General features: G+C 41.2%; 47 protein-coding genes. 19 read left to right on the plus strand and 28 right to left on the minus strand.

Annotated elements, in window-relative coordinates; all coding sequences use genetic code 11:
- The first annotated feature begins 170 nt into the window (after nt 1-170).
- The 4 genes from BVH04_RS18580 (at nt 171) to BVH04_RS18595 (ending at nt 6,882) form a co-directional block, all read left to right on the plus strand.
- Nucleotides 171-2,912 carry a DUF1553 domain-containing protein gene (locus BVH04_RS18580; RefSeq protein WP_086542976.1) on the plus strand — a complete coding sequence of 914 codons (2,742 nt, stop codon included), beginning with the start codon at nt 171-173 and terminating at the stop codon, nt 2,910-2,912.
- Between the two features lie 209 nt (nt 2,913-3,121).
- On the plus strand, nt 3,122-4,627 hold the full coding sequence (locus BVH04_RS18585; protein ID WP_086542977.1) for a DUF1501 domain-containing protein: 1,506 nt from the start codon (nt 3,122-3,124) through the stop codon (nt 4,625-4,627).
- 7 nt (nt 4,628-4,634) lie between these two features.
- Nucleotides 4,635-5,507: a sugar phosphate isomerase/epimerase family protein gene (locus tag BVH04_RS18590; RefSeq protein ID WP_086542978.1), complete on the plus strand. Its 873-nt coding sequence runs from the start codon at nt 4,635-4,637 to the stop codon at nt 5,505-5,507.
- On the plus strand, nt 5,500-6,882 hold the full coding sequence (locus tag BVH04_RS18595) for a c-type cytochrome domain-containing protein (protein ID WP_086542979.1): 1,383 nt from the start codon (nt 5,500-5,502) through the stop codon (nt 6,880-6,882). Before BVH04_RS18590 ends, BVH04_RS18595 begins: the two co-directional genes overlap by 8 nt.
- A 201-nt stretch (nt 6,883-7,083) precedes the next feature.
- On the opposite strand, the gene BVH04_RS18600 is transcribed toward BVH04_RS18595, so the two are convergent.
- The gene (locus tag BVH04_RS18600; protein ID WP_086542980.1) at nt 7,084-7,437 is read right to left on the minus strand and encodes a Spx/MgsR family RNA polymerase-binding regulatory protein; all 354 of its coding nucleotides are present in this window, start codon (nt 7,435-7,437) and stop codon (nt 7,084-7,086) included.
- Between the two features lie 239 nt (nt 7,438-7,676).
- On the opposite strand from BVH04_RS18600, the gene BVH04_RS18605 reads away from it, so the two are divergent.
- Nucleotides 7,677-7,886, plus strand: a complete 210-nt coding sequence (locus BVH04_RS18605) for a type II toxin-antitoxin system HicB family antitoxin (protein ID WP_086542981.1) — start codon at nt 7,677-7,679, stop codon at nt 7,884-7,886.
- Between the two features lie 183 nt (nt 7,887-8,069).
- Here BVH04_RS18605 and hemL read toward each other — a convergent pair whose 3' ends face one another.
- The 3 genes from hemL to guaA all read right to left on the minus strand — a co-directional run bounded on the left by hemL (nt 8,070) and on the right by guaA (nt 12,870).
- Entirely contained in the window at nt 8,070-9,365 is a 1,296-nt protein-coding gene (hemL, locus tag BVH04_RS18610; protein ID WP_086542982.1) for a glutamate-1-semialdehyde 2,1-aminomutase, read from the minus strand.
- A gap of 3 nt (nt 9,366-9,368) precedes the next feature.
- A complete protein-coding gene (locus BVH04_RS18615) occupies nt 9,369-11,018 on the minus strand; it encodes a hypothetical protein (protein WP_086542983.1) in 1,650 nt (549 codons plus the stop codon).
- Between the two features lie 322 nt (nt 11,019-11,340).
- The gene (gene guaA, locus BVH04_RS18620) at nt 11,341-12,870 is read right to left on the minus strand and encodes a glutamine-hydrolyzing GMP synthase (protein WP_086542984.1); all 1,530 of its coding nucleotides are present in this window, start codon (nt 12,868-12,870) and stop codon (nt 11,341-11,343) included.
- A 235-nt stretch (nt 12,871-13,105) separates the two neighbouring features.
- On the opposite strand from guaA, the gene BVH04_RS18625 reads away from it, so the two are divergent.
- Complete coding sequence (locus BVH04_RS18625; protein ID WP_086542985.1) at nt 13,106-14,815, plus strand: M28 family peptidase; 1,710 nt, start codon at nt 13,106-13,108, stop codon at nt 14,813-14,815.
- A 276-nt stretch (nt 14,816-15,091) separates the two neighbouring features.
- Nucleotides 15,092-15,997 (plus strand): class I SAM-dependent methyltransferase, encoded by a 906-nt coding sequence (locus BVH04_RS18630; protein WP_086542986.1) that lies wholly within the window; start codon nt 15,092-15,094, stop codon nt 15,995-15,997.
- Between the two features lie 182 nt (nt 15,998-16,179).
- Here the strand turns inward: BVH04_RS18630 and BVH04_RS18635 are convergent, their stop codons facing one another.
- From BVH04_RS18635 to BVH04_RS18645, 3 genes are all read right to left on the minus strand, one after another.
- The gene (locus BVH04_RS18635; protein WP_086542987.1) at nt 16,180-17,172 is read right to left on the minus strand and encodes a phosphotriesterase family protein; all 993 of its coding nucleotides are present in this window, start codon (nt 17,170-17,172) and stop codon (nt 16,180-16,182) included.
- Nucleotides 17,173-17,260: 88 nt separating this feature from the next.
- Nucleotides 17,261-17,941, minus strand: a complete 681-nt coding sequence (locus BVH04_RS18640) for an SDR family NAD(P)-dependent oxidoreductase (RefSeq protein ID WP_086542988.1) — start codon at nt 17,939-17,941, stop codon at nt 17,261-17,263.
- Between the two features lie 394 nt (nt 17,942-18,335).
- Nucleotides 18,336-18,932 (minus strand): DUF4136 domain-containing protein, encoded by a 597-nt coding sequence (locus BVH04_RS18645; protein WP_169714461.1) that lies wholly within the window; start codon nt 18,930-18,932, stop codon nt 18,336-18,338.
- Nucleotides 18,933-19,387: 455 nt separating this feature from the next.
- Between BVH04_RS18645 and BVH04_RS18650 the strand changes: the two genes are divergently transcribed.
- Nucleotides 19,388-19,711 carry a hypothetical protein gene (locus tag BVH04_RS18650; protein ID WP_140160614.1) on the plus strand — a complete coding sequence of 108 codons (324 nt, stop codon included), beginning with the start codon at nt 19,388-19,390 and terminating at the stop codon, nt 19,709-19,711.
- Nucleotides 19,712-19,734: 23 nt separating this feature from the next.
- On the opposite strand, the gene folE is transcribed toward BVH04_RS18650, so the two are convergent.
- The gene (folE, locus tag BVH04_RS18655) at nt 19,735-20,439 is read right to left on the minus strand and encodes a GTP cyclohydrolase I FolE (RefSeq protein WP_086542991.1); all 705 of its coding nucleotides are present in this window, start codon (nt 20,437-20,439) and stop codon (nt 19,735-19,737) included.
- Nucleotides 20,399-20,809: a 6-pyruvoyl trahydropterin synthase family protein gene (locus tag BVH04_RS18660; RefSeq protein ID WP_086542992.1), complete on the minus strand. Its 411-nt coding sequence runs from the start codon at nt 20,807-20,809 to the stop codon at nt 20,399-20,401. Before BVH04_RS18660 ends, folE begins: the two co-directional genes overlap by 41 nt.
- Nucleotides 20,810-21,104: 295 nt before the next feature.
- Here BVH04_RS18660 and BVH04_RS18665 point away from each other — a divergent pair, with 295 nt between their 5' ends.
- Nucleotides 21,105-21,794 carry a murein L,D-transpeptidase catalytic domain family protein gene (locus BVH04_RS18665; RefSeq protein WP_086542993.1) on the plus strand — a complete coding sequence of 230 codons (690 nt, stop codon included), beginning with the start codon at nt 21,105-21,107 and terminating at the stop codon, nt 21,792-21,794.
- Here the strand turns inward: BVH04_RS18665 and BVH04_RS18670 are convergent.
- The 5 genes from BVH04_RS18670 to BVH04_RS18690 all read right to left on the minus strand — a co-directional run bounded on the left by BVH04_RS18670 (nt 21,774) and on the right by BVH04_RS18690 (nt 28,225).
- Nucleotides 21,774-23,429, minus strand: a complete 1,656-nt coding sequence (locus BVH04_RS18670; protein ID WP_169714462.1) for a L,D-transpeptidase family protein — start codon at nt 23,427-23,429, stop codon at nt 21,774-21,776. The genes BVH04_RS18665 and BVH04_RS18670 overlap by 21 nt on opposite strands.
- Nucleotides 23,430-23,628: 199 nt before the next feature.
- Complete coding sequence (locus BVH04_RS18675; protein WP_140160615.1) at nt 23,629-25,269, minus strand: L,D-transpeptidase family protein; 1,641 nt, start codon at nt 25,267-25,269, stop codon at nt 23,629-23,631.
- Nucleotides 25,270-25,282: 13 nt separating this feature from the next.
- Entirely contained in the window at nt 25,283-26,131 is an 849-nt protein-coding gene (gene kdsA, locus BVH04_RS18680) for a 3-deoxy-8-phosphooctulonate synthase (RefSeq protein ID WP_086542996.1), read from the minus strand.
- The gene (locus BVH04_RS18685) at nt 26,118-26,702 is read right to left on the minus strand and encodes a KdsC family phosphatase (protein ID WP_086542997.1); all 585 of its coding nucleotides are present in this window, start codon (nt 26,700-26,702) and stop codon (nt 26,118-26,120) included. Before BVH04_RS18685 ends, kdsA begins: the two co-directional genes overlap by 14 nt.
- On the minus strand, nt 26,684-28,225 hold the full coding sequence (locus BVH04_RS18690) for a bifunctional GNAT family N-acetyltransferase/carbon-nitrogen hydrolase family protein (RefSeq protein ID WP_086542998.1): 1,542 nt from the start codon (nt 28,223-28,225) through the stop codon (nt 26,684-26,686). The genes BVH04_RS18685 and BVH04_RS18690 overlap by 19 nt, the downstream gene beginning before the upstream one ends.
- Before the next feature lie 165 nt (nt 28,226-28,390).
- Here BVH04_RS18690 and BVH04_RS18695 point away from each other — a divergent pair, with 165 nt between their 5' ends.
- Both BVH04_RS18695 and BVH04_RS18700 read left to right on the plus strand, forming a co-directional pair.
- The gene (locus tag BVH04_RS18695) at nt 28,391-29,293 is read left to right on the plus strand and encodes a mechanosensitive ion channel family protein (RefSeq protein WP_086542999.1); all 903 of its coding nucleotides are present in this window, start codon (nt 28,391-28,393) and stop codon (nt 29,291-29,293) included.
- 53 nt (nt 29,294-29,346) lie between these two features.
- Nucleotides 29,347-30,270: a DUF6089 family protein gene (locus tag BVH04_RS18700; RefSeq protein WP_086543000.1), complete on the plus strand. Its 924-nt coding sequence runs from the start codon at nt 29,347-29,349 to the stop codon at nt 30,268-30,270.
- Between the two features lie 157 nt (nt 30,271-30,427).
- Here the strand turns inward: BVH04_RS18700 and BVH04_RS18705 are convergent, their stop codons facing one another.
- Nucleotides 30,428-30,889 carry a GNAT family N-acetyltransferase gene (locus BVH04_RS18705; protein WP_086543001.1) on the minus strand — a complete coding sequence of 154 codons (462 nt, stop codon included), beginning with the start codon at nt 30,887-30,889 and terminating at the stop codon, nt 30,428-30,430.
- Between the two features lie 80 nt (nt 30,890-30,969).
- Between BVH04_RS18705 and BVH04_RS18710 the strand changes: the two genes are divergently transcribed.
- Nucleotides 30,970-31,479 carry a RidA family protein gene (locus BVH04_RS18710; protein ID WP_086543002.1) on the plus strand — a complete coding sequence of 170 codons (510 nt, stop codon included), beginning with the start codon at nt 30,970-30,972 and terminating at the stop codon, nt 31,477-31,479.
- A 162-nt stretch (nt 31,480-31,641) separates the two neighbouring features.
- Here BVH04_RS18710 and BVH04_RS18715 read toward each other — a convergent pair whose 3' ends face one another.
- Entirely contained in the window at nt 31,642-33,093 is a 1,452-nt protein-coding gene (locus tag BVH04_RS18715) for a RagB/SusD family nutrient uptake outer membrane protein (protein WP_086543003.1), read from the minus strand.
- Nucleotides 33,094-33,106: 13 nt separating this feature from the next.
- Complete coding sequence (locus BVH04_RS18720) at nt 33,107-36,046, minus strand: SusC/RagA family TonB-linked outer membrane protein (RefSeq protein WP_086543004.1); 2,940 nt, start codon at nt 36,044-36,046, stop codon at nt 33,107-33,109.
- A gap of 831 nt (nt 36,047-36,877) precedes the next feature.
- Between BVH04_RS18720 and BVH04_RS18725 the strand changes: the two genes are divergently transcribed.
- On the plus strand, nt 36,878-37,900 hold the full coding sequence (locus BVH04_RS18725; RefSeq protein ID WP_086543005.1) for a proline iminopeptidase-family hydrolase: 1,023 nt from the start codon (nt 36,878-36,880) through the stop codon (nt 37,898-37,900).
- Nucleotides 37,901-38,197: 297 nt separating this feature from the next.
- On the opposite strand, the gene BVH04_RS18730 is transcribed toward BVH04_RS18725, so the two are convergent.
- The 5 genes from BVH04_RS18730 to BVH04_RS18750 form a co-directional block, all read right to left on the minus strand.
- On the minus strand, nt 38,198-38,887 hold the full coding sequence (locus BVH04_RS18730) for a hypothetical protein (RefSeq protein ID WP_086543006.1): 690 nt from the start codon (nt 38,885-38,887) through the stop codon (nt 38,198-38,200).
- Nucleotides 38,874-39,251: a GntR family transcriptional regulator gene (locus tag BVH04_RS18735; RefSeq protein ID WP_086543007.1), complete on the minus strand. Its 378-nt coding sequence runs from the start codon at nt 39,249-39,251 to the stop codon at nt 38,874-38,876. Before BVH04_RS18735 ends, BVH04_RS18730 begins: the two co-directional genes overlap by 14 nt.
- A 1-nt stretch (nt 39,252) precedes the next feature.
- The gene (locus BVH04_RS18740; protein WP_086543008.1) at nt 39,253-40,077 is read right to left on the minus strand and encodes a hypothetical protein; all 825 of its coding nucleotides are present in this window, start codon (nt 40,075-40,077) and stop codon (nt 39,253-39,255) included.
- Nucleotides 40,074-40,931 (minus strand): ATP-binding cassette domain-containing protein, encoded by an 858-nt coding sequence (locus tag BVH04_RS18745; RefSeq protein WP_086543009.1) that lies wholly within the window; start codon nt 40,929-40,931, stop codon nt 40,074-40,076. Before BVH04_RS18745 ends, BVH04_RS18740 begins: the two co-directional genes overlap by 4 nt.
- A 232-nt stretch (nt 40,932-41,163) precedes the next feature.
- Entirely contained in the window at nt 41,164-41,736 is a 573-nt protein-coding gene (locus tag BVH04_RS18750) for an outer membrane beta-barrel protein (protein ID WP_086543010.1), read from the minus strand.
- 195 nt (nt 41,737-41,931) lie between these two features.
- Between BVH04_RS18750 and BVH04_RS18755 the strand changes: the two genes are divergently transcribed.
- A complete protein-coding gene (locus BVH04_RS18755; RefSeq protein ID WP_086543011.1) occupies nt 41,932-42,486 on the plus strand; it encodes a GNAT family N-acetyltransferase in 555 nt (184 codons plus the stop codon).
- A 313-nt stretch (nt 42,487-42,799) separates the two neighbouring features.
- Here BVH04_RS18755 and BVH04_RS18760 read toward each other — a convergent pair whose 3' ends face one another.
- Both BVH04_RS18760 and BVH04_RS18765 read right to left on the minus strand, forming a co-directional pair.
- A complete protein-coding gene (locus BVH04_RS18760; RefSeq protein ID WP_086543012.1) occupies nt 42,800-43,618 on the minus strand; it encodes a ferritin-like domain-containing protein in 819 nt (272 codons plus the stop codon).
- 25 nt (nt 43,619-43,643) lie between these two features.
- On the minus strand, nt 43,644-44,345 hold the full coding sequence (locus BVH04_RS18765; RefSeq protein WP_086543013.1) for a ferritin-like domain-containing protein: 702 nt from the start codon (nt 44,343-44,345) through the stop codon (nt 43,644-43,646).
- A gap of 229 nt (nt 44,346-44,574) precedes the next feature.
- On the opposite strand from BVH04_RS18765, the gene BVH04_RS18770 reads away from it, so the two are divergent.
- From BVH04_RS18770 to BVH04_RS18790, 5 genes are all read left to right on the plus strand, one after another.
- Nucleotides 44,575-45,387: a creatininase family protein gene (locus BVH04_RS18770; RefSeq protein WP_086543014.1), complete on the plus strand. Its 813-nt coding sequence runs from the start codon at nt 44,575-44,577 to the stop codon at nt 45,385-45,387.
- A 432-nt stretch (nt 45,388-45,819) separates the two neighbouring features.
- A complete protein-coding gene (locus tag BVH04_RS18775) occupies nt 45,820-46,467 on the plus strand; it encodes a 3-keto-disaccharide hydrolase (protein WP_086543015.1) in 648 nt (215 codons plus the stop codon).
- Between the two features lie 367 nt (nt 46,468-46,834).
- Nucleotides 46,835-49,693, plus strand: a complete 2,859-nt coding sequence (locus BVH04_RS18780) for a PVC-type heme-binding CxxCH protein (protein WP_086543016.1) — start codon at nt 46,835-46,837, stop codon at nt 49,691-49,693.
- A gap of 23 nt (nt 49,694-49,716) precedes the next feature.
- Nucleotides 49,717-50,898, plus strand: coding sequence for an FG-GAP repeat domain-containing protein (locus BVH04_RS18785; RefSeq protein ID WP_086543028.1), 1,182 nt, complete (start codon nt 49,717-49,719; stop codon nt 50,896-50,898).
- Nucleotides 50,899-51,255: 357 nt separating this feature from the next.
- On the plus strand, nt 51,256-53,919 hold the full coding sequence (locus tag BVH04_RS18790; RefSeq protein ID WP_086543017.1) for a DUF7133 domain-containing protein: 2,664 nt from the start codon (nt 51,256-51,258) through the stop codon (nt 53,917-53,919).
- Nucleotides 53,920-54,876: 957 nt separating this feature from the next.
- Here BVH04_RS18790 and BVH04_RS18795 read toward each other — a convergent pair.
- The 4 genes from BVH04_RS18795 to BVH04_RS18810 all read right to left on the minus strand — a co-directional run bounded on the left by BVH04_RS18795 (nt 54,877) and on the right by BVH04_RS18810 (nt 57,625).
- Complete coding sequence (locus tag BVH04_RS18795; RefSeq protein WP_240510979.1) at nt 54,877-55,419, minus strand: YceI family protein; 543 nt, start codon at nt 55,417-55,419, stop codon at nt 54,877-54,879.
- Between the two features lie 2 nt (nt 55,420-55,421).
- Nucleotides 55,422-56,357, minus strand: coding sequence for a DUF5777 family beta-barrel protein (locus tag BVH04_RS18800; protein WP_086543019.1), 936 nt, complete (start codon nt 56,355-56,357; stop codon nt 55,422-55,424).
- Between the two features lie 18 nt (nt 56,358-56,375).
- On the minus strand, nt 56,376-56,825 hold the full coding sequence (locus tag BVH04_RS18805; RefSeq protein WP_086543020.1) for a Rieske 2Fe-2S domain-containing protein: 450 nt from the start codon (nt 56,823-56,825) through the stop codon (nt 56,376-56,378).
- Between the two features lie 89 nt (nt 56,826-56,914).
- Entirely contained in the window at nt 56,915-57,625 is a 711-nt protein-coding gene (locus BVH04_RS18810; protein ID WP_240510980.1) for a VIT1/CCC1 transporter family protein, read from the minus strand.
- Nucleotides 57,626-57,671 lie beyond the last annotated feature (46 nt).

The following is a 57,671-nucleotide window of genomic DNA, read 5'->3' on the forward strand; positions in this document are numbered from 1 at the left end:
ATATATCTTCCTTCTTCAGAAATAGGCCAATACCTCACTTCAGTTGATCCACATTGCCCAGACCAAAATTCCAGAATATTATCCAATTACTCACTAAAATTACCCTAATGATATAACCGGTTTTCGAAGTAGCCCAGAATTCTTTACTTTTCATATTCATTCAGTTACCCATGAATAATCTCAAAATAGCTGGCTTTCTTACCCTAGCCCTAATCATAGCCTTAGCTGGGTTTATGATTTTTGGCCAGGAAAAGGAAGTAGACTTCAGCACCCAGATCAAACCCATCCTAAATAAGAATTGTATTTCCTGCCACGGAGGTGTAAAAAAGAACGGAGGATTCTCTGTGCTTTTCGAAGAAGAAGCTTTTGCCAACACAAAATCTGGCCACCCGGCAATTATCCCAGGAGATCCTAATGGCAGTGAAATGATCAAGCGCCTGATTGCTTCGGATCCCGAAGTGAGAATGCCTTATGAGCGATCACCACTTTCTGAGGAGGAAATAGAACTGCTAAAAACATGGATCAGACAGGGTGCTAAATGGGGTGAACATTGGGCCTATGATCCCGTCCAAGCTCCTCAAATCATTGAACAAAAAACTACCGCTGGATTCACTTCTGATAATAATCCATCTGTCACAAATACCATAGATGTATACGTAGGCAGAAAACTTGAAGAGCAAGAACTGGCTTTTTCAGAAGAAGAAGCTCCCCTTAAATTACTCAGAAGAGTCGCACTTGATATCACAGGCTTACCTCCTACAGCCGATCTTGTGGAGCAGTATGCTTCCAAAAAAATCTCCTACGAACAAGCAGTTGACAAGCTTCTCTCCTCGCCCACCTATGGAGAAAAATGGACGACTTGGTGGCTTGACCTCGCACGATATGCGGACACAAAAGGCTACGAACGCGATGTCTCCCGCACCATGTGGCCTTATCGCGATTATGTGATTCGTGCATTCAATGACGACAAACCATTTGATGAGTTCACTATCGAACAACTGGCGGGCGATTTACTTCCAAATCCCACAGAAGATCAGTTGGCGGCAACAGCTTTTCACCGCAATACCATGAACAATGATGAAGGCGGCACAAATGATGAGGAGTTTCGAGTAGCGGCTGTACTTGACCGAGTGGGCACAACGTACGAAGTATGGCAAAGCACCACGATGGCTTGTGTACAGTGCCATAGTCACCCGTATGATCCTATCCGACACGAGGAGTTTTATCAGTCAGCGGCTTTTTTCAATAATTCACGAGACGAAGACACACACGACGAGGAACCTAGACTGAGGTTTTTCTCACCTGAAGAGAAAACTGAAATTGAGTCTGTACTCACTTGGGTCAAAGAAAATGAAAGTGCAAAAGCTGCTGTGGATCGCAAAAACTTCATGACTTATCTTGAGCCTAAGTATCCTTCTCACAATGCTGTCGACTTCAACAATGCAGAACTCATTGATACCAAATGGCTTGGAATTCAAGCCAATGGATCTGCGTACTTGAGAAAGGTAGATACACGCGGCTCAGATCAGATGCTAATGCACTATGGCTCTGGCCTTGACGGAAGCAAGATGACGATCCGAAATGGAGGCCCTGAAGGAGAAGTTCTGGCAGATTTTCAAATCAATAAAACAAGCGGCGACATCATTCGTGCAATCGCCCTGAAACCTACAACTGGCCTTATTGATCTTTACTTAGAGGTCAAAAACTCGCGTGTAACGTCCGATCAAAACGCCGCCAAATTTGTTTGGTTTGCCTTTGTACCCTCTCTCGCAGGAAAAGACAAACCTGGTTTCAAGGATATTCAGAATTCATGGGAAACAGCCTTGAATTTCAGGGGGACTAAGCTTCCGATCATGATCGAAAATCCTGCCTATATGGCTAGGGAAACAAACGTTTTTGATCGGGGAAACTGGATGTCTCTGGGAGAAAAAGTAAATCCAGAAACACCAAAAACTCTGAATAATTGGAATCCAGAATGGTCTAATGACCGATTAGGTTTCGCCTATTGGCTGACTGACAAGGAAAACCCACTTACGTCCAGAACTTTGGTAAACCGAATTTGGGATCAGCTTTTTGGTCGCGGAATCGTAAGTTCGTTGGAGGATATGGGTACGCAATCTGATCCTCCTTCTCATCCTGAATTACTCGATTATTTGGCATGGAAGACGATGAATGAGTACGATTGGAGCATCAAAAGCTTGATTCGCGAAATAGTCATTTCTTCTACCTACAAACAGTCGTCCGCCCTTTCAGAGGAGCTTTACAAAAAAGATCCGCAAAACAAATGGTATGCCCGAGGGCCAAGATTCAGATTAAGCGCAGAGCAAGTTCGGGATCAGGCATTGGCCGTTGCTGGATTGCTTAGCGATAAAATGTACGGTCCTGGAGTCAAACCACATCAACCCGAGGGCATTTGGCAAACAGTTTATAATGGTGATTCATGGACAGAAAGTACAGGAGAAGATGCGCATAGACGAGGGATTTACACGTTTTTGAAGCGAACAAGCCCTTATCCTTCCTTTATCTCTTTTGATGCTGCCAGCCGAGAGGTTTGCCTAAGCAGAAGAATTGTGACTAACACGCCGCTTCAGGCTTTGGTCACGCTAAATGACCCCGTTTATCTTGAAGCAGCTTATTATCTAGCTGCCGATATGATCAAGCAAGACGCTGCAAAACCAGAAAAAGGCATTGCTTACGGCTATCAAAAACTAGTTCTGAATCCTATCTCAGAGTTAAAACTAGAGACACTCTCCAACCTTTATGACGAAGCGCTAGCCGAATACAAAAGCAAACCTGAGTCATTGGTAGCATTCTTTACCACGAAAGATAAATCAACAAATCCTGAGCAAGCTGCCATGTCTGTGGTCGCAAATGCACTGCTGAATATGGACGAATTCTTAACCAAACCTTGATATGAAATCGAGCGAGACTAAAGCGTCAAACAATGAGATGATTATCAGAAATGCGAGATTCTACCGAATTAAGTTCGGGACTAGCTATAAGACCTATAAAAATCAAATTATAAACACATGAAATCGAGCAAGACGAAAGTGCTATACAATAGGATGAATATTTGCCAAGCGAGATTCCATACGTCCTTTGAAAATCAAATTATAATCGGATGAAAAATCTCGATAAAATGCTCGTTGATTTTGCGCAGCAAAAGCTGGAAAAGCAAACAAGAAGGCATTTCCTGATGGATTGTGTCTCTAAAGTTGGCGGCCTGGCAATGGCTCCGTTGATGTTTGGTTGCGATACGGGTTCCTCAGCAAGCTCAGGAGGATTAAATCTAAGTCAGCGGGATCTAAATCCACTTTCGCCTTTGCCACCGCCTTTCGGGGCCAAAGCAAAATCAATCATTTACCTGCACATGGCAGGTGCGCCATCACAACTGGAGCTATTTGATTATAAGCCTGAGTTGGCTAAGTATCACAATCAGCCCTGCCCTCAGTCTTTATTGGAAGGAAAGAAATTCGCCTTCATCCGTGGAGTTCCCAATCTATTGGGGCCACAAGCTAATTTTTCCCAGCATGGTGAGTCTGGTGCATGGATTTCAGATTACATGCCTCACTTTCAAAAAATGGCTGATGAAGTTTCCTTTTTGAAAGCGGTGCATACCGATCAATTCAATCATGGCCCTGCGCAACTTTTGATGCAAACGGGAAGCCCAAGACTTGGTCGTCCCAGCTTAGGAAGTTGGGTGACTTATGGTCTGGGTACAGAAAATCAAAATCTCCCAGGCTTTGTGGTACTTACTTCTGGGGGAAAAACTCCTGATGCAGGCAAAAGCGTTTGGGGAAGTGGTTTTTTGCCTTCCGTCTATCAAGGAGTACAGTGCAGATCCAAAGGCGACCCAGTGCTGTACTTAGACGATCCAGAAGGAATGTCCCGAAACCTGAAGAAAAACGTCATTGATGCAATCAATACAGTCAATAAAGAGGAGTTTGATGCTTACGGTGACCCAGAGATTCTCGCTAGAATCAATCAATACGAAATGGCTTACCGCATGCAAATCGAAGTGCCCGAAGTCATGAATATCAATGACGAGCCGGCATCTATTCATGAGTTGTACGGCACTAAACCAGGCGAAGAATCCCTTGCAAACAATTGCCTACTCGCTAGAAAACTAGTAGAAAAAGGCGTTCGATTTGTCCAGTTGTATGATTGGGGCTGGGATACGCATGGAACCTCTCATGACGGATCGATTGACATGGGACTAAGAAATAAATGCCGTGAAATGGATAGACCAGTTTCCGCTTTACTACTCGATTTGAAACAAAGGGGAATGCTCGAAGACACGTTGGTAGTCTGGGGCGGTGAGTTTGGCAGAACTCCTATGCAGGAAAACCGAGAAGGTAAAACACAAAGCTTCCTAGGTAGAGATCATCATGGAGATGCCTTTACTATGTGGATGGCAGGTGGCGGGATCAAACCTGGGGTTTCCTACGGCAGAACAGATGACTTTGGATTTTCAGGCATAGAGGACAGAGTTTCGGTTCATGACATTCATGCCACTATTCTACATTTGATGGGTTTTGACCATGAAAAGTTTACCTATGATTTCCAAGGACGCCCTTTCCGATTGACGGATGTGGAAGGCGAATTGATCAATAAAATATTAGCTTAACATCTGCATGCTTACTCGAATCACCTGCCTATTTCTCCTATTTCTAGTTTTTCTTTCTCCAGTATTTGCCCAGCAAAAAATTCTTTTCTTCCAAACTGATTGGGGGAATAAGCTATCTATGGATGAGTTTCTAAAACGCGCCAAAAATGACGGATATGACGGTGTAGAACTTTGGTTTCCTAACTCACAAGAAATTCAAGAAGAATTAAAAGCTGGACTTGAAAAATATGATCTGAAAATCATATTCCTTCATGGCACAAATAAAGGACTTCCTTATGAGGAAGGACTCAAAGCTTATGAAGATGGATTGCAACCAATAATCGCGTGGAATCCTGTCAAAATCAACTCTCATACGGGTTCAGACTACTGGACTTTGGAAGAGAATAAAGCGTTCATCGATGTAACTACTAAAGCCAGCAAGGAATCAGGAATTCCCATCGTCCACGAAACTCACCGTAGCCGCTTTTCATTCAATGTCCCACTTACTGTAGAGATGGTGAAGCAAGCTCCCGATTTACGACTGAACCTTGACATTAGTCATTGGATGGTGGTTCATGAGCGATTAATAGGTTTGAAAGATCCATTGCTACAGCAAATCCTTCCTCGTGTAGATCACATTCATGCGCGTGTTGGTTTTGCCGAAGGCCCACAAGTCAATAATCCCGCTGCTCCAGAATGGAAATCGGCGCTTGACATACATCTTGATATTTGGGAAAATATCATCCGAAATTCAGATCATGAAGTCTATTCAATCACCACAGAGTTTGGCCCTCCACCTTATTTGCCCACCGTTCCGTTTTCGAATGTACCCATCGCAGACCAATGGGAAGCCAATGTTTTTATCATGAAAGCCATTAAAGAACGCTTCGCAAATGATTGATTTTATCTTGCCATTATTTGGGAGGTTTCATCCGATTTTGGTTCACATGCCGATTGGCTTCTTGGTGTTTGGCGTGATCCTGATTTTTTGGGCTGGAAAAAAGTATTCAGTTTATTCGCCTATTATCCAACTAGCCTTTCTACTGGGTGGTATTTCAGCTCTACTGGCTAGTATTAGCGGTTTTCTCCAGTATCAAAATGAAGGATATAGCTGGGACACGGTTAAGTTCCACCTCATTTTAGGAATCTTCACTACCCTACTTTCCTTTGGTCTGTGGTATCATCTGAAAAGGGCTGCGGCTACTCCAACAAAGCTGAAAATCAAAGGAGCCAGCTTTATGATGATATTAACACTCACAGGCCATCTAGGTGGAAGTATCACCCATGGTGATGATTATTTCACCGAAGTTTTACCTCCTGAACTACAAGCCTTTCTTGGCGGAGAAACAAGCTATGCTGAGCCTCTTGAACTCCCTGCCGACAACTGGGAAGAGGTGGAATTCTACACTGGTGCAATACAACCAATATTAGATCAGAACTGCAAAAGCTGCCATAACCCTAAAAAGCTCAAAGGGGAATTGGATCTGAGTACGTTCAAAGGAATTCAAAAAGGCGGTGAAGACGGTGAGATTCTAGAAGGCCAAAATCCCGAGAAAAGCGCACTATTCGCCAGATTGATTCTGCCAGAAGATGATGATGACCACATGCCTCCAAAAGATAAGCGTCAACCAAGAAAAGAGGAGATCGAATTAATCAAAGCTTGGATTGAATCGGGATCTTCCGAAAAAGCAAAACTTGGAGAATCGTCAATTAACGTGAGTATGGTAGAGCCATTCTTCAAAAAGAATGAGAAACCATTTTATCCTGTCGTTGAGGTTGCAAAGCTTCCGCTGGATTCCATCTCCATACTCAGAGATCAGGGCTTTTTCGCAGAAGTAGTAAAAAAAGACTCTCCCTTATTGAAAATCAGCTGTGTTAATTTTCCAGCATTTTCTGATTCAGATTGGCAGCTACTCCAATCCGCAAAAGATCAGATCGTCTACTTGGATCTGACTGGAACTGCTATAACTGATTCTATTTTAGAGCAAATTGCTACACTTCCTCACCTGACAGTTTTGAAGCTTAATCAGACTTCTATTGAAGGCGTTGGCATGGAGAAATTAGTTGGGAATAAAAATTTGAAACTGCTATATATCAATGACACTAAGGTCACTTTTGACAAGTTAGGGTCTCTGGACGGCCACCCAACATTAGAAAAAGTATTTGCTTTTGACTCTCCGGCTGCTGATTCAGGGAGATCTTCGCAATTTAGCTTTCACCTGGAAACGGGGAATCTCAGCTTGCCTCCTTTGGCGACGGATACAATTGTGTATTGAGTTTTTCTCGCGGCGGCGCAACGGCGCAACGTCTGGTTCCTTTAAGTATTTTAGCCTCGAAGGAATTATCAGAGGTTTTCTAATCCTACCCGATACTATTACTTTATAAAAGCAGGTTGGTAAATTCTCGGATAAAGCTTCTGGATTGTAAATTCCGAAGAGCAGCAAAAACGTTGCGCCACCGCGCCGTTGAGAGAGCTTCTATTTCAAATGCCCCGCTATCTCCTCTGAATCAAAACCCAAACTCAGACTTCCGTCTTTATAAACAATCACAGGACGCTTGATCATACTTGAGTTTTCTTCTAAAATCGGAATCGCCGTCTCCTCATTTTCAAGGGCTGATTTTTGCTCATCACTCATCTTACGATAGGTTGTTCCTTTCTTATTTACCAGAGAGGCAAGATCAGTTTTCTCCAAAAAGCCTTCTAAAAGTGGCGCATCAGGCTTTTGCTTTTTATAGTCGATGAACTCGTATTCCACTCCTTTTTCCACAAGGAAATCGAAGGTTTTCTTCATCGTGTTGCAATTCTTAATTCCGTAGACTTTGATGGACATGAGATTTTTATTTATTGATTTTACTAGTTGGAATTATACCTGTTGACCTAATTACCTTGGTTCATTGACTGGAAGACTGATGACGGGTTACCAAAGTGGCCCCAAAATCAATACTTTTCGTGATCCTATGATCGCATCATTTATTTACTGACAAGAAAACAGATATGCTTGAATATCTTATTTTTCTGACAGTTTTATCACCAAATAGTTAAAGAAACCCATTTTAAACTCTCTAAGCAATGAGCAAATACGGAGTCTTCGTTTATTGGAGTGATCAGGACGAGTGCTTTGTATCAGAAGTCCCTGAACTTCCCTCTATCAAAACACATGGTGATAACCAAACAGAGGCATTGGAAAATGCTCAGCAAGCAATTAAACTTTGGGTTAAAGTAGCAAAAGAGGATGGGATGAAAATACCAAAACCAAAAGGCAAACTACAATATGCTTAGCTTGACTTTTGGTTCGCAAAAGATTTCAATCCCCTTTTTACCATGAAGAAATGTCATCCAAATACTCAAAACAATTCTCAGAAAATCTCAGCTAAATATGGTGAGAAGCTTCCAAATGAAGTTGCTTAAAAACTTCAAGAATAAGTTTCAAAAGATCGATCTGAGTGATCAACAAATAAAACTTTATAGCCCCAATATCTCCACCATTGCTTCCTTATGAGCACTCAAAATCTGATCGATCAACTCGTCTTTCAAGGCAGTGGATAAGAACAAACTCTCAAACTGTGAAGGAGCCAAATACACGCCACGCTTCAGCATCGCTTGGAAATATTTCCCAAACAAAACAGTATCAGCAGTCTTTGCAGTTTCGAAGTCATAAACTTCTTCACTTGTAAAAAACAAAGAATACATGCTTCCTATTCTGTTGACGGTATAGTCGAAGCCTAATTCTTTATTGATACTTTTTATCCCATCAGCCAAAGTTGATCCTATATGATTTAACTCATCATAAACGGCTGGATTGGAATTTAAATGCTTCAACATGGTCAATCCTGCTGCCATCGCAATAGGATTCCCAGAAAGGGTTCCAGCCTGATAAACAGGACCTGCAGGAGAAACAAACTCCATGATTTCTCTCCTTCCTCCATAGGCTCCTACCGGCATACCTCCACCGATGATTTTACCAAGGGTAGTCATATCCGGGGTCACTCCGAAAACTTCCTGTGCTCCTCCTTTTGCCAATCGAAAACCTGTCATTACCTCATCGAAAATCAAGATAATCCCCTCTCTGGTACAGATATCACGCAGGCCTTGCAAGTAACCTTGCTTTGGAAGACAAAGTCCCATATTCCCCGGAACAGGCTCCAAAATCAGTGCAGCAATCTCACCTGGATTTGCAGCTACCAGTTCTTCTACCGTTTCCAGATTGTTAAAAAGTGCTATCAAAGTATCCTTTGCAGTTCCTTTGGTCACTCCAGGAGAATCAGGATCTCCCATAGTCATAGCACCAGAACCTGCAGCGATCAAAAACGAGTCACCATGTCCATGGTAATGCCCTTCCATTTTGATGAACTTATCGCGACCTGTGAAGCCTCTGGCAACTCGAATAGCAGACATTGTCGCTTCCGTACCAGAATTAACCATACGGACTTTCTCAATGGAAGGAACCATACTTACGATCAACTCAGCAATCTCCACTTCACGCGCCGTCGGAGCGCCAAAAGAAGTCCCATCTTCCATTGCATTGATCACAGCTTCTTTCACCATGGGATGATTATGGCCAAGGAGCATGGGCCCCCAGCTATTAATTAGTTCGATGAATTTGTTTCCATCCTCATCGTACAAATAAGCTCCATCAGCTTTTTTGATAAAAAGTGGCTCACCGCCTACAGCTCTAAAGGCACGAACAGGCGAATTCACTCCGCCAGGGATGAAATTTTGGGCTTTTGAAAAAAGCTCTTTGCTCTTAGAAATATTCATTGGTTAATCTAAAGGTTTCAGTTCCCCTGCTTCTAACTTAAACAGTGGGACATATTGATTATTATGGGTGCCTTGGAAGTTAAATCCCCAAGTCAACTTTCCAGCTTGAAATGCATTCTGATCTAGATTTCTTCTCAAATCAAAACCTTTGGAATCAGACATACTGGAAGCAACCCAATTTACCATCTCTACTCCAAGTGCAGTATTCATACTTGGGTAACTCAGGTACGTGTTGTAAAATTTGTTTCGAAATTGCTGCATGGGCTCTCCGTAGAAATTGAGCGTGTTATTTCCGATAAAATAGAAGTTCGGAAACTCCATCATTTCGTAATTGGCAAAGTCAAAACCCAACCATGAGTCCATCACCAAGGTGGGAATGGATGCAGTGATTGACTCCATAAGTGAAAATGCAGGCTGAGCAATTGATGGATCGTCTGAAAGCAAAATAATCTGATCTACAGGCATACTTCTCTGACCACTTCGAATCCCCAGTCCTTGTAAAAACGAACTGGTGTTACGGGCAGTAATCTGCTCAAATTTCACCAACTGAAATCCTGCTTTTCCCAATTGGTCTTGTAGCATTTTTGCCAGCATCTCATCTCGTGAGCTCGCGCTATATCCTATCGCTACTCTTTTACCCCAATTCTGCTTTCTCAAACTTTCCACGATTCCAGCTGCAATTGAACTCACAGACGGGCGAAACAAATAACTGTAATTCAATTCCTCAAACCTATCACCCAAGTTAGAAAGCGGATGAACGAACGGAATTCTTGCCGTCTCAGCAAAACTGCTTACCAAATCGGTCTCTTCAGGATAAATAGGGCCAATGATAATATCAGCAGAAGCGATAGCTGGATCTGCCAATATATTTTGCAAATGTGCTATATCTCTCTTCGAATCAAAAGTCAACATATTGACCTTAGTTCCACTCAGCTTCAATTGCTCCATCCCGTATTCCAAGCCCTGATACAGTTCAAAGACAAAATCATTCTGTGGAATATTTGACAAATTGGTACGGGAAGAATTGGTGAAAGGCAAAATCACCACGATATCCAAAATCTGGTCCTTCACTACATTTTTATTCTCGAACCCCTTTCCTTGCAATTCATAGTAAGCTGCCCGCTCTGTTGCAGAAAGAATGGTCTGACTTTCCAAAACACGCTTTAGTGCTTCACCATAGCCTTTATTCTCTTTGAACTCAGAAATATTAGCTATCATGAAACTGACACTTACCTGTTTCAAATTTTCGTAAGTGGCATTTGCAGCCATTGCCATAACCTTATCATCTTTGATCTTTTTGATGATCTGAAGAGCCTCTATATTCTGTTGATTTTTGAAATAGGCTATTGCCAAAAGGTATTTAGCATCATCTTCCTTAGCCCAGTTACCACTCACTATTGGTTCTAAAGCAGCTACTGCCTGTGCCGGTTGATTTGCTCCAAGAGCGGCTTCCCCCAAATGAAATGCTGCGTAGTTTGCCAGATTACCGTATTCTTTTGGATCTGTAAATTGCTTGAAAAGCGGAATGGCTTCCCAATAATTTTTGGCAGCTAGCTCTGATTGAGCCTTGCGATAAGCATCCGGTGTAGGAATTTGAGCAAAAGCTAAGCTCAAGGTGAAAAATACCGGAATCATTAAAAGAAATTTTTTCATTTTATCGAGGTGAATCAAACATCAAACTGGGTTTGCAAATTTAACCCATTATTTTCAAACCCAAAGTTCAGGCCGAAAAGGCTCCATGAGTATTATTATTAACCTCATCCGATAGCTTCCGGATGATTCCATTAACATTGATTTTTTTAGTTTCTAGGTTGGAAGTCCCATGACGGGAGACCGAAGTCACCTAAATGCTAGTTTGAACCAGATTTATAACCATTTTGTCCCTTATAAGTTAGAGAATGGATAAACATAAAAAGTAAAAACCCGAAGACAAAGCTCCGGGTTTTTAATCTTAAATTTGAAATTTGAAAATCTTTTACTCCCACTCAATAGTTGCTGGTGGCTTCGAAGAGATATCGTAAACGACGCGATTTACACCTTTTACTTTATTGATGATATCATTGGAAATCTTGCCCAAGAACTCATATGGAAGATGAATCCAGTCAGCAGTCATCCCATCCACAGATCCTACAGCTCTCAAAGCGACCACTTTCTCATAAGTCCGCTCATCTCCCATCACACCTACAGACTGAATTGGAAGCAACATTGCGCCAGCTTGCCAAACCTCATCGTAGAGTCCATGATCTTTCAAACCTTTAATAAAAATATGATCAACCTCCTGAAGCGTCTTCACTTTTTCAGCAGTCACATCTCCCAAAATACGGATTCCTAACCCCGGACCCGGGAATGGATGTCTTCCGATAATCTTTTCTACAATCTCCAATGCCCTACCAACTTCTCTTACCTCGTCTTTGAAAAGTGTGTTCAGAGGCTCTACTACAGAAAGCTTCATGAAATCAGGTAATCCACCCACATTGTGGTGAGATTTGATAGTAGCAGAAGGGCCTTTCACGGAAATAGACTCGATCACATCTGGATAAATAGTGCCCTGACCAAGCCATTTTACGCCTTCTAGTTTATTTGATTCTTCGTCGAAAACCTCAATGAATGCATTTCCAATTGCTTTTCTTTTCGCTTCAGGATCTGTTATTCCTGCTAGCGCATCATAGAATTTCTGCTTAGCATCTACGCCAATTACATTCAATCCCATATGCTTATACGAATCCAATACTTCCTCGAATTCATTTTTGCGAAGCAAGCCATTGTCTACAAACACGCAGATCAGCTGATCGCCAATAGCACGGTGAATCAATGTAGCTGCTACGGAAGAATCCACACCGCCAGAAAGTCCCATCACCACTTTGTCAGAACCGATTTTAGCTTTCAGATCAGCGATACTGGCATCGATGAATACATCAGAAGTCCAATCCTGTGCACAGCCACAGATTCCTACCACAAAGTTTCTAAGTAGATTTTTTCCTTCTGTGGAGTGAGTTACTTCTGGGTGAAACTGGATTCCGTATGTTTCTTCTTCTTTGATTTTGAAAGCAGCCACACGAACAGAATCAGTGCTGGCTATTACATCAAAATTATCAGGCAAATTCTTGATCGTGTCGCCATGAGACATCCACACTTGCGAACCATGACTCATTTCCTTGAGCAGGTCGTAATGTGTATCTATATGACTCAACTTTGCTCGGCCATACTCTCTGATCTCAGATGGAAGCACTTCTCCCCCGTATTTCTGAGCCAATAATTGCGAACCATAGCACACGCCTAATATCGGAAGCTTGCCTCTCAAAACGTCCATATCCAAATCTGGAGATCCCTCATCTCTAACTGAGCTAGGAGAACCTGAAAGTATCACACCTTTGATGTCGGAGGTGATTTCTGGGACTTTATTATAGGGGTGGATTTCGCAATAAACATCCAGCTCTCTAACTCGTCGGGCGATGAGTTGTGTATACTGAGAACCGAAGTCGAGGATCAAGATTTGTTCTGGCATGCGCAAAGGTAAGCAGGGCAAGCAAACTGAGGAAACGATCTGAGAAATTTTACCGAATAATGTTTGGTCTTAGGGGATTAGAAGATTGTAAGATTGAAAGATTGGAAGATTAGGCTGAGTTTCCCCCCTTTCGTAAATTCCAATTCGGAAATCTTAAATCCTCCAACGGTCATTTATTTCAGTAAAGAATATATTATCTAGCATCATTGAAACGACTCCATTTAAAATTTTCAGTATGAATATAAAACTTATCCTTTCCCTGTTTTTTCTCGCTCTAAGCATAAGTTCTTTTGCTCAAAAGGCTCCACTTCAGAAAATTACTGATCCTTATTTCAAATTGGTAAGGCCAAAATTCACGGGTGACTTGGCTTATGAAACGGTTGCTTATGTGGAGCAATATTGGAGAATCGCGGGGAATACTGGGTTTAACAATACCGTCTATCGGATTGCTGAAAAGCTGGAAGCGGCTGGATATGTCTTGGAGGAAAAAGCTACCGATTCAGAACGTTTCACTTATAGAATCGAAACTCGGGAGATGAACAGACCAACTTGGGAGCCAGTTTCTGCTTCCTTGAAAATCGTTGGCAATGAAGACAATTTACTTTCATCGGAAACCAACAGGAATATGATGTATCAATTTTCCAGTTCTACGCCAGCAGAAGGAGTTAGTGGTGAATTGATTTACATAGAAAACAAGGAAGCACTCACCTCTCAAGATGTATCGGGCAAAATCCTTTTTTCGGATCTGGTTGGCTATAGAACGCTACAATCAGCGGTGAGTGAAAAAGGCGCTTTGGGCGTTCTGACTTACGATATGCCAGCGTATTTGCAGCCTGAGAAGAACATCACTTCGATACAGTTTCGAGGCTTGAGATATGATGCCGATAAGCCAGCATGGGCAATTGCTCTTTCGTTTGCAGCAAAAGAAAAACTAAAAGCCGAGTTGGCTAAAGGCAAAGTAGAGGTTCTTGTGAAAGCGGAAACCAAGCTTTATGAGTCTGAAGAACTCACCGTAGTTGCTAATGTGAAAGGAAGTGAGTTGCCGCTAGAAAGCTTGGTGTTCTCCGCTCACATCCAAGAGCCTGGTGCAAATGACAATGCAACTGGTGTGGGCACACAATTGGAAATGGCGAGCATGACTTCAGATTTGATTAAAAAGGGAAAATTGGATCTTAAGCGAACCCTGACTTTTCTTTGGGGAGATGAGATTATCTCCACTAGTAGATACATTGAAGAAAAAGACAGACGAGAAGCGGAGATCAATTGGGGAATATCTTTGGACATGGTTGGTGAAAATACTGACGTCACGGGAGGAACTTTCCTGATCGAAAAAATGCCTGATCCGAGTGCAATCTGGACTCGCGGCGAGGACAAACACAGCGAATGGGGTGGTTCTGCGATGACAGTTGATCAAATGAAACCTCATTATTTAAACGACTTTATCCTAACCAACTTTGAAGCTCAAGGAAAATATGCAGAATGGGTGGTGAAAACCAATCCTTTCGAAGGCGGATCTGATCACACGCCATTTCTTCAGGCAGATATTCCTGGACTTTTGCTTTGGCACTTTACCGATCAGTTTTATCACACGGATAATGACCGCTTGGACAAAGTTTCTCAAAAAACGATGCAGAATGTGGGAACAGCGGCTTTAGTCTCTGCTTTTACCTTATTAAACGCAGATGCGAAAACTGCCGAAGATATGATCACAATGCTTCTGGCAAAAGCTTCAGCGCGATTACTTACAGAAGTTCAGCTAAGTAAAAAAGCTATAGCAGCTGGAGGGCACAAAGAAGATGAACAAGAAATCTTGGATACTTGGACAGACTATTATGAAAAGTCTCTGGATACTATCAAGGATTTGGTGCCAGCCGATAGTGAAAAAACATTGAAGAAAATAGCACTTGCCAAAGCAGCGATTTCAGCTCAGATGGTGCAGTTGTAGTTGAAATAAATTAGGTTTTCTTACTCTAGCGGCAATGCACTTGAGTTTGAAAAATGAATTTGATCATTGATCATTTACAATGCCAAAAGCCCGTTTCGGATTTTCGTTTAGTAGCATTTCCCAATTCCTGCCTCCACAAAAATCTCTTAAAATTTTAAATACCCCCATTTTTAAAAAGTAAATTCAAACTATCTTAAGGAACGAAGGGAATAATATCAAAAAAGGACAAAAACCTTTACAGATATATCTTATTAGTTACAATTAAGAAATAGAAAAATGGCAGATAAAAAGGACCTGGACTTTACATACACAACGATCGATAATATATTTCGCTTAAGTATCGGCGAAACGGCAGATTTTAGTGGTGCAAAATATGATGGTGATTTTTCAATGTCTCTAGAGGAGGCTCAAAAAGCGAAGCACAAATTCATAGCCGATAGCCTAAACATCAAAAAAGGCAGTAAAGTGTTGGATATGGCTTGTGGCTGGGGACCATTCATAACTTATTGCATTAAGGAAAGAGGTGTTTCTATTATGGGATTGACCCTGTCTGAAGGGCAGGCAACAGCTTGTCGTAAAAATGGCATGAATGTGAAAGTGAAAGATTGTCGTACCGTAAAAACCGAAGATTTTGGAGTTTTTGATGCCATCACCTGCATTGGTGGGTTGGAACATTTCTGTTCTGTAGAGGAATGGAAAGCTGGGAGACAAGAACAGGTTTACAGCGATTTTTTTCAAACCTTAGATAACCTATTACCAAAAGGTGGAAGGTTTTACATGCAAACTATGACCTTTGGCAAGAATATGATCGACTTCGAGGATATAGATGTGAATGCCGAGAAGGGATCTGCATCTCATGTTTTGGCTTTAATGATTAAAGAATTTCCAGGTTCATGGCTTCCATACGGGCCAGAAATGGTAATAAGAAATGCTGAACCTCATTTTAAACTTATATCTCAAAGCAGTGGCAGGCTAGATTATATTGAAACAATCGGGCAATGGAGAAAGAAGTTTAGAAAGTTTAGTTTAAAAAAGTATTGGTTATACGCCTCATTGCTTCCTCAATACATTACTAACAAAGAATTTAGACATCAAGTAGCTATTTTTAGAATAAGCCCTAATAGGGTGTGTTTTGAAAAAGAAATTATGGAGCATTATAGATTGGTGTTTGAAAAAATTTAGTTAAGTGTTGGTAATCGCATAGACTGTACTGATCCATAAGCCAACCCATATCGTATTATCGGGAATTCAACACTTCATCTAGATTTAGCTCTAATCATTTGACTGGGTAAGTACAGTAAAGCGTTAAGGACCTATTCCCCCCTCCTATTATTTAGAATCCTAAATCAGTCTGGAGGTATCCTCTAATTGCTTATTCCAAAAGCCCTTACAGGATTTTCTTCTAAAAGCATTTCCCAATCTGCCTCTTCAAATCCTTTTGAATTTAATGCTGGCATGAGCTTTTCGAAAATATTCGTAAATGGCTGGAAATCTCCCCCATTGGGTTTGGAGGGATCGTACCATCCCGCATCGTGTGAAATCAGAATTTGATCTAAGAATCCTTTTTCCTTGGCATAAAGCAGTCGATCTACGTATTCATCCACACTCCAACCAATGCCGTCCAAACTAATCCAAGCGCCAAGTTTGGCAGCTATCATATAATTCTGAAAATCCTGCTCGGCCTGCGCATGAACCCAAACAAATGCCGAGGGATCAAGTCCCATTTCCTTCAAAATAGCCACTTCCTGACTAGCGGTAGCCCAAGTACCTGTATGCGAAACTATCTGTAATCCGGTTTTCTGATGAGTGAGGCCAGCTGCTTTGACCAACTTCGCATCAACTCCACGAAGGGTGCTTTCCTCATTGACAGAGATCTTGATAAAGCCAGGTTTAATTCCCGTGTCCCCTATTCCATTTTCAAATTCCTCAATCCATCGTTGTGATAGTTGTTCGGCAGTTTCAGTGAAAGCAAAATCTGGCAAATACTTATTATCCACTGCCCCGTAAAAACCGGTATTTGTCACTAGTCGAATTCCTGATTGTTCACTGAGTTTTTTAAGCAAAACAGGATCTTTGGCCAGGTAGGATGGTGTACAGTCAAAAATCGTTTTTACCCCATATTTCTTTACTTCGATTAAATAGGGCAAAACTTTAGCGATCACTTCCTCTTGATTATATCGAGCTGGCGAAACAGAATCAGCACCTATAAAGTCCACGAGCATATGCTCATGGATCAATGTAATTCCCATGGAGTCGATGGGAATTTTTCCGGTGGCAGTGTTCAAAAAACCAGTTTCCACTACTCGCATGGAGCATGAAACAAGCAAGCTTAACCCAACTATTAAACAGAATTTCATCTTTAAAGCTACAACACTACCTTAATGAAAGTCAACATCTAATTCAAAGATTTACAGAATATCACATGAAAAGAAGTCGCGTCACTACTTATTTCAAAGAAGACATTCCTCCATCAACCGGTAGAATCTGACCTGTAATCCAAGATGATTTGTCAGACAAAAGGTAAAGAGTCGCTTCAGCAATATCTTCTGGTGTACCAATTCTTCCCAGCGGATGCCTTTTGTCAGAAGCTGATCTCTTGTCATCCGTACTCAAAAGCTGCTGGGCCAATGGAGTGTCAGTTAGAGAAGGTGCTACCGCATTTACTCGTATCTTATTTGGAGCCCACTCAGCGGCTAGAGACCTTACCAACCCTTCCACTGCCCCTTTCGCTGAAGCTATTCCCGAATGAAAGCCCATGCCAGTCTGCACCGCAACCGTACTGTATAAGACGACAGAAGCACGATCAGACTTTTTGAGATTTTTCATGCAGGCTTGTAAAACTTTAACAGCACCGAAGAAATTCAGCTCCATCTCTGATTTAAAATCCTCGATAGAAATCCTATGAAAAGGCTTCAGATTGATGGAACCAGGACAATAAACCAGCCCATCAATTATTTCAGGTAAATCGGTTATTTCTGAGAATTCCTCGGTGACATCTAGTTTGCTTCCGCCATCTTCACTTCTGGAATAACTGAACACATTAGCACCGCTCTCTATAGCCAGCTCGGACACTGCTTTTCCGATTCCAGAATTTCCACCTATAATTACAATATTCTTTCCTTTCATAACATTTCCCTTTTAGGTAAAAGCAATACCAGAAGGAGATTGTTTGAAAAAATAAGAAGTAGGAGTAAAAATTCCTTGATGATTTTCAATTTACTAATAAGATAGATTTTTTAGGAAGATTGACAAGTTGTCAAGTACATTTCCATCACATGAAAAATACTTTTCATTCCATTGATTTTAAGGTATTAGTAGCTAATAACTTACAGGTTTTGGGGCATAGAAAAATCAGTCTATTACTTTCGCGAAACAAAAATGGCACAGTTTAGCCATATGCCCTTCGCCCCGCATTAAGCTGAAATCAAACAAAAACCCAACACTAAAATTAGTGTTGGGTTAAAATATTTTTTAGACTATACCTGACTCTAATGCCTAAGAATATATAGCTAGATCTCTGTTACTCAGTGCTTATACCCGTCTCAAATTGGTTGAAGTCAAAATCTTCAAAAATTGCAGCTACTTTCGTTTGCATCGCGCTCATACTCTTGATATCATCAGAAGTTAAGGCACCTGAGGCAAATCCTTGCCAAATTTGCGCTCCTGACTTTGAATTCATAAAGTTAATTAATACTGTTCCTGCATCTACGGGAACCATCTGTACGGCCGTAGATCTTGGACCGAATCCCAGATAATCCTGACCATTATCCAATACAAATTTTCTAAGTTCAGTTTCCCCTTCAAGAACTTTGAAGTTGACAAGCATATCTGGGTTACTGTTGTCTAGGGTGAACCCTCTCGCTTTCATTTGAAGTTCTACCGCATCTTTTATCATTTTCTGGGCAGATGGATTATTGAATAGTATTGTTTCATGCGGTCCTATCAAAGCATATGAACTGGGAATCCCTTCTACATCCGCAACCCATGCATAAGTGGAATAATTAGTAAGGTCAGTATCACCACCTTCTCTAGTAACTACTTTCATCCCTTTATTGGAACAAGCAGCTATTGTCAAACTGAAAAGTGTAAATAGTAAGAAATAAGTTAATTTTTTCATGGTTTTTATTTTTTGGTGGAACATTAATAAATGGAAGCCTTACTGATTTTGATCTTATTTCAAATCCTATAAACACTGCATCGTAGCAGTTCTAATCTAGCTTCCTTTTGCTATCATACCTATTATAAAACGAATACAATGCCAAGACAGAAAAAATAGGCTTAAACCATATAACAACCGAAAAATCAATCATTTATACAGAATCTATGTGCAATAATCTCAACGATCCGTGCAAAAAATTGCGAACGGTACTCATCAATATAAGACCTCATAGAGTTGTTAAAGAATGGTTTTAACGGCTAAAAAACCAAGTAATGTTCAAGCCCTGCAGGCTTGGGAATACCACGAAAATTCACTCATATTCCATGGGTGTTACTCATGGCTAATCATGGTTTGATCCCTAGGGATCATTGGTCCATGCTTCAAAATCGTAAAGACTGCGAGGCAGTCTAACCATGACTAACTTTTACGCTGTCTCGCAGCCACCCATGTCCGAGATATTCGGGATGGGTGGCCCCGCATCCAATTTCCACTCCACATTCCAGAAGCGCCTGCCTGACGTGCGGGGATTGAACAACCGCATTGGCTATTTACAAATGAAAACTCCATTCTCTCCAAAAACCTCTTCACTTTTTCTTCATGCTCATTACGGTAAAAAAACTATACCCAGTATTGATTCTGAAGAAGCAGGAAAACTTAATCGGCTGCGTTCTCTGCGGAAAACTTTGCGTCCCCCGCGGTTAAAAATTAAAAAAACCGAGCCTCACAGCTCGGTTTAAATGTTGGTTTAGCCCTTCAAATTTTATCTCTCTAAGCTGATATACTTAATAAACTCATTTCGAGTTTGTTCGTCTTTTTCAAACTTTCCTGAATAGAACGAGGTCAGTGTTGAACTTGTTGTGTCCTTTACTCCTCTAGAACTCACGCACATATGATCTGCGTCCATGATCACCGCTACATCATCAGTTCCCAGTGCCTCGATTAGCTCGTTTCCTATTTGCATGGTCAGCCGCTCCTGCACCTGAGGACGCTGAGAATAATACTGCACGATGCGGTTGATCTTTGACAGGCCGATCACACTTCCATTGGAAATGTATGCGACGTGCGCCTTGCCATGAATCGGCACAAAGTGATGCTCGCAGTGAGAGAAGAAGGTGATATTCTTCTCCACGAGCATTTCACTGTATTTATATTTGTTTTCAAACAGCTTTGCAACAGGCTTATTCTTTGGATCTAATCCGCTGAAAACTTCCTTCACATACATCTTTGCTACACGATGCGGAGTGCCTTTTAGGCTATCATCGGTCAGGTCTAGCCCCATAATATGCATAATCTCTCTGAAGTGCTTCTCGATTAACTCGATTTTCAGCTCATCATCCATTTCGAAAGCATCCTCTCTGAGAGGCGTTTCCAGGGAAGTTCCCACGTGCTCATCTCCGATGTCTTCCGCAGATGCCCTAGCGATATTAATTCCCATCGTATTCAACAAAGTTTCTTTCTGTTTCATAAAGTCGAATTGTTAACTCGAATTTTCGATCAATTTTTTCCCTTAAAATATTCCAAATAACCACTGCAATATTCTCGGCGGTTGGGTTAAGTTCTTTGAATTCATCGGTATCCAGGTTTAAATTTTTGTGATCTAATTTTTTCAAAATATGCTCCTTGATCAAGTCACTGAGCATTTTCATATCATATACGTAGCCAGTCCGAGAATCAATCTCACCTCGCAGCTTGACTATCAAATCGTAATTGTGCCCATGATAATTGGGATTATTACACTTGCCAAATACGGCTTGATTCTGTTCGTCCGACCAGTCTGAATTGTGAAGACGATGCGCCGCGTTGAAATGTTCTTTTCTAAATACTGTTACTTTCATGAGTTGGGTAAACAGCAGTTTTTCAACTTTTGTTTGAATTATTTTAGTCTTATACTGTTACAGAACTAGAATCATCCTGAAATACAGTGGGATAATTTTCGGAACGCAAAATTAGAGAATATTAATTGGTGCCAAAATGTAGGTGCTAATGCCTCAAGCGAAGAACCGAGAAAACTACTGAGAAGGTTCCCAGATTAATTTCACACCTTTTATGACCAAAATCATAAGAGACTGACTTTAGGTTCGTTTGTTTCACAGGATATCTCCCTAAATTTGTAATATCACCCTAAGACTTATGCTTTCACAAACTCTCGCGATTACCTTTCTATTATTTATAGGGATTTTTCCAAATCCGGATTTCAAAGAAAACAATTTAAGTCCCATCACCTCGATCGATCCGGTCTCAGAGATTTACGATGGATTGCATACTAGCACCGGAGTCCTACCTTCCAAAGAAGTTTTCACCATGGCTATCCAGGGATGGGACAAAATGAAGGACAATCTCAAATCCAAAGTCTTGACAGTAATAGACTTCAGTCTCCCTTCCACTGCAAAGCGTATGTGGATTATTGATCCTGAAAAAGGAGAAATCCTCTTGAATTCAGTCGTTTCTCATGGTCGAAATTCTGGTGATCTGATGGCGAAAAACTTCTCCAATCAACCAGAATCTTTCAAAAGTAGCTTGGGTTTTTATAAAACTGCTGAGACGTACTCAGGCAAGCATGGCTATTCACTTCGATTGGATGGGCTGGAAAAAGGCTTCAATGATCAGGCAAGAAATCGTGCGATAGTGATTCATGGTGCTGATTATGCAAGGGAAGAATTCGCGAAGTCAGTGGGAAGACTTGGCCGAAGCCTTGGCTGTCCTGCATTACCAAGCGAGCTTTCTGCACAGGCAATTGATCTGATTAAAGATGGTTCTCTACTTTTTATTTTCGGTAAAGATGATAATTACATCAACAAATCAAGCCTTATCAAGGCCTGATTTGTCACTTCGCAAAGCTTTCAAAAGCCCCTGATCTCGATCATACACGTCGGATCTAAAATTGGCTTTACCGTCTTTATCTGCCCAAAAGGTCATATAAAGTATAACAACTGGGATTTTTCTATCCAGCTCTACCACTTCTTCATTCTCCTGATTCATCGCCTCCTTGATTTTTTCATCAGTCCAACTTTTATCATGAAGGAGGATTTTGGCAAATTGCTCTGGATTTTGAATCCGGATACAGCCATGGCTCAAGGCTCTTGTTTCTTTTTCGAAAAGACTTCTGGCGGGCGTATCATGTATGTAAATATTGTATTCGTTGGGGAACATAAATTTCACCAAGCCTAGGGAATTATCCCCTCCAGGCTTTTGGCGTACTCTATACCCTTCTTCTTTTGACAGATTGATTTTTGAAGCCTTAACAACTTCTCCACTTCCGTTCACCACTTCCATGTTTTTCTGCGATAGGTAGTTTGGATTCTTTTGAACGGAGGGAATAATCTCCTCATTCGTAATGGATTCGGGGATATTCCAGTAAGGGCTAAATACGATGTAACTCATCGGTGCCGTAAATGTCGGAGACTCATTGTATTCCTTACCCACAATCACTTTCGCCGTGAAAGCTGTATCAGCTTTTTCCATATAGTCCAGCTGATAGTTGGCAATATTCACGAGGACCATCTCTTGATTCCAATCCATTTTGGGCATCCAGCGAAGTCTTTCCATATTAATGGATGCGATATCGATTAGATTTTGAGGGGAATTATTTAGCGACTCAGCTACTAAAGAACCAATCACACCATCTGGATTCATACCATTGGACTCCTGATACTTCTGTAGTCCAGAAAACATCGTAGAATCAAAAAGTGTAGCTTCATCCGTGTCGTATTGCTTTAAAAAGTCCCAAAACACCAGTCGTTTGCGCAATTCAGGAATAGCAGCGTGCTTCTCTCCCACTTTAATTGCTCCCTCAACTGGCTCAAAACTCCAAGTTAACGTATCATTCTCACGAATCTCATACAGTTCCTTGATCGCATCTTTTCCATGAGCATACAGTTCTGAATTTGGATATAGCTTTTCAAAAGTCTTCTTGACAGAACTTCCACTCGCCACCTCTTTTATCAAATCTGAATAATTTAAATCAGTTTCCTTCTCCTCAAACTTCCAGTTTGGATCAAGAGAAGATGGGTTCACTTTGCCTTTATCCAAGTCATGAGCTAGGTTAAAGAAGCTGTCAGTCAGCAGTAATTCCAAGTTGACTTTTTCTTCAGAAGACAGATTTCGGAATTTTTTATTCTCCTTATCCTTATTGGATGAAAGTTCATAGATCTTGGTGAGATTGTAGTCTGATGGTTGTAGTCCATCATATTTGGAATCTTCAATCTGCTCCAGCAATTCCTCTCCTTTGTTTGAAAGAGTTCCATTAAAAAGCCAAACTTCCATATAGTCTCTTTCAGTGTAGAACTCGTGAATCGACTCTGAATAATCTGACTCGGCCAAAACGCCTACTTTCTCACTGGTTAAATGCTGCTGCAATTCATCTGTCAAGTCGGATCTTCGCTGGTTAAAAAACCAAAAGAGTCCTACTGCTAAGAGTAAAACTGCGGCAATTGGGATAATTATCTTTTTATTCATAAAAGGCATTTTGTGTAAGCCCATATTAGGCAAAGATCGTACGCTTAATTTTTTTTTAAAAAAAACCTCTGTGATTTCAATTCATTTTGTTAACATTCACTGCTTTAAGATTTACTGAAATCGCTGGGTGAAAAAAAAAGTAACTTTTAACTGAGTCCGGATTTACCCAAGTTGGGGTAGTAGACTTCTCCTGAATATCCTATTTGCGAAGCGCCTCCAAGACTTCCATGTCTCTGTCGTAGATATCCTGTCGGAAATGACCTTGTCCCTTTGAATCTGCCCAGAAGGTTAAGTAAAGCAGGACTACAGGAATTTTTCGGTCTAGCGTCACAATCTGTTCATGATTTTGATGCATAGCCAGATTGATCTTTTCTTCAGTCCAAGAACTATTGCTTTTAAGTAAAAGTCCTGCAAAGACTGCGGGATTCTCGATCCGAATGCATCCATGACTAAGTGCTCGGTCTTCTTTCTTGAAAAGGCTCCTCGCCGGTGTGTCGTGAATGTAAACACTATATTCATTTGGAAACATGAATTTCACCAAGCCAAGAGAATTGTTAGCACCGGGTTTTTGACGAACCATATAAGGAATGGATTTCCCACTCCAATTCACAGAGGAGGAATTCACAGGCTTACCCGAGAAGGTCACAACTTCCATGTTTTTCTGAGCTAGATAATTCGGGTTTTTACGAACAGCAGGCATGATTTCATTTCGCACAATGGAGGTTGGCAAATTCCAGTAAGGACTAAACACGATGTAGCTCATCGCGGAAGAAAAAATAGGTGACTCATGGTATTTCTTGCCTACGATCACTCTAGTCGAAAAAAGCGTGTCTCGATTGTTTAGGTAATCCAATTGATAGTTGGCAATATTCACCAAAATCATCTCGGCCCCACGTAACGTATCCGGCAGCCAACGAAGTCGCTCCATATTCACTGAAGCTTTATCTATCAAATCCACTGGAGATTGGTTCAATGCATTGACCGTATTTTTGCCCAGAGCTCCATCAGACTCTAAGCCATTTCTTTGCTGGAATCTCTGAACAGCAGCAAACATCGTCGAATCGTATTCCTTCTCATCTATAAATGTGTAAGGCTCTAAATATTTCCAGAAAGCAAGACGCTCCCGTAAGTTGGGCATCCCTCCATTCGTTTCACCGACTTTAATGGTTTTGGAGATTTTGACAGCCTTCCAGTTAAGTGTATCCTGCTTACGGATTTCATCCATTGCCCTAATCACTTCTCTACCTTTTTTATAAATCGTGATATCCGGATAAAGTGTCTCCAGTGATTGTCTAATCTGCTTCTTGGTCACTGCCAATTCGAGCAAATCATTGTACGCTACTTTGGCCGTTTTAGCAGTGATCCGCCAATGGCCTGCCAATGTCTGAGGATCCACTTTACCTATTTCTAAGTGTGCTGCCAAATGAAAAAAAGCATCCGATAGAAGCAAATCCACATCTGCCAAATCATCCAACGCATTGGGGGTAGTTTGCTTTTTGTTCGACTCGAATTGTGTGAAAAACACATTAATCAGATTCAAGTGGTAGTTCTGGGGACTAAGTCCATCAAACTTGCTTTGAATAATCTCAAACCTCAGTTCGTACGCCAATTCGGTGAGTACACCATTCTCTGTCCAAACAGGATGGAATAAGCGATTAGTGTAGAATTGGTATATTTCGCCTTTGGCAAAAAGCTCCTGCTGACGCACATTTAATGGAATGTCAGGCTGATCTAGCTCGAGTCTTATCCTAATATTATCTTGCAGATCAGTACGTTGGGCAAAACAAAAAAGCCCCGGAGCAAGACTCAGGAGCAATACTAACAATAAGTGTTTGTGCATATTTTTGGATTGCTTATTCAACTTCAAAATCCTGATACTTTCTTCCAAGTGTCCAAGCCTCTTTCAGCATCTCGAGGAATTGACCCATCTTATGAAGTGGGATCAAATTTGGCCCATCGCTTAGCGCTTTGGATGGATCAGGATGCGTCTCTATAAAAAACCCATCAATTCCAGTTGCTGCGGCTGCTCTTGCCAAGATAGGCGCAAATTCACGCTGCCCTCCACTACTTCCACCTTGTCCCCCTGGCTGCTGCACAGAATGCGTGATATCAAAAACCACAGGAGCAAACTGGCGCATAATCGGAAGTCCTCTCATATCCACCACCAAATTGTGGTAACCCAAAGAGAATCCTCTTTCCGTCAGACATACATTCTCATTACCTGTTGATCTCACTTTACTCACTGCATATTGCATATCCTCAGGCGCCATGAATTGACCACGCTTGATTTTGACAGCTTTTCCACTTTCGCCTGCGGCTAAAAGCAAATCTGTCTGCCGACAAAGAAATGCAGGAATCTGAAGTACATCCACCACTTCAGCCACATCTTTCACCTGATAGCTTTCATGGATATCTGTGACCAGAGGGACATTCAAAGCCTGACCAACCCGCTGCAAAACTTCCAGCGATTTGTCCATTCCTATACTTCGAAAAGAACCAGAAGAAGTTCGGTTTGCCTTATCGAAAGAAGCCTTGAATACATAAGAAAACCCGTGTTGCTCAGCCCATTCTTTGACTTTTGTTCCTATTTCCAGGCAAATATCATAGCTCTCAACGGCGCAGGGACCAGCGAATAATACAGGTTTATCTTCTCCCAAAACCACTGAATCAGTGATGTGCATGGGTTGGTTATTTCTTATCATTTTCCTTTTTCAATAAAGTATTGATTATTGGGACTAGTTGTCCTCTGGCGTGAAGAAGCAAATCTCCAACTTCTCTAAAAACACCCTTACCCCCGTCAAATCGGGATATATAGTGAGCAATAGGCTTCACATATTCCATGGCATCTTGGGCCACTACTGAAAGTCCGACTCGGGCTAAAATAGGAAGATCAATCAGATCGTCCCCGATATAGGCCACTTCGTCAGCTTGGAGTTCCAGAGTTTCTAAGACTTCGTCAAACTTTTTACCCTTGTTCTTGACACCATGGTAGTGAAAATCAAACTTGAGTTCCTCACAGCGATTTTGTACTACGTAGGATTCTCTACCAGTAATAGCTCCTACCATCAAGCCGTTTTTCCGAAGGTGATGGACGATTAAGCCATCCTTCACATCGAATTTTTTGAATTCCAACTTATTATCATCGTAGATAATACCGCCGTCGGTCATCACTCCATCTATATCAGTGATGACAAGTTTTATATTGGCTGCTCTTTCCCAAACCTCTTCAGATATATGAGAAAAGTAATCAGCTACTATTTTTTCTGTTTCCATTGAATTGAATAAAGATCGAGCCTTCTCTGCTCAAGGTTTCGTACACTTCCTGCTTTTCGCTGCTTGGTCAGAAGATCCAAATCCACATCGGCTACGATGATTGTTTCCTCATTTTCGGAGGCCATCGCCACTACTGCATCATGAGGAAAAGAGAAGTCTGAAGGAGAATAAATGGCAGCTTGGGAATACTGAATGTCCATGTTTTCCACTTTAGGCAAGTTCCCGACAGAACCTGTAATCGCTACGTAGCATTCGTTTTCGATTGCCCGGGATTTCGCGCAGGTATTGACCCTAAGAAAGGCATTTTTTGTATCGGTCCAAAATGGCACAAATAGAATATCCATTTCCTGCTCAGCAAGGATTCTTCCCAATTCTGGAAATTCCACATCGTAGCAGATCAAAATCCCGATTCTACCGGCATCAGTATCGAAGACATTAATACCATTTCCACCTTGCAAACCCCAATAGGAAGCCTCATCTGGTGTAATATGGAGCTTGTATTGTTTGTCCTGTGTACCATCTCTGCGGCAAAGGTAGCTCACATTTCGAAGCTTTTTCCCATCATATTCCGGCATGGAACCTGCGACAATATTCAAATTATAAGAAACCGCGAGGTCACTCATTCGGCTCACGATTTCATCCGTATAATCTGCCAGATTACGAATCGCTTCAGAAGCATCCATGTCGTTGAATTCGGCAAGAAGAGGTGCATTGAAGAATTCGGGAAGGAGACAGAAATCTGATTTGTAACCAGAAACTGTATCCACAAAAAACTCCACTTGCTGCATCAGATCATCCACATTGGCGAAGCGACGCATTTTCCACTGCACTAGTCCTAAGCGTACAATTGACTTCTTATTACCAATTAGCTTCTCGTCTTTTTCGTAGTAAATATTGATCCACTCAAGAAGTGTAGCGTAAGCTCTGGAATCTGTATCAGAAGGCAAATACTTGGTAATCACCTTTCTTACGTGGAATTCATTTGCCAACTGGAAAGATAAGACCGAATCGTATATCTCCTTATTTTTAACAAGGTCAATATATTTCCGCGGTGTCATTTCATCTGCGTAATTTTTGTAACCCGGAATTCTTCCTCCTGCAATAATTGATCGAAGGTTCAGATTTTCACAAATTTCCTTTCGCACATCATACAACCTTCTCCCAAGTCGCATACCACGATAATCGGTGTGCACAAATACATCTGTGCCGTAAAGCGTGTCGCCATCCGTGTCATGGGTGTCGAATTTGCCAAAGCCGGTGATCTGATCATAGGTATGATTATCACCAAACTTATTGTAATCGACTACCAAACTCATCGCAGCCGCTACCAGTTTCCCATTATCTTCTATACCAATCTGACCTTCCGGAAAAGCTTTCAATTGATTCTTAAACTCTTGTTTGGTCCAAGCACCACCTTGATTTTTATAAATCGAACTCATGATTTCCTGAATGTCCTCATAGTCCGAAAGCTTTACGTTTCTCAGCTTAAGCCGGTGCTCTAACTCTTCTTTTTGCTTGATCATGGTCCAAAATTAGCCAAAATCAATTACATATTCCCACTGACTCCTTCCTTACTAAAAGAAACAGAACAATCCATAAAATACCATGTTGTGACAGAATTATAGTACATTAAAATGCAATTCTAGATATTTTTGAATAGAAGAGATGAAAAAGCAAGCTCCAACTAAATGCAGCAGGAAATAAAAGAAGCCGCTCAAGAAAAAGCCCAAGGGTTTATAGAGTGGATACAAGAAATATTCAATTATAGCCTTGTGAGTTTGGGAGAATCCAAGCTTACCGTAGGCTTAATACTCACCTTGATCATTTCCTTCGTAATCCTATTCGTTATTACCGAATGGATACGTAGGTTACTCGTTCACAAGGTATTGACTCGATATAAAATCGACTCTGGCACCCGGTCCTCTATCGGTATGATAGTCAAGTATGTGCTGATTTTGGGAGGAGTATTTTCCATCTTACAAACCAACGGAGTTGACCTGAGTGCTTTTGGTATTCTAGCTGGAGCACTTGGTGTAGGTATTGGATTTGGTCTGCAAAACATTACCAACAACTTCATTTCGGGATTAATCATCCTATTTGAGCAGCCAATAAAAGTGGGTGATCGTATAGAAGTGGGTGACGTATCCGGGGATGTGATCAGAATTTCAGCCCGCTCCACCACCATCGTCACTAATGACAACATCACGATAATTGTTCCGAATAGTCAATTCATAGATAGTCCTGTTATCAATTGGTCGCACAATGACCGGAATATCCGGTTCAATTTTCCAGTGGGAGTGGCTTATAAAGAAGATCCTGAAAAGGTAAAAAGTATCCTAATTGAAGCGGCGAAGGAAAACGCAGGAGTGCTTAATACTCCTGCTCCAGATGTTCTTTTTGAAAGCTATGGCGACAACAGTATCAACTTCATTCTGCGTGTATGGTCTTCAGAATACATCAATCGCCCAAAAGTTCTAAAAAGTCAACTGTATTATGCGATCTTCAAAAAATTTGGAGAGCAAGGCATCGAGATCCCTTTCCCTCAGCGCGATCTTCATCTCAAATCCGGATTTGATAAGTTAGAAAATTAGCCTAATTTTCACCTGTGATTCAATTTCTTTTTGAAATCACAAGAAGGCCAGTTATGAAAAAAATTCTATTTATTATATTTTTTCTTTCCTCCTCACTGGCCTATTCCCAGAGTTTCTATCGCTTCCGTTTCGAGGAGCCTTGGTCGTTTTCAGCAAGTGCCGGTGCTTCCCAATATTACGGTGAATTGTATTCTTTCTGGAAGTATAGCGAAGGAGTACAGCCTGATTGGAATGCGAATATTGCCGCACACTATACCTTTGGCACCAACCTTAGAGCTAGGGTTGATTTCTCCTATATTAAAATGTCCGGTCAAGATCCTCCCTCTGACCCACGAGCAAATAGAGCTATTCGAAATCTCAATTTTAGAGCTCAAAACTGGGAAGCGACTGCAATGATTGAATATTATTTATTCCCAGTCAAAGTCCCTAACATCCATAGAAGCCTGTGGAATCCCTATATTTTTGCAGGACTAGGCATGTCTACCAACACCCCGAAAACTCAGCTCGACGGTGAATGGGTGGACCTACGACCGCTCCAGCTGGAAAACAATCCTTATGAGAAAAACATTGTGGTTTTCCCGATGGGATTGGGTTTGAAGTACAAGCTCAATGTGTACATGGATTTGACTTTGGAGGGAAACTATCGGTTTACGCTTACAGATTATATGGATGACATTTCTGCTTTTAATATCAGCGAATTTTACCTTGACCTTGTAGATGATTATGTCACGGGAAACAATCCTGATCGTTTGAGACTAGCAGTGCGGAATCCCGATTTTTTAGATGACAACGGATTTCCGGACGTGGACAAAATCCTAAAAAATGGTGGAAGGATACGTAGAGGATCTGGTCTTGAACATCGTTACGACGGCTATATGACTTTGAATTTGGGCGTTGAAATCTACCTTTCTCCAGACATTTGGGACAACTTCTTCTTCAGAAACAGAGTGAATGAGAAAGCTTTCCGATTCTGGTAATAGAAAAGAATTTAAAGTTTAAAATTTGAGAATTTAAAATTGTTGAATCTGCAACGATGCAAGTGATCTAGCATAACCTTTTGGACTCAAAAAGTTAGAAAGAGAAGCTTTTCAGAATTCCATTTTAGAGTATCTAATCTACAGAATACACCTAAGCTTAAAGCTCTAATTCCATCTTAATATCGCATCTGCAATATTTCCCTTCCTCAAGTTCTGCTTCTTTGAAACCTAACTTGCGATAAATCTTTAGCGCAGGAACTAGCTTGGAATGACTGTAGAGCACCACCTTTTTCCCTCCCATTTCTCGGGCTTTTTTCAAAATAGCATGGCCCAGTATCATTCCAACACCTTTTCCCTGAGCAGAAGATTTCACGCCCATTTTGATAAGCTCAAATTCATCATTCGAGATTTTATGAAGTCCTACTGTCCCGACTATTTCCTCTCCTAGTTTAGCATAAATGATTGCGCCACCGGGTATCATGATTGTATCTTCCGGACTATCAAACTGAGCTTGATCAAATGGTTCTATTGAAAAAAGATCCTCCACCCATGCTTGGTTGATTGATTTGAAAAAAGGACTCAATTCAGCTGAATAGGGCAATATCTCAATCTGATCCATCAGAACAACTTTTAGATAACAATTGCCAAAAGTAAAAAGAATCACTTAGCTTAGAAATACTAAAAACACACTTTATACTTATGATACTTAGAAAAATCACACTCGTAATCCCATTACTTTTTCTCGCATTTCTGGCAAATGCCCAAACTCCAGAGCAGAACCTAGAAAAACTTGGGCTAATTCTACCTGAAGTCGGAACCCCCATCGCGAATTATGTAAAATGGAAACAAGTGGGTAATCTATTGTATTTGTCTGGCTCTGGACCTGATGTTTTTGGTAAAGTCGGTGCTGACGTGAGCGTAGAAGAGGGCTATCAGGCAGCTCGGGAAACTGGCCTCGAAATTATCGCGGTATTGAAAATGGCCACTGACGGAGATTTAAGTAGAATCAAGCAATTTGTAAAAGTATTGGGAATGGTCAATTCCAATCCTGATTTCACCAAGCAGCCAGCCGTGATCAATGGCTTTTCAGATTTGATGGTAGAAGTCTTTGGAGAGAAAGGCAAACATGCCCGATCAGCCGTTGGCGTAGCGTCATTACCAAATAATATGACTGTAGAGATAGAGGTGATAGTGGAGTTGAGAGATTAATAGCCTGGTATAAGCCAAGCTTTCAACCACATCATTTTCCTCCTAAAAACGGGAAATTATAAAAATAATAAGGCCGAAAGTATAACAATCGGCCTTATCAAAAATAGTTTAACGGTATATAATCAAATCATTTGATTTCCTGAAAGTGAATACTTTCCGAAATCAATTATAACCAGGGTTCTGATCAGCATCACTTATCAAGTCATTGGCAATAATTTCACCAATTGGTATCGGCCAAGCCCAAGCCCTGTTACCGGCAGTAAGCGAGCAGGTCGTAAAGTTAGTTCCACAGTCAGATCTTACAAGATTTCTGGTTGTCCTCTTAACGTCAAAGAATCTATGGCCTTCTACAAATAATTCTTTTCTACGCTCCAACGCTATCGCATCAACTAATGCTTGTCCTGCAAGAACTGCAGGGACATAGCCAGTAATCCTAGCTGACCTAAGGGTATTCAAATCTCTCAAAGCATTAGCAGTATTTCCAGATATGTTTGTGTAAGCCTCAGCTCTAATAAGATACATTTCACTTACTCTTATTACTTTCCAGTTAACAATCCCATCTGACAAGCTTCCTTTACCGATAAATTTACTAACTATAGTTCTATTATTGTTAATTCTAAAATATGTGCTATACCTAATGTCATTTGCTTGATCATATTCGCCAAGTACTTCCGTAGAAGGTCTGAAAGATGATCTGTTTCCACTTGCGAAATAGACATTTGCAGCAGGTGTACCTTCACCGGAATTGAATGGAACACTCCAAATCAACTCGGCACTGCCAATATTTTCATCTCTCCAGATAGCCGGGAAATTTGCTCTTGACACCAAAGGGACCTGATTTATAACTATCGTAGCAGCCGCAATTGCTTGTTGGTTTTGACCAGAATATAAATACGCTCTGGCCAAAATTGCCTCCACAGTAATCGGATCAATATTAGCTCTTAAAGAGAAATTACTTGAAGAGTTTATAGTTTCATCTGTGTCAGAAAGCAATGTTTTTGCTTCATTCAAATCAGTAAAAATACCTTCCCAAGTCTCGGCAACAGTAGGTCTGGCAATATTATCTAGGTTGAACTCTGTCTTATAAGGAACTCCTAAAGTGGTCGAATTCAAAGCAAGATCATCTCCAAAGTACCTCAAAAGATCAAAATGAACATAGGCTCTGATGGCTAATGCTTGTCCTTTGATTCTATTATATTGACCTGGGTTTTCAGTAGCAAATTCATCAATTCCCCTTAAGGTAATGTTGGCTTGCGCAATGATTCTATATGCCGCAGTCCAAAGACCTTCAATTGCATCGTTATCAGCCGCATAATCAAAATTTACCAGTTGGTTAAAATTTGCCAGAGACTCTCCTGTCTCGGTAAGGTTATCAGACATCATGTCTGGTAAAGTTGAAAATGCTCCCGCTGGTCCCGATGCATTTCCATAATATGCACTAGATCTAAACTGTGCATACGTTCCGGTCAACGAAAACTCATAATCGTCTAGACTATTGAATCGTTGACTTCCATCTAGCACAAATTCGGGCTCTATGTCAATAACACTGTCACAACCTGCAAACATCGAAGCTAATGCAACAGTAAGTCCTAATACTATATATTTCAATTTCATAAATTCAGTTTATTTAAAACCCAACATTAACACCGATTGTAACTGTTCTCAGAGCGGGATATTGTGACCCGATCAGGTTGCCAGAAAGTTCTGGATCAAACCCTCTAAAGTCCGTGAATGTCAATAGGTTTTGACCTTGAACAAACATTCTTAGGGAAGCGATTTTCAACGACTCAGTTACATTTGCGGGTAGAGAGTAAGACAAGTTTACATTTCGCATCCTGATGAAATCTCCAGACTCAACGAATCTACTTGTTCCAGAGAAAAATGGATTGTCTGCAGATGGAATATCTGTAATCTGTCCAGGTGTTCTCCATTCATTGATCACCACTTTTGATAGATTATCAAATAAATACGCCGGGTTTTCGATGTTGTTCCTGTCATTATTGTAAAGGTCATTTCCCGCTACATAACTGAACAATGCATCAAATCTAAAACCTTTAAAACTAAACGTAGTTCCAAAACCACCAAAAACAGGAGCATCTGTAGTACCCAATACAACCCTATCGGCAGGATTATATTCATTGGTAGTTTCTCCATCAGTATTTATATATAACGCGTCTCCATTCGAAGGATCTACTCCTGCATATCTTACCAAGTATAAACTATTTATTGGCTCTCCAACCCGAGTGATGAAATCACCATCTATAAATTCATCTTGATCACCTACAAGTGAAAGCACCTCATTTTGGTTATAGGTTATATTTGCGCTCAATTCCCATTTGAAATCTGGTCTGTCTATAATTGTCCCTATGAAAGACACCTCATATCCTCTGTTCCTCATGCTACCAATATTGGTGTTTTGAGAAGTAAAACCAGTAGTTCTAGAAAGTTGTCTGTTCAAGAATAAATCATCCGTAACATTATTGTAAAATTCAACAATACCGTTGATTCGGCCTTTTGCCAAAGCAAATTCCAATCCCACATTGAACATTCTTATCTTCTCCCATCGCAAGACTGGATTAGGAAGACCAACCAATCCTATTCCGCCAATTCCATTGTAAATCGATCGAGCAAATAATTCTCTGGAATCAAAATTCCCTATTCCTTCTTGGTTACCTACAGTACCATAACTCGCCTTCAATTTCATTTCACTGAAGAAATTACCTTTCAGGTTTTCCATAAATGCTTCATCACTGACAATCCAACTAGCTCCAATAGAACCGAAGGTCGCATACTTGTTATCAGCTCCAAATCGTGATGAACCATCTCTTCTAACACCCGCATTCAGGAAATACCTTCCCTTGTAACCATAGGTTCCATCTGCAAAATAGGAAATGAGTGCGTTTTGCCCTCCGTTACCCCTGACATTTGGTATGTAGCCGTTGAGCGGATTACCTGGTGTGATCCCAGCTTCATTTTGAAAGGGACCAACAAGTCCATAACCGGTAAATCCAAAACTTCTGAAATCATTTTCCAACACCTCATTGAAGAGTGATATGTTAAAATCATTATCTACATTGATTTGCTTGCTGTAAGTAATTGAAGTTGTTCCTGTATAACGAAAATTCCTATTGTAACCTCTATCCAAGCTACCGTTTCGACCTTGTGCTATAAACCCTCTATAAGTGGTTCTGTCCAAATATTGCTGTGTCTCATTTTGAGTAAAATCTGTACCCCAGTTGGTCCTAAATGACAATCCTTCCAAGAATGGGGCGTCATATTGAACAAAGCCAATTGCAACACCTTTAAGTTGATTCCTCAGTGTTTGGTTTTCCAATAGCTCTTGCAATGCATTAGGTTGACCAGAAACTAATTGTGTATAGCTTCCATCAGGCTGATAAGGAGATTCATATGGGTTTGACCATCTGATTGCATTTAATGGAGAACCAATAAAAGAATCACCTTCTAACGTGTTATTAAATTTGGAAAAACCACCTGACACATTCATTCCAAAAGTGAAATTACTGACCTTAGTTTCTACATTTATTCTTGCAGTGTATCTTTTCAATCCAGTATTAGGTACAGTTCCTGTTTGATCAAAAATGGATCCTGATAAAAAGAAGGTGGTATTTTCACTTCCTCCAGCTGCTGATATTTGGTGATTTTGAGTATAACCTGTCTGGAGTAAAACATCTTCCCAGTTTGTATCGATTTGTCTCAAATCGGCTAGTTCGCTATCAGACCATCCATATGGATCCCCATTTGCCAACTCATACTGGAGTTTTTCTTCAGTATTCATTACCTCTTCAGGGTGGGTTGGTGCTTGAGAAATCCCAAACTGGAAATCGTAATTCACTTTTGTTTCCCCACTTTTACCTCTTTTTGTGGTAATTACAATTACTCCATTTGCCCCTCTCGAACCATAAATAGATGTGGATGCTGCATCTTTCAAAATTGAGAATGATGCAAAATCATTAGGATTGAGCGTTGCGAAATCAGCCGCAGAAATCTGTATTCCATCCAGTATATACAAAGGATTATTAGACCCATTGATAGTGCCTTTACCTCTGATTGTCACGTTTGCTGCAGCTCCCGGCTGACCTGAATTAGCTTGAATTAGAACACCCGGTGCCCGACCTTGAAGTGCTTGATCGAACGATGCAATCGGAACATCTTTAATCTGTTCTCCTGAAACAACATTGATTGAACCGGATATTTCTCTTGCATTTTGAGTTTTATATCCCACTACTACTACTTCACCAAGAACATTATCGTCCAATTGCAAAGTAATATCGACAACTGTACTATTTCCAACTGCTATTTCTTGGGTCGTAAATCCGACGAAAGAAAAAACCAGTGTTTCATCAGAAGATGCTTGAATTGAAAACTGACCATCAACATCAGTAATCGCACCTCTCGATGTCCCTTTAACACGAACATTAACTCCAGGTAGTGGCAAATTATCATCAGCAGAAATAATTGTCCCTGTAACCTGTTGTTGTTGCGCCTGTACATTCCCATTTAATGCGAATGCAAAAAGCGTAATCACATAGAGTAAAGCTTTTTTCATTTATTTTTTTTTTGGTTAAAATTGTAAGATTTATTTAGACTATTTAAGACAATACTATTCAAAGCTCAGAATCTGATCACACCTTGAAAAGTATTTAGTCAAAATTTCATGTAAATGATAGTAACAAATATATAAACTATTTCTACTTTTATTTCATTTTAATCTATTAATAGTCATATATAGTATCTATTTGAACTACTGTTTAAAATTTTTCAAATTACTCACAGGTACCTGCGCTCATTAACTCTAATCCTTTGTCTCAGATAAACCAAAGAATTTGTTGGAGGTGAACGATTCATAACGCCATTTGCTTAAGATACAGGTCACTTTGTGGATGGAAGGCGCTTCGTTCTAGCCACTATTTTGAGATGAAACCAAGTGTCCGATTCCTCTTTCAGTCTTATGGTTACCATGCTATTAGCTTAGGAAGCTAATCTATAGTTTGATTCACGCTATTTGAGCAATTTAGGTTTAATTTATTGATGAGAAGGGTTATTGGCCTTATTAGAATCGACGATCGTCTGTTTTCAGAGTTCACTTGTCACCTGTTTTGCAAGCATATTGAATTAAAAGCTGAGGTTCGTATCTCGGAATCCGCCACTGAAGACTTAATGAACGAAGCAATCGGATGGCGAAAGTTCCTTTTGTAATGCGAAGGAACCAAAGTGGATTTTGATGAAAGCAATGGACACAATTACCAAGAGCGGAAGCAGACTTATTTAGCATACTCAGGTCAAAAGATCCGCATGGTCAGATGATCAATTGGATCTTCGCAGTTGAGTTTTTATTCGTTTTAGGCTACTTTGACAAGGTGTTAAACAATTTCAAACTATGAAAAGATGCTTCTATTTGTTTTTCGCTGCTATCGGTCTCCTTTTTTCATGTCAAAGTCAGACCAATACTGAAGAAACTGGTACTGATTCCACATCTGTTGCAGAATCTGGCGTTCAGCTCATCCCGATTCAGACTCCTAAGGGCGAATTTAGGGTTTGGACCAAAACTGTCGGCGCCAATCCGACGATGAAAGTGCTCCTGCTTCACGGTGGACCAGGCATGACACATGAGCAATACGGGATTTTCGAAGACTACTTCCCACAGGAAAATATTGAGTTTATTCTTTACGATCAATTGGGTTCATTTTATTCTGATCAACCGGAGGATTCTACGCTTTGGACAATTGATAGATTTGTGGATGAAGTGGAACAGGTTCGAGTGGCCTTGGATCTTGACAAAGATAATTTCTACCTCTATGGCCAATCTTGGGGCGGAATGCTTGCAATGGAATATGCCTTCAAGCATCAAGAAAATCTTAAGGGAATGGTAATTTCCAATATGATGGCAAGTCTGGATGACTATGAAAAATACGCCAAAGAGGTCTTAGGTCCGCAGATGCCCGAGGAGGTCTATAAAGAAGTGATGGAAATCGAGCGTAAGGGAGATTTCGAAAATCCTCGCTACATGCAACTGCTTGCTGAGCATCATTATCCATTTCATGTCTTGAGAAAGCCAATGAATGAATGGCCCGTGCTTGCTGTCAAAACTATGGAGCATGTGAATCCCAATGTCTATGTTTTCATGCAAGGACACAGTGAATTTGGGATTACGCCGGGAGCGAGTCTGAAAGGCTGGGACGTAAAAGCTGAATTGAAAAATATAGCTGTACCCACTTTGGTAATAGGTGCTACACATGACACAATGGACCCAGCGCACATGGAATGGATGTCGAAAGAACTCCCTAATGGAAGTTTTTTACTTTGCCCCAATGGTAGCCACTTAAGTCAATACGACGATCCCGAACACTTTTTCCCTGGCTTGATCAGGTTTATCAAGGAGGTGGACAGCGGTAAGTTTTAGAAGACTTCAGGTTTTACTTATTCTCAAAGGATTCTCAATTTCTTAGAGGCATTTGAAACGATAAATTTTCTCAAAACTTTTCAGGGAGTTGTTACAACTTTTAAATAGGCTCTGGTAAATATCTCCTGCAGCCCAGCTAAAAAACTCAATCCAAAGTCTTATTACTGGCTAGTTATTTAATCTTCACCCAAGCTGGGGCACATTAAATGCCGGTATGGCGGCTGACTAGTTCGCAGAACGTTAACAAATGATACCCGATAGAAAAAGAATTGGCAGGGTTTAGAAAAGGGCAAAACTCTATTTCAATGTAAGCTTCCCATTCTCAGACGTATCAATATCCAATTTCCCAATCTTCGTAGGAATAATCAGCTCTGCATAATTACCAACGATTCCTGTGATCTGATCCACCCCTCCAGATACTTCACACTGACCATTTGAAAGTCTTAACTCAAAATCATCTGCTGAAGAAAACTTAAGATCGAATTTTTTCAGAGAAGCTAAATGTAGGTAAGAGAACTTTGATTTTTTCGAAATAAGCAATTTACTGTTGGCAGAAATAATAGATAATGAGTCCTGTCTGAAGCCTTCTAAATCCACCTCCCAAGCATTAAAGACTATAAGTTTTTTTAAATTGTTCACTCTCAACGTGTAATTGCCGTTACTTGCCCGACGCAAATTTCTAATAAATAGCGTATCATTTCTCACACTATAATCTTGAATAGCTTCAACCTCCGGTGGCTTCATATCTGCTCCAGTTAGCTCATCGTAATCCAATTGATTAATATATCCAGGAGCAATCTTAAGGAATGCTGCTTGCTCGATTTTTACCACAGAAAAATCTCCTAGATTAATCTTGCTAGTGACGACTTTTCTAACGCCCGGTATATTATCATAATCAGCAAATTGATGGGAAATCAACAGCATAGCCGTGACACTCAGCCAAGCAAAAGTCAAAAAGGAAATGATGATTTTATTACTGGTTTTCATGGTCGTTGGATTGAATAGTTTGTATTAAAATCTGAAGATCGGATGAGTTGAGCTTGAGCACTTCTATTTGATGTAAAATCATGGGAAGTTCATCGTTTAAGAATGCCTGCTTCTGCATTTTGAGTAGCTTACTTTTTGCGTCAGCAGCTACGAAGAAACCGATGCCACGCTTATTTTCGATGATTCCCTCCTCCTCCATCAGGCTATAGCTTCGCATCACTGTATTCCTATTTACTTCCATATCCACCGCTAGTTCACGCACCGAAGGAATCTTCTCTCCGGCAACGATTTTCCCCTGAAGAATCTGGTCTGCTATCCAATCCCGGATCTGAAGAAAGATGTTTTTTGTTTCGTTAAAATCCATCTTACACCTCCCGTTCTTTGAGTTTGAAATAAGTCACTACAAAAGGCAAAAACACTGCGACCCAAATCAGAATTAGGCAATTCAATATAAATAGTGGTATTCCTTCAATGACCTCGGGATAATCGATTCGGATAGAATAATTACCCCCTAAGCCGAAAGCACTTGCATTCACAAGCCAACTCAATCCATAATAACTTCCAAAAAACAGTATCAGAATACATGCGACTGCTAAAGGCATTACAATAAAATTCCACTTGCCAAAAATAATCCCACCCATAAAAATTAGGGTAGGAATTGAAACAATTAATCCAAAAAGTATCCAGTAAACCAATTCCATAGTAAGATTAGGGAGCCAGTACAAATAGAGAACATTTACTTTTTCAATCTCAGGAAGTGAGAGCTTTTCCAATACCGACCGTTGAATAAAATAATACACATCCACCGAGAGATTTGCCCCCAGCCAAAAAACGATAGGGTAAATAATCAGTGGCAAAATCAAGCGAAGAAATAGCTGAACCAGATACTTTTCCAGCGTGCTTGCAGGTAGTGACAAGTACCGGATAGAAGTATTTTTCTCCCTGAGATCAATAAAACTCTGACTGATCCCAAACACACACAGAAAAACAAATCCTCCAAAAAAAACTGAATTGTAGTCCACAGACCTCCATGTATAACCTGAATATTGATTAAACCAAACGGTCAAAAACACTCCAAATGATATCATGAATATCCCAAATGAACCGAGCAGGTAAAACTTTCTGTCTATTGCCCACTCATAGCGTACTAGGTTTTTTAAACGGTGCGAACTGATTGAATTTGCGCTCATAGCATTTGGGGTATTTGAGATTGAAAAATTGAATTCGCATCAAGACTTTTACTTAGCACAGCATTGAAAAGCAACTCCAGACCGACAGGAGTTTGAGCTTCATTCTCTTTTCTTGATCTGATAATTTGATATCCTGTCCCGAATTTCTCCGAATGCAAAATGTGATCAGGAAGACTCGAAGATGTACTGAACAGCAAGCGATCTGACAGCTCCAACAGATCTGCATCCAGCTGGATTTTTCCATTATCTAAAATCGCCACCCGATCTATCAAATTCTCAACGTCAGCCACTAAATGTGTAGAAATGATCAAGGTCTGTTCATCGCTGAGATTACCGGCCACTACTTTTCGGAAGACACTTTTCGAAGGAATATCCAGCCCATTTGTAGGTTCATCGAAAAGCAAAAACTTGCAATTCGTACTCAAGCCAAAGGAAAGAAACACCTTCTTTCGCTCCCCAAGAGAAAGCTCTTTCAGCTTGAATTTCTTCTCCAAACCGAAATCAGTCAAAATCTGATCAAACTGACATGAATCAAAGTCTGGATAGAATGCACCCATTACTTTCTCATACATGGCTATACTCATATTTCCAGGATAAGCTACTTCATCGATAAGCAGGAAAATCTGCTCTAGAAATTCTGGCTTCCTGTCCTTTGGAATATGCGGGCCGAGAGCAATGGCGCCACTTTTAGGAAAAAGTAAACCCGAAAGTAAATGCAGCAAGGTGGACTTGCCAGCGCCATTCCTTCCAAGTAAGCCAACCACAGAACCTGCTGGCACAGACCACTGAAGTTCTTCGAAAAGTGGCTGCCTTTTCGGGTAAGAAAAATTTAAATCTTTGACTGAAACGATCATAGTGTTATACTGTCATAGTGTATTATGACACTAAAGTAAAAATTCAATTTAAAAAACCAACTATTTCTCCTAAAAAATTTCAGAAAAACGACGAAATAGGAGAAAGCATCATGTAATTCATCACCAGTTCTGCTCTCCGTGATGTCCTCAGTGCCATTGTGTTTGAAAAAATTGCTAAAAAAAAGGCTGAATGAAACATCCCGCCCTTCTTAATAAGTACTGAACAAACTACTTACAACCTAAACCTCAATCCAGCAGTCGCATATAATCCTCTTGACTTTCCAACATCTATTGTCTGAACATCCGACAAATCCGTAACCGACCACTCATAGGCCAACTCAACAAATAGGATAGAGAAATCAACTCCAGCTCCTGCAAAAACACCATAAGACGCAGATTTGAAATCATCCTTATCAAAACTATCACCTACACTTGTCAAGATAAATGCCGATGCTCCGCCAAAAGCTCTTAATGTAGCAGTGGTTTCACTATCCCCCAAAATATTCACACCTACTGCCACGGGAATTCTCAATCCATTGAAATCAGCTTTGAAATCATTTTGGGTTGCATTGTTTGGATCTGAATATTCAGAAGACTTTCCGACATAAAACAAACCCGGTTCAATATATACCTTATTACCAAAGGCCATGCTCGCTCCAATCTGCCAACCAGCCTTTGCACTTGCTTCTCCGGAATTGGTAGTAAAATCTGTAAAATTCAACCCCACACCAGGTTTCAACACTTGGGCTTGTGCATACATCCCTGCACCACAAACCATCATTAGAATCATTAAAAGCTTTCTCATGAGATATGTTTTTAGTATAAAATAAATCTAAATAAATTAATTAATACTTTAAACCATCTATCTAATAAAAATTTAAGTAAATAAGAATATTATACAAAAAATGCAATACCAACACCGTTTTCCTTACTAAAAACAAAATCTGCTTTTTTCATTTCGAACTTTAAAATAAATTCATGTTCAAAACAATCAAGCAGCATGAGTCAGAATTACGAGATCAGTCCAACTCCTATTCTTTTTGCTGGCAATCGACTTGCTTTTCGCACTTGGGATCCTTCCGACTTAGAGTCTTTTTCCCAAATGAATGCTGATGCAGAAACAATGCAATTCTTTCAGCATCCAATATCGAAAAAGAAATCCCAAGCACTAATGGATAGAATGAATAAACTATTCAGCGATCGTGGTCATTGTTATTTTGCGGTTGAGTTACTGGAAAACCGAGAATTCTTAGGCATGATTGGTTTAGGTATCAAATCATTCAAAGCAAGCTTCACTCCTTGTGTGGACGTAGGCTGGAGGATCAGAAAGAAGTTCTGGAACCAAGGCTATGCCACTGAAGGTGCTGGCAGATGTCTTGAATTTGCCAAAGAACTTAATATTAAAGAAGTCTATTCGCTCGCATCTTCAAAAAATCAGGCTTCAATAAGAGTGATGCAAAAAATCGGTATGGAATACGAATTTGACTTCGAGCATCCAGATCTTTTGGAACACCCTAAGTTACAACCATGCAGTTTGTATAAGATTTTGCTTTAAAGTCAACTTTTCCAAAGTTCTGTACTTTGGAAAAGTTTGTATTTCAAATGAAGCATAAACATATCCATAAGCCCATACTGAAGTTTTAGTAAAAAAGTCCAGCTTCTGAAGAAGCAGGAGAACAGGAGCTAAAAGACAAGGTTAAGGACTTCGACTTCACTCAGTCTGACGATACAAAAAATTGAATCAAGTAAGATTAATCAAACGTTGCGCCGCCGCGCCGTTGCGAGAATCTAAACTTATAAAACAAAAAAAGATGCCATCTCCATAAAGAGATGACATCTAAACCACTCAACCCCAACTAATGATCTTACTAGGCTAGGAAAAGAGAAGCAATTCCCAACACTTGTTCTTTATTAAGCGGCTCATCCCATGCTTCAGAAACTGCACCGGTAGCTATAGAAGTCAAATTAACGACGTTCACACCTAGATGGGTAACGTTTTCTTCACCTGTATAAATATCCTGTGTAGGAGCTGGAAGAGTTCCTCTTGATCCGTTTGTGATCCAACCTTTCACATCATCCTGACCTTTCTTAGTTCTTAATCTTCTTACCATAGAAGCATGTCTTGCCTCCACAGAGTGAATGGAAAGTGCTGCAGTCAAGATCACATCATTCTCCATTACATTACCTGCCTGACCTTTATAGGCTCTTACTCCTGTATCTTCAAATGCTTGAGATAAAGCCAGAAACGTAGGATAGTCAGAGAATGGCATAAAGTTGCCACCTGCGGTAAAGTCAAATTCCGGCTCAGCTACAGGCGTTCCCTTTAGCACATTCGAAATTACTTCAGATAAGAAATTCACGTGAGCCAATTCATGGTCTCTGATTTTGTTGAAAATCACTGCGTCTGCTCCAGCAATGACTCCTGACTCAATACCCATCTGGTAATATCTGTACTCCAAATGCTCCAAGGTTAAGGCGAAATTCAATACACCTATCAAACTTGCAGTATCTGCCTTTGCCACTCTGGGCAAAGCTGACAAAAGGCCTAATGGGACAGCAGCCATGGCCACTTTTTTACTCATATCTCCAAACTGGCGGAAAGCCTCTCTTCTGGAGAAAAACATATCTTTTTCTTCCGGACTATTAGTATCCGGGCACATTTTATCTAATAAATTCAATAAGTTCATGTATTCTATTGTTTAAGGTGGTGGATTATGATGGCAATTGACTGAAGTCAATCGGTGTGGTGACAAACGCGCTCGCTGCAGTCAATACCTGAGTAAAGGTCAACGTACGTTCTAGTCCATTTGCATCTATCAAGTCATCTCCTGCAAAATCAGCAGAACCTGGATTAATCAAATCTCTGATAGCGGCTGCATGTCTAGCTTCTACAGAAACAATTTTTCCTGCAACAACTAAGTAATCTACATTCTCGATAAATTTACCAGCTCCATTGTATGCTGCTACACCCAAATCTTCAAACGTTTTAGCTGCTGCCAATACAGAAGTTCTATTACTGAAATCAATCGCACTGAAATCAACTTCCAGATTAGCAATGGCAGCATCTCCTAGAGCCGCTTTGAAAAACTCTCTGTGAGCTCTTTCGTGCTTCTCCAAATCTCCCATTATGGTCTTTTCTTCAGCACTTGCATTTGCGAAATAACCACCTGTGATGACCGTTGCATAGAATGCCGCTTCCAATTGCTCCAAAGCATAAGCGTAATTCAAAATCCCTATATCACCAGAGCCTAACATTACACCCTCGCCCCCTGGCATTGGGTCCCTATCTTCAATATCCTTACAGCCTACCATTATTAATCCGGCAGCAGCTACCGAAAGAGAGCCCGTTCTAAGAAACTGTCTCCGGTTCGCATTTTTCACCAGTCCCTGAGGCTTAATTAATTCATTTTTCATCGTTCTGAGTTTTTAGGTAAATAATTTGGTTATGGTTTTCATAAATTATTGATACTAACAGTACCGTGCTTGAATCCTTAGGTACTATAAAAACAATTACGAAGCCTTTCTTACAACTGGATTTAGCAAACCCGAAAGTTTTTTGAGATAAATCAAAAATTCATTGGTATTTTGAACCTGAAGCTTCTTGTGTTTGAGCTTTAAAATCATCTTTTTAAGTCCACTATCAATGAAAAAATCACTTTTGCTACTTATTCTGTTTTTCTCATTTTTACAGATCAAAGCCCAAGTAAAAATCTCCACACGCGAAATGAATCTAATAAATTGGATGGAATTTGCGGAATATGTTCCTGGGCAAATAAATACCGTTTTACTACCAACTGGGACATTAGAACCCCACGGTGTGATCAACAACGGAGCAGATAATATTGCTCCTGAAGCTATGGCCAGAGACATGGCAGAGGATCTCAACGCGCTGATCGCCCCTACCCTCAATTATGGAATAACCGGAAGTATGGCGGCTTTCCCCGGCGCATTTCAGATCACCGAGGAAGCTTACCGCCCTTTCATCAGAGATATAATAAAAGGTCTTGCGAGAAATGGCTTCAAGAATATTATCATCTTAAATGGCCACGGAGGAGGCCAAACTAAAGTATTGCAGGAAGTGGCTGGGGAAGTAGCTACTGAACTCGGGGTGAGAACACTCGTGATCAACTGGTGGTCATTTGCATCGGATGTGACTTTGGAAGTATTCAAAGAAAATGGTGGACATGCAGGACTCAATGAGACTGCCTACATCCAAGCTATTGATCCAACTTTGGTGCATAAAGAAAAATACAGTCCCGATATGGCAACTCCTTACCCTGCTACCGGCACTTGGTCAGCGGTACCATTTCCATCTTCCATCGGTCTATACCAAGAAGGTCAAGGCTATCCGAATTTTGATCAAGCTCAGGCCGATGAGTATTTCCAAAAAGTAAATGCAAAAGTCTCCGCCTTCATCCAAGAGATCATCAAGAAATGGGACTTGGCTGGGTTGTAATCTTCATTATTCGAAATGGTTATCAGCAATGATAGGAGTAGCCAAATTTTCGAAGCTTATCTATTTAGAAGTTTCCTTTATTTCATGTAAAAGGAAAACCGAAGGATTGAAACAATTCATGACCCTCGGCAAAGCCGGGGGATGAGAAAATGTACGATAAATAAGCCCCGAAGGGGTGCAACCATGAAGTGCCGCCCTTTCAGGGCTCAAGAATGGGATTATTTTCATTTGCCCTGCACTTCGTACAGGGTCATGAATGGTTAGGATCCTGCAGAGCTAGTTAAAAAAACTTATGAATTTTAAGGTAGCAACGTTGTTCAAAAAAATACCAAAAGCTTATACCTTTTTACCCGCATAAAAACGGAAATATATTAAATTCAATAGTAAACCAACCTATTGATTAGGTCATTTTCACTTTCGATTACTTGCCTTATGAAATTAACACTCACAGCTTTTTCTTTTATTTCCTTTGCTCTTTTTGGATGCGGCGAAGGACCGGTTGATTCTCCTGTTTCTCTTTTTGATGGCCAAAGCTTATCAGGTTGGCAAGGAGATACCCTGGACACCTGGCGTGTGGAGGATGGGATGATTGTAGGTGGTTCTCTGGTAGAAACAGTACCAAACAATGAATTCTTGGTCACCGACAGAAGCTATGAGAATTTCATTATAACCTTAAAAATCAAACTGACCGGAGATGAAGGCTTCATTAATTCAGGGGTTCAGTTTCACAGCAAGCGATTGACTAATCCCGCCTACGAGATGGAAGGCTACCAGGCTGACTGGGGTGGAGGCTATTGGGCAAGCTTATATGACGAATCTAGGAGAAACCTCACCTTAAGCGCTCCAGACTCCACTCAAGTGATGAAATGGGTGAATTTAGATGACTGGAATGATTATAAAGTTCATGCTGAAAATGGTAGAATTCAGCTTTTCATCAATGGCCATCAGACTGTAGATTATACTGAAGAAGATAAATCTATTTCCCAGTCAGGCTTGATCGGCCTGCAAATCCATGGCGGCGGAAAAGCTCAGGTAGCATTTAAGGATATTTTTATAGAAGAACTGCCTCAAAAAGAATAGATTATAAATTGATTGAGGAATTATCTCATTATTTATATGCGCTTTTTTGCCGGTAAAGAAACAAAAGCATCATAGAATAAGCTCCAGGCATGGTCAAGGCCACTTCGGTCATCCGTCTTAGGTCTTCAGTCTAGTAAAGCAAAGAAAATATGGCGCTAGCATCTTTAGGGATATTCATATATCTAATTGTGATTAGACGGAATCTTGCCAGTAGAAAATTTATAGGATCGAAGATCCAAAGACTCATTAAATTCTGGTTTACTCAGGTCTTCGGTCATCGGTCTTCCAACCCGTTGACCTAAGAGAATTCGCTTACTGGCAGAAAAGCGTACACAGATGTCTAATTTTATCTATCAACCCAAACACCATGATCACAAACTGGATAGCAGTAGTTTTTAGCGTGATGCTCTGCGCCAATTCTTTTTCTTCAAATGCCGCAACTACCCTACTAAGCGATCCAGTGGCAGAAATAGAGTTCAAATTGGAAGCAACCATGCTTGGATATTTTGCTCCGGACGGCACCAGAAACCCTACATTACGGGCAAAAAAAGGCGACCGAGTTACGATTACCATCACTAATGGTGAGATCATGACACATGATGTGGCCATGGAAAAGCTCGGAATAAAAAGTGAAACCGTCCTGGAAAAAGGATCGACGACAAGTATCACGTTCATTGCGGTGGATGATGACACGTATTACTGCTCCATACCAGGGCACAGAGCCGCAGGAATGGTGGGGAAATTTGAATTGTTAAAAGGAAATGAAACTGTAACCAAAATAGCCGGCACGATCCCGCAGAAAAATGGAAAGCCACTAAACCTAAATTTTGAAACAGGTACACTTCAGGACTGGACAGCTTCCGGTGATGCATTTGTTAATCCGATTTTTAATACCGATCCTTCCCCTGTTCATGGTGATGAGGATAAAATAAATTTCGAGGGAAAAGACTTTCTCAGTAGCGGAGGCACAAAGAATTACAAATTAACAGGAACGCTGACTTCGGTTCCTTTTGAGGTGACGCAGCCATTTGCAAGCTTTTTGGTTTCGGGTGGGGCATTGGCAGATACACGGGTTGAGTTGGTCTTAGCCGCATCCGATAAAGTGATTTTTAACTACACTGGCCAAGGTCGAGCAACACTCCAGCCAGTTGTGGTGGATCTTAGCTCTTATTTAGACCAGATGATTTTCCTCCGAATCATCGATAATGAAACAGGAATCTCACAAATTCCATACATCTCAGATGATAAATGGGCACATATCAACTTTGATGATTTTGAGTTTTATGCGAGCCGTCCCGACTTCTCCAATGAATTGAAGCTGGAAGACATCATCATTCTGCCTCCATTGGATCCAGTCTTGAATTCTGGACTTTCTGGAATAGATGCTGCTAAAGCTATGACCCCACCGGAAGGTTTTAAAATCACCCTTGCCGCAGCGGAACCGGATATCATTCGACCAATTAGTTTTACCCTTGATCCACGCGGAAGACTTTGGGTAGTGGAAGGACACACCTACCCGACTCCTGCTCCTGAGGCTGAAGGCAGGGATAGGATTTTGATCTTCGAGGACACGGACGGCGATGGAACGTTGGATTCCAGAAAAGTATTTGCCGAAGGCCTCAATCTGGTCAGCGGAATCGAAGTGGGAATGGGTGGTGTGTGGCTAGGAGCTGCTCCTTATCTTTTATTCATTCCCGCAGATTTTGAAAATGACAAACCCACTGGCCCTCCTGTAAAACTCTTGGATGGCTGGGGGACGGACGATACCCACGAAGTCCTAAACAATTTGAGATGGGGACCCGATGGCTGGCTGTATGGAACTCACGGCATTTTCACACACTCCAATGTGGGCAAACCGGGATCTTCAGATGCCATGCGTACCAAAATTAATGCAGGTGTTTGGCGGTATCATCCGACACGCCATGAGTTTGACGTTTATGCCGAAGGCAGCAGCAATCCTTGGGGCATTGATTTCAACAGCTACGGACATCCATTTATTACAGTCTGCGTGATCCCTCACATGTATCATGTCATTCAGGGAGCTCGCTACCAAAGGCAGGCTGGAAAGCACTTTAATCCATACACATACGACGATATCAAAACCATTGCTGATCATGTGCATTGGGTAGGTGATCGAGGACCGCATGCTGGCAACTTCCGCTCAGCATCCGCAGGAGGAGGCCATGCCCATGCCGGCGCGATGATCTACTTAGGTGGAGATACCTGGCCGGAGAAATACCGCGACAATATCTTCATGAATAACATCAATGGCTCCCGATTGAATATTGATCAACTCAACCGGGAAGGATCTGGCTATATGGCAAAGCATCAGAATGACTTCATGGCGATGAATGATTCTTGGTCTCAATGGCTCAACTTCAAATATGGCCCTGATGGCTCGATATTCGCGATTGATTGGTATGATCAAAACCAGTGTCATAGCCCAAATCCAGATGTGCATGACAAGTCATTGGGTAGGATTTTCAAAATTTCCCATGAAAATGATCAATGGGTAAAGGTGGATTTATCCAAAGCGAGCAGCGTAGAACTGGCGAACTATCAAACCCACAAAAACGAATGGTATGCTCGACAAGCTAGAACAATTCTGCAAGAGCGTGGAGCTACACCAAAAACTAAATCAGTTTTGAAGAGCATTCTGGCTAATAATCCAGAAACAGCAAATAGACTGCGCGCGCTTTGGACATTGCATGTGATGGATAAACTTTCAGAAAATGACTTGAAAGAATTGATGTCTGATTCTGATGAATACATCAGAAGTTGGGCTATTCAACTAGCAGTGGAAGACAAAACTGTTTCATCAGAGACATTGGCAAAATTTGCAAGCATGGCAAAAAATGATGATGCAGCCTTGGTACGATTATACCTAACTTCTGCCATGCTTCGATTGGAGCCTGAAAATCGCTGGGAAGTGATGGAAGCATTGGTGCAAAAACCGGAGGATCTGGAAGATCACAACATGCCATTGATGCTTTGGTATGCTATCGAACCATTGGCTAGCCTTGATGCAGATCGGGCATTGGCTTTAGCCGAAAAAGCTTCAAATCCATTGATTTTGAAATACACTGTGCAGAAACTTGGCGAGCTGAAAACCACTGAAGCAACTGCGGCTTTGCAAAAATTTAAGAAGTCGCTTGACGATTCAGATTCACACAGCAATCATGAATTGAAAATACAGCTATCCAAAATCACCTTAGAAGACGAATGACCACCCCGCTAAAATCAAGGATTATGAAAAGTATAATTTCTAAAAGTACCGGAGCAGGACTGACTGGAATTTTGGCTCTTACAATTATTTCAAATACAGCCTTTAGTCAAGAGCAACCTGAGCCTGACTTTAAAAAAACAGTGATTTCCCGGGATTTTCTTTCCGAAGGTGTAGCTGTAGCTGACCTCAATAAGGATGGTCTGATGGATATTGTTGCTGGATATTTCTGGTTTGAAGCGCCCAATTGGACTAGACATGAGATCTCTCCATCTCGGGTTTTTGACCCAAGAAAAGAATACAGCAACTCCTTTCTAAATCTCGGGATGGATGTAAATCTCGATGGCTGGGACGATGTGGTCATCATAGATTACCCCGGCACTCCGGGCTATTGGTTTGAAAATCCAAAAACTGAAAGCAGCAACTGGCAAAAACACATCATCGCGGACTCAGTGGGTATCTCAAATGAATCACCTGCTTTTATTGATATCGATGGCGATGGCCGACTGGATATTCTATGTGGAGATCCAAAGAAAAAGCAAATTATCTGGCTTCAAGCTCCTACCAAACCCGGAGAACCTGAGTGGAAACGATTTGCGCTTTCCGAAGAGAATGTACCTGGAACGGATCGTTTTTCACACGGTCTAGGCTATGGAGACATCAATGGCGATAAGATCAAGGACGTAGTAATTGCTGAAGGTTGGTTTGAAGGGAAAGCCGATAAAAAATCAGGCGACTGGATTTTCCACCCTGCATCAATCAGCGAACCTGCGTCGCATATGCAGATTTTGGACGTAAATGGTGATATGAAAAATGATGTAGTAAGCGCTTCGGCACATTCGCTGGGCGTATGGTGGCAGGAGCAAATGAACGATTCCACTTTCAAAACTCACCTCATTTCAAACTTGACAGCGCAAACCCATGCCACGGTCATGGCTGATCTGAATGGAGATGGAGATTTAGAAATGATTTCCGGCAAAAGATACTTGGCACATAATGGAAATGACGCAGGTGATGGTGATACACCTTATTTATTTTACATCGAATTCACTCCCACGATCGAGCCTTTTTTCCTGGAGCATATCATCGATAACGACTCCGGAGCTGGATTAAATATCACTGTGGAAGACATGAACAAGGATCAAAAACCAGACATCGTGATAGCAAATAAGAACGGAATTTTTCTTTTCGAGAATCAGATAAAATAACATTTGATTGTACGCAGTTATGCCACCAACCATAGTCTCTTTGCTCGAAAGGCTGGAAGTCCGAAGACGGGAGACCGAAGTGGCCTCAATCCTAAAATGAAGCTATTCTGTGATGCTTTTGTCTTTTTACTGGCAGAAAAACGGAAACAATAGTTTCTTTAGACAGACTTATTTCACTCTCTCCCCCGTACTCAGACCAAAATAATCGACTGAACTCAATCCACTCACCATCTATCAACGAATAGTTCCTACGAACAAAGGAACTAGAGAAAGTATGCTTCAAAATAGTGAATCCGATATATTTGTAAGCGCAATCTGCGACCTCCAAAATAATAACCCTCTAATCCTATTTTTAGCATGTCTAAAATTTCGTTCCCCCTAGCGGCCTTAGTTGGTTCGTTCCTGGCGTTTGGATGCTCAAGTCCCGATACTAGAAACGCTGACTTAGAAGAGCTCACCAATTACTACCCTCAATACCCTCTCGACACTGCGAGCCACGGAGCAGACAGCACCGAATTAATCATGACCAATTTTGCCGGACCGGACCTCGTACCAAGTCCAGCTGCTTTGGCGGTCTCTCCAAATGGAAATGTTTTCGTGGGTGTGGATATGATGGGTTCTTTGGGCAAAGAGCCAGGAAAAGGCGCAATTGTCCGCTTAGTAGATAGCAATAATGACGGTGAACTGGATTCCCATACTGAGTTTGTCAAAGTGGACAATCCAAGAGGAATCATAGCGGTAAGAGATCAAGTCTTTGTGCTTCACACGCAATTCTCCGAAGAAACCGGAAAGGCCGAGGGAATGAACTTGGTAGTTTATGAGGATAAAGATAATGACGGAGTAGCTGATGGACCAGCTAAAATGCTCATTGAAGGAATTTCCTCTCCAGAGTCTCTTCGTTCACGTGGCACGGATCACTCTACAAATGGTATCAGAATGGGTATAGATGGCTGGATTTATATAGCCGTAGGTGATTTTGGATTCTACAATGCTACAGATAGAGATGGCAAACAAATGACCATGCTTGGTGGTGGGATTGTTCGTGTACGGCCTGACGGTACAGAAATGGAAGTTTACATCCATGGAACAAGAAACATCTACGATGTGGCTATTGATCCATTTATGAATATTTACACGCGTGGCAATACCAATGACGGCGGTGGCTGGAACATTCGTTTCATCCATTACACCCAATCTGGTGAGTACGGTTATCCTAATTTTTTCAAAAACTTCACAGAAGAAACTATTCCGGCTCTAGCAGATCTAGGCGGAGGATCCGGTACAGGAAGTTATTTCATGGATGATGATCGCTGGCCAGCAAAATACAATCACGTGCCGATGATGGCAGATTGGGGCAGAAGCCAATTGTACATTCACCGTGTGACAATGGACGGGCCTGGATTTACCCAACAGGATGAGGAATTTATCAAACTTCCACAGATTTCAGATCTTGATGTAGACGGTTCTGGCCGTATGTTCCTTGCAGCATGGGACGGGGCTGGATATTTTGGCAGTGAAGAAAAAGGCTATGTAGTTCGTGTGGTGCCAAAAAATTGGACTTACGAAGCATTTCCTGATTTGAAAACTGCTACGCTCGAAGAATTGACAGCATTGCTTAAAGCACATAATTCCGTTTCCCGTTTTCATGCCCAGCACGAACTACTTGCCCGATTCCCTAACGAAGCTGGAGCGGCAGCACTTTCCGTGGCAACAGACAAGACGTTGTCGCTGGAAGTGAGAGTAGCCGGTATTTATACCTATGCTCAGGCAACTTGCGAAAGTGGCAACGGTGAATTGGTGAAATTGAGTCAGGAAGAGAAAGTAAGAGAATTCGCATTACGCGCTTTGGCCGATCGCAAAACCTGTCTTCAGGGTGTTCCACTAGATCCATTTATTGAAGGTGTCACCGATCCTAATGACCGGGTGAAATCTGCGGCTATTGTCGCTTTGGGAAGAATAGGTAATCCAGAAGCGGCTGAGGAGCTATTGAAAGTAAAAGTACCTGCTTCATTCAAGCAACCGGAAAAAGGGACTGAAGGCCCACACGCTACTCCTAATCCAGCGATTATTCTTCCGCACGTAGCGGTGAAAGCGCTGGTTGAACTCCATGCTGTAGATGCAGCAGTAGATGCTATTGGCACAGAGAATTCAAAAATTGCACTTTGGACATTGCGCTTCATGCATGATCCAAAAGCTGTGGATGGATTGATCAAAGCTTATGGCGACACGGATGACATGGAGTTAAAAGCAGAGATCTTGGGTACACTTTCCAGATTATATAAGAAAGAAGCTCCTTATGACGGCTCATGGTGGTGGGGGACTCGCCCAGACACGCATGGCCCATATTACAAAGAGATCACCTGGGAGTCTTCAGACAAAATCAAAGACTTCTTGGTCGGTGAGCGCAATTCTTTTGAAGACCCTACGAAAAGACAATTCTTCGCTGAGCTAAATGAGCGAAACAGAATGGACATTGAAGAATTTGGTGCAGATGAATCAAACTTGGTGATCCAAGAAACTGAAGTTGATCTGGAAAAAATAAAGAGCAAGAAAGGACAGGTTGGTGCCTCATCCATTGAGGATGTAATGATCGCACTGGCAGATATCAGAGGTGATCCAGTTACAGGAAAGTCGCTATTCACCAGCCAAGGATGTGTGGCATGTCATAGTGTAGAGAAAGGTCAGCCGCTGAAAGGTCCATTTATGGGGCAAATCGGCTCGATCATGAATCGCTCTCAGATCACCGAATCAATCCTGAAGCCTAATGCTTCCATCTCACAGGGTTTTGCTTCAGTACTGATCAATACAAATGACGATAAGAGTTACATGGGATTTGTCACTGCAGAGACGGCAGACGAAGTAGTGCTTCAAGACATCACCGGCACGGCTACAAAATTGGTAAAGAACACTATCAAAACACGTAAGGTAATGGAGACCTCCATGATGCCTGCAGGATTGGTAAACTCACTTTCTTATGAGGAATTTGCTTCGCTGATTACCTATTTGCAACAGCAGAAGTAAGCAAAAGCAATTATAATTTGAGTATTAAAACACCTTGGGATTTTGCGATTCCAAGGTGTTTTTTTTGATTTAGCCGCGGTGGACGCATAGGGTAACGCAGAGGGCGCAACTTATCAGTTCCTGCTTGGTGAGTTGTCCTGCTTCTCCAGAAGCTGGACTTCTATTTGATACTCATTTTTAAGACTACGAAGTAGTAGTTAAAACTATGAATGCCCCGTAAGAATTGCGGGGTATATTGACAAGAACAAACTCCAGCCCTCGCAAGGTTGAACTTGTTTGTTTTTGGCGAACTCAAATTTCTCAATCGAGATCCAACCTGCCAAAAACCCTTACTCTTTCATTTCTCTTTTACCATGGGTTTCACCCTTGGCTACTCATGGTTTGATCCCTTCAGGCTCATATTAACTCGTTAGTAAATTTCGCACTATATCCGATCACGAAGCGCCTACATGATAACCTAAGCTATCGACCAGTTGTCCCGATGGGACAAGGGTGTATTTAGCAATGGTATGCGTTCGTTTTGTTCAAGTCTCCTGACTTGGACCCAAATCAGAACAACCTCCTGACTGACATACACATATCACGTAATTCCCTATACTTTGCGCTTTCTTCGTGGTCTTGGTGGTTTAGGCGGTTTAGGCGGTTTAGGCGGTTCAAAAATTATCAATTTTCAAATTCAATAAACAAGGAAAATAGATTACCACTTACTTGCGCTCTCCGCGTTATCCTCCGTGACCACCGCCGTGGAAAAATTTCAATGTTCAAAATCAATGATCTAGGAAAAACCAGCTTTAACCGTTGCGCCGCCGAGAGCCAATTTTCTCAATATCTACTTTGGCTAAAAAACTCAATATTCAATGTTCAAATTCAATGATCAAGGAAGCATGGATAACGCTTACTTGCGCTCTCCGCGTTATCCTCCGTGACCTCAGCGGTTAAAAAACCCACAAACCACACCTACTTTTCAACAAGAACCATACTTCCACTTACCTCCACAATTTCTGAAATTTTGGTGAAAACAATCGTCGGAATATCAATCTTATAATCCTCCAGTTTGACAGGGAATTTGAAGTCAAGCTTCAGCTGCTTTCCATCAGAAACTATTGTCCCCGGAACTTCCACTTTCTGAGTGACCCCATGAATCGTCAGCGTTCCACCTACATGTACTTGATAAGTTCCAGCTACCGTAAGGTTATTCTGTTCTTTGATTTTTCCCTTAAACACTCCGGTTGGGTACTTCTCACTTTCCAGGTAATTTTCGTTGAAATGCTCCTGCATGAGCTTATTGGGAAATTCAAAATCAATGATCCGCATCTGCACTGCAATCTCATTCTTATCCGCGTCTAAGATTGCAGCAGTTTTTGAATTATCAGCTTGAATATCTTCCAGCGGAGCATCTGAGAAGAAAGTTACATTCCCCTTGGTCGTCACGTATAAATGCTGTGCAAAAAGTGTGAAGCTGCTGAAGCATATTAGGAGTACTAGGCATATTTTTTTCATTTTCATTTCTTTTTATTATCACGACTTAAGCTGAATGTTCTTGCGATATTAAATCCATAAAATATATCCGCATTTTCCCAAGTGCCGGTATTCAGAGCGATGAAATGCCGCTCTACCATTCCTCTTGCATTGGTAAAATGAAGCTGGAATACGTGACCTCCTGTATCTATATCCACTCCGAGTGAAAGGGAGTTGTGGTATGGATAAGGTGTACCGGTCGCGAGTTGATAGCCGTTCCGATCTGTGAAATTGTAATAGTATTCCGCAGACAAGGTCACTCTCTTACTCACTTTATATCGTCCGCCCATACCCAGAGAAAAAAGATCATTATCCATGAAGGGATTTTCCACTTTGTTGATATGCATAAAGGTCGGAACCACTTGCAGTGAAATCTTCTCGCTGAATTTCCTTCCGATCAGCAATTGGCTGGTGTAGGTAATTCTTTCCGCATTCGAATAAAACTTCATTTGACTTTCTGAATTCATCACATAGCCTGTTGCCATGGTATTCAATGCCATACTTCCATAGACCGAAAGTGTAAACGGAAATACATTGGACTGTCTGAGCACTTTGTATTTGGTATAGAAGTCATAGGTTTTCTCTTCAGAGCTTCTCCCCACTCCCACTAGCCACTGATCCGTGAGTCCATATTCCAAACCCAGTCGAATCCTAGCCTCATCAAGTCCGAAAAAATTTGAAATAAATCCACTGTTTACCGAACCAAATCGATGGGAAATCCAAAAGTTCAAGTGGTTTTTGGATAGGGTCTCAATGGTTTGACCGTTGATCAGACGGGATGCTTTGAAGGTTGCCTGAGTATATACAGTTTCCTTCGGCAGCTCTTGATTCAACATATTCAGCAAGTCATCCTGCCCGTAAGACTCATGAACAGCTATTAGCAAAGTCACCAATAGTGCAATTTTCTTTAACCCTTTCATATCAGTTCATCAAGAGGATCAGGCAAAAACATGAAGTGAGGTTCCGGATAATTGTGCTTTATAGGCTTTGATGCCTTTCTTCCCTTCAGAATTTAGTCCAGTACCAGTAAGGGTATATCTCGCTCCATGCTCTGTACAGTAGAATTCATTGTTTCTATAGATCACTTTGGACTTGTTCTCATGAGAACAAACTTGTGTGACCGCAGCGAATGCATCCCCAGAAACTCTGGCAACAACAATCTTATTGACAATAAGGTAGCCACCTGTATTCAGTAGTTTTGCATTGGCAGAATCAGTGAGATCCAGCGTAAAATCCACCCCTGTACCTGTAGGCCCACCAGTTATGGGATCACCTACTTCATTGATGCAAGAGGTAATGGCTGAGGCGCCGCAGTAGATTGCGAGCAAAGAAGCTCCTTTGAATCCCATTGATTTAAGGAATTCCATTCTTGAAATTTTTTCATTCATGAGTTCTAGTAGTTAAGTTAAATTTTCAGGTAGATATGGCCAGTGAGTGACTACTCAGCAATTTTCTTCAAATATTTATCAAGTCGGTTTTATCCCAGATTTACTCCGAACAGGTATCCAATCAATGCAGTGATCCCCATGGCTACTGTCCCCCAGAAAGTAATTCGAAGTACAGGTTTGAGGATTGGTGAACCTCCAGTCTTGGCAGAAACAGCTCCCAGAAATGCTAAAAATAAAATCGCAGAACCGTAGAGGTAGATTTCCATCTGTCCTATTGGCATGAATAAAGCCACTAATAAGGGGAGAACTCCCCCGACTGTAAAAGAGGCTCCCGAAGCTAATGCAGCCTGAATAGGGTGAGCTTTTGACACATCATTGATACCCAATTCATCTCTTACATGGGCTGCCAACGCGTCTTTTTCAGTAAGTTCTACTGCCACCAGCTGCGCAGTTTCTTTGCTCAATCCGCGCTCTTCATAGATAGTAGCAAGTCGCTGTAGTTCTACTTCAGGCATTTCTTCCAATTCTGCTTTTTCTCGCATGATGTCCGCTTTTTCTACATCAGTCTGCGAACTCACGCTTACATATTCTCCAGCGGCCATAGACAGTGCTCCGGCAACAAGACCAGCAAGGGTTGCCAAAAGAATGGGGTCTCTAAGATCAGAAGCTGCCGCGACACCAATAGCCAAGCTTGACGTGGAAAGAATGCCATCATTAGCACCCAAAACCGCTGCTCTCAGCCAATTGCTTCGCTGTACAAAATGCACTGCCAGATAATCATCCATTGGTTCCGCCATCATTCCCTAAATTTATTTCTTTTACCGCTAAGAACTGTCTATTCCTTAT

Origin of the sequence: Algoriphagus antarcticus (assembly GCF_002150685.1) — a bacterium.
In the GTDB taxonomy this organism is placed as follows: Bacteria; Bacteroidota; Bacteroidia; order Cytophagales; family Cyclobacteriaceae; genus Algoriphagus; species Algoriphagus antarcticus.

Coding starts and splice junctions, on each gene's coding strand:
- BVH04_RS18670 (WP_169714462.1), bottom strand. CDS start 23,429: ATGAATAAAAAGATAATTATCCCAATTGCCGCAGTTTTACTCTTAGCA.
- BVH04_RS18695 (WP_086542999.1), top strand. CDS start 28,391: ATGCAGCAGGAAATAAAAGAAGCCGCTCAAGAAAAAGCCCAAGGGTTT.
- BVH04_RS18720 (WP_086543004.1), bottom strand. CDS start 36,046: ATGAAAAAAGCTTTACTCTATGTGATTACGCTTTTTGCATTCGCATTA.
- BVH04_RS18765 (WP_086543013.1), bottom strand. CDS start 44,345: ATGAAAAATGAATTAATTAAGCCTCAGGGACTGGTGAAAAATGCGAAC.
- BVH04_RS18740 (WP_086543008.1), bottom strand. CDS start 40,077: ATGAGCGCAAATTCAATCAGTTCGCACCGTTTAAAAAACCTAGTACGC.
- BVH04_RS18715 (WP_086543003.1), bottom strand. CDS start 33,093: ATGAAATTGAAATATATAGTATTAGGACTTACTGTTGCATTAGCTTCG.
- BVH04_RS18710 (WP_086543002.1), top strand. CDS start 30,970: ATGATACTTAGAAAAATCACACTCGTAATCCCATTACTTTTTCTCGCA.
- BVH04_RS18725 (WP_086543005.1), top strand. CDS start 36,878: ATGAAAAGATGCTTCTATTTGTTTTTCGCTGCTATCGGTCTCCTTTTT.
- BVH04_RS18595 (WP_086542979.1), top strand. CDS start 5,500: ATGATTGATTTTATCTTGCCATTATTTGGGAGGTTTCATCCGATTTTG.
- BVH04_RS18805 (WP_086543020.1), bottom strand. CDS start 56,825: ATGAATGAAAAAATTTCAAGAATGGAATTCCTTAAATCAATGGGATTC.
- BVH04_RS18780 (WP_086543016.1), top strand. CDS start 46,835: ATGATCACAAACTGGATAGCAGTAGTTTTTAGCGTGATGCTCTGCGCC.
- BVH04_RS18770 (WP_086543014.1), top strand. CDS start 44,575: ATGAAAAAATCACTTTTGCTACTTATTCTGTTTTTCTCATTTTTACAG.
- BVH04_RS18760 (WP_086543012.1), bottom strand. CDS start 43,618: ATGAACTTATTGAATTTATTAGATAAAATGTGCCCGGATACTAATAGT.
- BVH04_RS18625 (WP_086542985.1), top strand. CDS start 13,106: ATGAATATAAAACTTATCCTTTCCCTGTTTTTTCTCGCTCTAAGCATA.
- BVH04_RS18800 (WP_086543019.1), bottom strand. CDS start 56,357: ATGAAAGGGTTAAAGAAAATTGCACTATTGGTGACTTTGCTAATAGCT.
- BVH04_RS18730 (WP_086543006.1), bottom strand. CDS start 38,887: ATGAAAACCAGTAATAAAATCATCATTTCCTTTTTGACTTTTGCTTGG.
- BVH04_RS18640 (WP_086542988.1), bottom strand. CDS start 17,941: ATGAAAGGAAAGAATATTGTAATTATAGGTGGAAATTCTGGAATCGGA.
- kdsA (WP_086542996.1), bottom strand. CDS start 26,131: ATGATAAGAAATAACCAACCCATGCACATCACTGATTCAGTGGTTTTG.
- BVH04_RS18750 (WP_086543010.1), bottom strand. CDS start 41,736: ATGAGAAAGCTTTTAATGATTCTAATGATGGTTTGTGGTGCAGGGATG.
- BVH04_RS18685 (WP_086542997.1), bottom strand. CDS start 26,702: ATGGAAACAGAAAAAATAGTAGCTGATTACTTTTCTCATATATCTGAA.
- BVH04_RS18605 (WP_086542981.1), top strand. CDS start 7,677: ATGAGCAAATACGGAGTCTTCGTTTATTGGAGTGATCAGGACGAGTGC.
- BVH04_RS18660 (WP_086542992.1), bottom strand. CDS start 20,809: ATGAAAGTAACAGTATTTAGAAAAGAACATTTCAACGCGGCGCATCGT.
- BVH04_RS18810 (WP_240510980.1), bottom strand. CDS start 57,625: ATGATGGCGGAACCAATGGATGATTATCTGGCAGTGCATTTTGTACAG.
- BVH04_RS18600 (WP_086542980.1), bottom strand. CDS start 7,437: ATGTCCATCAAAGTCTACGGAATTAAGAATTGCAACACGATGAAGAAA.
- BVH04_RS18585 (WP_086542977.1), top strand. CDS start 3,122: ATGAAAAATCTCGATAAAATGCTCGTTGATTTTGCGCAGCAAAAGCTG.
- BVH04_RS18635 (WP_086542987.1), bottom strand. CDS start 17,172: ATGAAATTCTGTTTAATAGTTGGGTTAAGCTTGCTTGTTTCATGCTCC.
- BVH04_RS18665 (WP_086542993.1), top strand. CDS start 21,105: ATGCTTTCACAAACTCTCGCGATTACCTTTCTATTATTTATAGGGATT.
- BVH04_RS18645 (WP_169714461.1), bottom strand. CDS start 18,932: ATGAAAAAATTAACTTATTTCTTACTATTTACACTTTTCAGTTTGACA.
- BVH04_RS18795 (WP_240510979.1), bottom strand. CDS start 55,419: ATGAAAAAAATATGCCTAGTACTCCTAATATGCTTCAGCAGCTTCACA.
- BVH04_RS18650 (WP_140160614.1), top strand. CDS start 19,388: ATGACTAACTTTTACGCTGTCTCGCAGCCACCCATGTCCGAGATATTC.
- hemL (WP_086542982.1), bottom strand. CDS start 9,365: ATGAATATTTCTAAGAGCAAAGAGCTTTTTTCAAAAGCCCAAAATTTC.
- BVH04_RS18705 (WP_086543001.1), bottom strand. CDS start 30,889: ATGGATCAGATTGAGATATTGCCCTATTCAGCTGAATTGAGTCCTTTT.
- BVH04_RS18675 (WP_140160615.1), bottom strand. CDS start 25,269: ATGCACAAACACTTATTGTTAGTATTGCTCCTGAGTCTTGCTCCGGGG.
- BVH04_RS18785 (WP_086543028.1), top strand. CDS start 49,717: ATGAAAAGTATAATTTCTAAAAGTACCGGAGCAGGACTGACTGGAATT.
- folE (WP_086542991.1), bottom strand. CDS start 20,439: ATGAAACAGAAAGAAACTTTGTTGAATACGATGGGAATTAATATCGCT.
- BVH04_RS18580 (WP_086542976.1), top strand. CDS start 171: ATGAATAATCTCAAAATAGCTGGCTTTCTTACCCTAGCCCTAATCATA.
- BVH04_RS18790 (WP_086543017.1), top strand. CDS start 51,256: ATGTCTAAAATTTCGTTCCCCCTAGCGGCCTTAGTTGGTTCGTTCCTG.
- BVH04_RS18630 (WP_086542986.1), top strand. CDS start 15,092: ATGGCAGATAAAAAGGACCTGGACTTTACATACACAACGATCGATAAT.
- BVH04_RS18775 (WP_086543015.1), top strand. CDS start 45,820: ATGAAATTAACACTCACAGCTTTTTCTTTTATTTCCTTTGCTCTTTTT.
- guaA (WP_086542984.1), bottom strand. CDS start 12,870: ATGCCAGAACAAATCTTGATCCTCGACTTCGGTTCTCAGTATACACAA.
- BVH04_RS18755 (WP_086543011.1), top strand. CDS start 41,932: ATGAGTCAGAATTACGAGATCAGTCCAACTCCTATTCTTTTTGCTGGC.
- BVH04_RS18700 (WP_086543000.1), top strand. CDS start 29,347: ATGAAAAAAATTCTATTTATTATATTTTTTCTTTCCTCCTCACTGGCC.
- BVH04_RS18690 (WP_086542998.1), bottom strand. CDS start 28,225: ATGATCAAGCAAAAAGAAGAGTTAGAGCACCGGCTTAAGCTGAGAAAC.
- BVH04_RS18745 (WP_086543009.1), bottom strand. CDS start 40,931: ATGATCGTTTCAGTCAAAGATTTAAATTTTTCTTACCCGAAAAGGCAG.
- BVH04_RS18590 (WP_086542978.1), top strand. CDS start 4,635: ATGCTTACTCGAATCACCTGCCTATTTCTCCTATTTCTAGTTTTTCTT.
- BVH04_RS18735 (WP_086543007.1), bottom strand. CDS start 39,251: ATGGATTTTAACGAAACAAAAAACATCTTTCTTCAGATCCGGGATTGG.
- BVH04_RS18615 (WP_086542983.1), bottom strand. CDS start 11,018: ATGAAAAAATTTCTTTTAATGATTCCGGTATTTTTCACCTTGAGCTTA.